Genomic DNA, 57443 nt, shown 5'->3' with positions numbered 1-57443 from the left:
CAGCACCGCGGCGCCCAGAATGATCCCGTTGCTGCGGCTGATCATGGGTTGGCGGCGACCGGCGTGCCAGCCGCCTTGGTCAGCGCTTCTTCCACCAGCGAGGACGTGAGCACGGTCGGCAGCATGCGGCCTTCGCCGCCATCCTTGGGGAACACCACGTAGAGCGGCACGCCCGGCGAGTGGTATTGCTGCAGGAAGGCGGCGATGGTCGGGTTCACGTCGGTCCAGTCGCCCTTCATGTAAACGGCGCCGGTCTTCTTGAGCAGATCGCGGAAGGCGTCGGTGTCCAGCACGGCGTGTTCATTGGCCTTGCAGGTGACGCACCAGTCGGCGGTCATGTCGACGAACACCGGCGTGCCGGCCTTGCGCAGTTCGGCCAACTTCTCCGGGGAGTAGGCAACCACGCCATCCGTCGCGACCACGGCCTGCGTCGGCGCCTGCACCTTCGACAGATAGAACAGCGGCACGACCGTGAGGGCGAGCAGGACAACCACGGCCACGCGGCTCAACGCGCCACGCGAACGGCTGCGCTCGAACCACCACAGCGTGGCCGACAACAGCACCACGGCCACCAGCACCAGGCCCACCGCATCGGCGCCGCGCTGATGCGCCAGCACCCAGATCAGCCACACGGCGGTGAGGTACATCGGGAAAGCCAGCACCTGCTTGAGCGTCTCCATCCACGCGCCCGGCCGCGGCAGCATCCGCGCCAGCGCCGGCACGAAGCCGATCGCCAGGAACGGCAGGGCCAGGCCGATGCCCAGGGTCAGGAACACCAGCAGCGCATTGATCATCGGCGCGGCAAAGGCGTAGGCCAGGGCGCTGCCCATGAACGGCGCGGTGCACGGGCTCGCCACCGCCACCGCAAGCACGCCGGTGAAGAAGTCGCCCGCATGACCCGAGCGCGAGGCCAGACCCGAGCCCACATTGCCCAGCGAGGTGCCGAACTGCACCACGCCGGACATCGACAAACCGACGGCGACCATCACGCAGGCCAGCACGCCCACCACCACCGGCTGCTGCAGCTGCGCGCCCCAGCCCAGCGCATGGCCGGCGGAGCGCAGCGCGACGATGGCGACGCCGATCAGCGCAAACGTGCAGAGCACGCCCGCCGTATAGAAGAGGGCGTGCGAACGCGCCTTGCTGTGGCTCTCGCCGCTTTCCAGCAGGCCGACCGCCTTGATCGACAGCACCGGCAGCACGCAGGGCATCAGGTTCAGCACCAGGCCACCGCCCAGTGCCAGCAGCAAAGCGGTCAGCAGGCTCACCTGCAGCGGACCCGTGGCCAGGCCTGCCGGCGGCATTTCCGGTGCCGGCTCGGCGACTGCGCCGCTGGTGGGCGTGGCCGCGCTGAGGTCGATGGTTAGCGCGCGGGTCATCAGCGGGTAGCAGATGCCGCCGTCCTGGCAGCCCTGGAAGCTGGCTTCGAGGTTCACCGTCTTGAGCGCGGACGTATCGCCTTCGATGGCCACCGGCACTTCGATCTGGTCGAAATACACCGTGGTCTTGCCGAAGTGCGCATCCTCATGTTCCACCCCGGCCGGCCACTCGGGCTTGGCCAGGCTGAGGCCGTTGGCGTCCTTCAGCTTGAGCGCCGTCTGGTCGCGATAGAGGTAGTAGCCCTTGGCCACGGTCCAGCGCAGCAGCAGGTGCTGGCGGTCCTTGGCGAGCGCCTCCAGGTGGAAGGCTTGTTCCGCGGGCAGGGTGGCCGCGCCGCCGCTCTTGCTGGAACCGAGCTTGCCCAGCGCCGCGCTCATCGCATCGCCGCCACTGGCCACGCCCGCGCCGGCCGGCACCGGCAGGCTCAGCTGCTCGGTATGCGGCGGATAGCAGATCTTCGGATCCACCTCGTGGCAGCCCTGGTACTGCACGCTGAGCTTCAGCTCGGTGGCGCCTGCGGCGACGGTGTACGGCACGGTCGCGTCGACGCCGCGGTGATAGGTCTCCACGTCGCCCAGGTACTCATCGTGGTGCTTCTCGCCGTCCGGAAGCTGCGCCTCGCCCAGCGTGGCGCCGTCCGCCGCCTTGAACTTCATGCGGCCGCGGTAGAGGTAGTAGTCCGGCGCAATTGTCCAGTGCAGCTTCACCACGCCGGGCGTGGAGGCGTCGGCGGTGAGCTTATAGGCCTCGGTCACCGGCAGCAGGCCGTCCAGATCGTCCTGCGCCAGCGCGGGCAGGGCGACGAACAACAGGCACAGCAGGCTGAGGAAGCGGGCGGCCAGTCGGCCAGGGTGGATCAGGCGCATTGCGGCTCCAGCATGGAGAGACCCGCGCCGTGGCGCAGGTGAACCGGGATTATGGCTCAGCTAGCCGGCGGGCCGGGGAAAACCCGCCGGAGCTCAGGAGTGTTCTACAACTACTTCGTTTGACACGGGGCCGCGGTTACGGCGCAGACGCAGCAGACCGGTGGTGAGTGCCACGCCAAGCAGGATAACGATGCATCCGCCGGCCATCGCCAGGGTCACCGGTTCATGCAGGAAGACCAGCCCCCACACCACCCCGAACACCGGGATAAGAAACATCACCACCATGCTGCGCGAGGCCCCGACGCGGGCCATCAACCCGTAAAACAGCACATAGGCGAGCGACGTGCACAGGGCCGCCAGGCCCAGTACGGCCAGCCAGGCCGTCCATCCCGGGGTCTGGGTGGGCCACATCCAGACGGTAAAGGGCAGCAGCAACACGGCGGCGGCGAGCTGGCTGCCCGTGGCGACACTGAGCGGCGTGACACCGCTGCGCAGGCGGCGATGGCTGTAGTGCGCGCCAAAGGTGTAGCAGACATTGGCACCCAGGCAGGCTGCCATGGCCCAGCCCATGGCATGCGAGCCACCACCGAAGCCCACCGTGCCGGCCACCAGCCACACCACGCCGGTAAAGCCGATCACCAGGCCGCTGGCCTGCATCGGGCTCAGCTTCTCGCCCAGCAGCATCCAGCCCGACAGCGCGACCAGCAGCGGCGCGATGGCATCAGAGATGGCCGAAACGCCTGCCGGCAGGCTTTGCGCGGCGAACGAAAACAGCACGAACGGCAGTGCCGAATTGGCGATGCCGACGATGGCGATGTCGCGCCAGTGCGTACGCATCTCGGTCAGTCGCGTGCGTGTCAGCAACGGCGCCGAGCAGATCGCTGCACCAATGGCGCGCATGCCGGCCAGTGCCATGCCGCCGAACTCGTTCGCGCCCATGCGCATGAACAGGAACGAGGCACCCCACAGGGCTCCCAGTACGACGAGGGCAGTGATGTCGGAGGTCTTCATGGTCATTGGCTCGTTCTTTTTGTCCGTCATTCCTGCATTCGCAGGAATGACGGTAGGGGATGGGGCTTCGTATATAGAAGTCTATCCGCCCATCGCGTCAGAACCTGTCAGCAGTCTTCAGGCCTTTGGCGCTGCGCCCTGTCCAAACAACACCCGACGCTCTTCGTCGGACAGCGGCTGCTTGGGCGTGTACGCATTCTCAACGCCCTCATAGGTGCGAACGGTGGCCGGCCTCTGCGACATGGCGATAAACCAGCGCTCCAGGTTCGGAAAATCCGCCAGATTCTGGCCGTGCGCCTCATGCGGCACGATCCACGGATAGCAGGCGATGTCCGCGATGGAAAACTCGCCGGCAATGAACTCGCGCCCGGCCAGCCGGCGATCGAGCACGCCGTAAAGCCGTGCCACTTCGCGGGTATAGCGATCGATCGCATAAGGCACCGGCTCGGGCGCATACACCTTGAAGTGCCCGGCCTGGCCGGCCATGGGCCCCAGCCCTGCCACCTGCCAGAACAACCACTCCAGCACCTCGATGCGAGCGAGGCTGTTGGTGGGCAGGAACCGGCCGGTTTTCTCCGCCAGGTAGATCAGGATCGCCCCGGATTCGAACACCGTCACCGGCGCGCCGCCCCCGGCGGGCGCGTGATCGACGATGGCCGGGATCTTGTTGTTGGGCGAAATGGCCAGGAATTCGGGCTTGAACTGCTCGCCCTTGCTCAGGCTGACCGGGGTGATGAAGTAGGGCAGGCCGGCTTCTTCCAGGAACAGCTTGAGCTTCAGCCCGTTGGGCGTGGCGGCAAAGTACAGCTCGATCATGGCGGGGCTCCCTTGAGTGGATGGTGACAGTGTCGGGCCTTCACTGGTCTTGAAAAAGATCCAGAACAAGGGAAATCTTTAGGACCAGTCAACCTTCCCGGACGCCGCCATGGAACAACCCCTGGCTTTCCCGCTGGATATTCCCTTGCGGGGGCGCCTGCAGGCGCTGCATGGACAACTGCGTGCGGCGATCCTCGATGGCCGCCTCCGCACGGGCCAGCCCTTGCCGTCCACGCGAGCGCTGGCCACCTCGCTGGGACTGTCCCGCAACACCATCGTGGCGGCCTACGACCGCCTGCTCAGCGAAGGCTATATCGTGTCCCGCCAAGGGGCGGGTTATCTCGTCGCCCATGCCGGGCCAACGCAGGCGACCACGCCGCGCTCGACCGGCGGCGAAGAAAAACGCCTGCAACCGCAATGGCGCGACGCGATCTTTCCCTCGCCGATGAATGCCTTGCCGCCAGCGCGCTATGACCTGCGCGTAGGTCTGCCCGATGCCTCGCGGTTTCCCTTCGAAGCCTGGCGAAAATTGTCCGCGCGCGCCTTGCGTTCGTTGTCGCGCACGCCCTCGTTCTATGACGCGGCGACGGGACGCGAGGCATTGCGCGAGGCCATCGCCGGGCATGTGTCGTTCACCCGCGCCGTCACCTGCAGTGCGGCGGACATCATGGTGGTCGGCGGCGCGCAGCAGGCATTCGACCTGCTGGCGCGCATCCTGGTGACGCCGGGTCGCACGGCGGTGGCGGTGGAGGATCCCGGCTATCCGCCGCTGCGCCAGACCTTCGAAGCCGTCGGCGCGCAGATCGCGCCGGTACCGGTGGATGACGAAGGCATCATCGTCGAGCAGATCCCACGCCATGCACGCGTGATCTACGTCACCCCTTCGCACCAGTTTCCCGTCGGCATGGCGATGTCGCCCGCGCGTCGAACGGCCTTGCTCGAGTTCGCGCGACAGCATGAGGCAGTGATCATCGAGGACGACTACGACGGCGAATTCCGTTACGGCGGTCGTCCGCTCGATGCACTGCAGACGCTCGATCGCGACGGCTCAGTGTTCTACGTCGGCACCTTCTCCAAGAGTCTGTTCCCCTCGCTGCGGCTGGGCTATCTGGTGGCGCCCGCATGGGCCATGCCGGCGCTGGCCTGTGTGCGCCAGCTTGGCGATCGGCACAACGACGTGCTGGCGCAGGACACGCTGGCGCTGTTCATCAACGAGGGCCATCTCGCACGCCACGTGCGCAAGATGCGGCGCATCTATGCGGAACGGCGCGAAGCCTTGCTCGAGGCGCTGTCGCGGCACGCCGGCGAGGCCTTGCTCCCGTTGGCCTCGGATGCCGGGCTGCATATTGCCGTACAGCTGCAGTGGCCGGTGGCGGCAAGCCAGCTGGTCAAGGACGCGCAGGCGATCAACATGCGCATCGAAGCGCTAGGTGATTACGCCATCGGCGGCACAGGCCCGAACGGCCTCGTCTTCGGCCTGGGCGGCATGCCGGCCACGCGCATGGACGAGGCTGCGCGCGCGCTGGCCGGTTTGCTGCAGACGTACCGCCCGCGCTGACACTGGTTCCTTGATTTCTGCGAAAACTGGATCTGTTGTCGGACCACTGCTCGGCGGAACATGGCCTCATCTTTCTGAGGATGCCTCGCCATGCGTTATCTGTTCCTGCTCTGCCTGGGTCTGGCCTGCACGCTGGCGCAGGCGTCCGAGTCCGGCCAATCGCGTGCGGAAACGGCGGGCCGCAGCCTGGTCGGCCAGCCGGCGCCGCGCATGGTGGTGAAGACCATCGATGGCCAGACCATCGACCTGGGCGCGCTCTACGGCAAGAAAGCCGTCTATCTGAAGTTCTGGGCAACCTGGTGCGTGCCCTGTCGCGAACAGATGCCGCACTTCGAGCGCACCTACGAACAGGCCGGCCCCGACATGGCGGTGATCGCGATCGACGTGGGCTTCGACGACAGCGTCGAAGAAGTGCGCAAAGTGCAGAAGCAGCTCGGCTTGGGCATGCCCATCGTATTCGACGATGGCTCGCTGGGCGAAGCATTTCACTTGCGCGTGACACCGCAGCATGTGGTGATCGGCCGCGACGGACGCATTGCCTATGTCGGTCATATGGCCGATGAAAAACTCGACGCGGCATTGGCGCAGGCACGTCGTCCTTCGTCAGCCAGCGTCGCCTCCGCTGCGCCGCCGAAGGATGAGCCGCACTACAACGTGGGCGATCGCGTGCCGGCGTTCGACCTGCAGACGCTCGATGGCAAATCGCTGCCGGCCTTCGATGCCGGACGACCGACCGTGCTGCTGTTCCTGTCGCCGTGGTGCGAGTCGTATCTGGCCAAGAGCCGTCCCGCCATCGCGCAGAGTTGCCGCACCGCGCGTGAGCGGGCCGAGGTGCTGGCGCGCGACACCCATGCGCGCTGGCTCGGGATCGCTTCGGGATTGTGGGCCACCCATGACGAACTGGCCGACTACCAGCGCGAACACCACATCGCCATGCCGCTGGCCTTGGACGACTCCGGAGCCATGTTCCGCCGCTTCCGCGTGATGCACGTGCCCACGCTGATCGTGCTGGATGCGCAAGGCAAAGTGATTAGTCGCACGGAAGATGTGGACGCCGCGCTGCCGCTGCAGACATCGGCCACCGTCACGAGGCGCTGATCATGAGAGCGACCCGGTTTCTCATCGCCATGTTGACGCTAGCAGCCGTCGGGGCCGCCAAGGCGACGCAGGACGATACCCTGCTGACGGCAGCGCTGACGCAGGCGCCCGGCCAATCGCTGGAAGCGTTGCGGGTGACCTACGCGCCCGGCGAAGCATCCAAGCCGCACTCGCATGACCGCGATGCCTATGTCTACGTGTTGGACGGCCTCGTGCGAAGCCAGGTGGAAGGGCAGGTCTTGCGCGTTTATGCGACGGGCGAAAACTGGTTCGAGCCCGCCGGCGCGCGCCATCTCGTCAGCGCCAACGCCAGCAGCACCGCGCCGGCCACCATCCTGGTGGTGTTCGTCGGCAAGCCGCATCCATCGCGCCAGTAGTCAGCGATGCGTGCGGTAGCGTTCGAGCGCGTCGCCGAGCCGCTCCCGTAGTGAGGTCAGGTACGGGGCGTAGTGCGTCCACTGATCGATGCCGCCGCGGAAGATCGGCTGGCGCACCTGCTCGGAGCTTGCCGTGCGCACGCTGCGCCGCGTTTGATGGAACGCCAGGCATGCTGGGTCGAACGGCAGGCCGCAGTAATCCAGGATGCGCCGCACATTGCCTGCAAGATCGTCCACCACCTCTTCGTGATGCACGCGCAGCACGCGGCCGGGCAATACGCGGTCCCAATGTTCCATCACGTCCAGGTAAGTGCGGTAATAGCGTGCGATGTCCTCGATGCTGTAGGTGAACTCCTGGCCCGTCGCGAACAGCTGCTTGAGATTGCTGAAGCAGCAGGCCATCGGCTCGCGCCGCGCATCGATGATCTTTGCGTTGGGGAACATCAGGTGGATCAGCCCAAGGTGCCGGAAGTTGTTGGGCATCTTGTCGATGAAATACGGCGCCGTGCCGCGATAGATGCGCGTGTCGCGCAGGTAGGCCTCGCCCATCCTGCGGAACTCGTCCGTCGGCATCTGCGCCAGCACTCCCGGATAGCGTGGGTCGTCGAGATCGGGGTCGCGGCCCTGCAGTTCCAGCACCATGCGCGGGATGTCCGCCAGTTCCTGCGTGCCATCCACCAGCGGATGCGATGCCAGGATCTGCTCCAGCAGCGTAGAACCCGAGCGCGGCAGGCCCACGATGAAGATGGGGTCCGCGCTGGAGTCTCCGGCACCGGCACGTTCGGCGAAGAACGCTGGCATGCACACCTCGATCTGTCGGCGTGTATTGGTTTCCATGATCTCGGGCCGGTAGCGACTCTCCGATCGCTTGAGCGCGTTGCCCTTGTCATAGTGCTGCCAGGAGGCGGCGTAGTCGCCGCGGTCCTCCCATGCCTTGCCGAGCGCAAAGTTCAGGTGATAACCGTCCACCAGCGACGTCGACGGCATGGCCACCTGCGCGAGCATGCCGTCGATTTCTCCGTCGGTGAAGCGGTAGGTCTTGAGGTTCGCCATGCTCCAGTAGGCGTCGCCGAAATCGGGCCGCGCGGCGATGGCAGCCCGGTAGGCATCGATGGCCTCGGCCTGGCGTCCCTGGGTCTTCAGCGAGTGGGCCAGCGACAAGTGCAGGTCTGCTGCCCTAGGCACGACGCGAAGAAGTTCGCGATACAACCCGATGGCGCGATCGTGTTCGCCCAGGCCGACGTTGGCGCTGGCATGCAGGGCGCGATAGTCGAGATGGTGCGGATCGATGGCAATAAGCTGCTCCATCTGCGCGCAGGCTTCCTTGTACCGATGTCGTTCGAACAGCACTTTGGCATAGTCGAAGCGAGCGGCATGGTGCTCCGGTGCAAGCTGCAGCACCGCTTCCAGCAGGATGTCGGCGTCGTCGAGCACCTCGCGCGCAACGGCCACGCGCGCGAGCAAGCGCATGCCTTCCACATCGTCGCCCACACGCTGCAAATAGCCACGAATGACCCATTCGGCCTGCACCAGATCACCGTCGGAGAACAGGCTGGTGGCGTGCACCACCGCTGGGGCGAGGCGCTTGAGCGTCGCCACATGATCGGCGGCCAGTTGCGCGTTCGCCTGGTCACCAGCCATGCGATAGAGCCCCTCCAGCAGATTCCAGCTCGAGGGCAGTGCGGGATTGATATTGACCGCGCGTAGCAAGGCATCGATGGCCTGCGCCGCGTCGCGTCGCACGACGTGGCAGTGGCCGCGCTCTTCGTGCAGACGACTGAAGGCAGGATGGTGCTGCTCGAGCACGATCAAGCTTTGCAGGGCGTCGTCGATCTGCCCCAGGTGACGCTGGCTGCGGGCGAGCAGATGCATCACGTCGCGATTTTCCGGCAGTTCCCGCGCCAGCCCCAAGGCCAGTTGCAAGGCCTGCGGGTGCTGTCCCTCCTGCTGCAGTTGCCGCAGCTGCGCTACCTGCTGTTCGACGGACATGGTGATCGGATCGGTGAGCGCTGCGTTCATGCCTGGCCTGCGGGGACGATGGGGTGGGCTTGCGCCCACCCCATGCTAACGATGCACTCGCGACGGGCAGATGTCAGAACTTGTAGCCGAACTTGACGCCCACCACGCGCGGGCGCAGCGGCACTTCGGACTTGATGAACTGTGCCGACGAGGTGAACACGCTGGCGTGGCTGTTGCTCAGGTTGGTGCCGTAGAGCGACAGGTCCCAGGCGTCCTTGGCGATGCCCAGCGAGGCGTCGTAGGTGGTATAGGCCTCCTGCAGGTAGCGCAGGTCCACCGTGGTCGGGTAGATCACACCTTCGCCGCTGGGATAGGTCGCCGGCTGGTTGTACATCGAACCCATGTGGCTGGCGCCCGCCATGGCGAATGCCTTGTAGGCGCCGTTGAAGGCCCAGTCGTAGCGGGCGCGCAGGTTGAACTGCGAGCGCGGCGAGAAGGCCGGCACGCTGCCCTCTTCGCCGAACGGGTTGGCGAACGGCTGCAGGCCCTGGCCGGCGATCGTCACTTCGGTGATGCACGCGCCGTAGGACGGGGTATTGGGGATGTTGCCCACCAGGCACGGCGAGGTGGTCTGCTTGGAACGGTTGAACGACCCCGAGCCCATCAGCGAGAAACCTTCGGTGATGCGTGCGTCGAACTGCAGCTCGATGCCGTCCACCTTGTAGTCGGGACCGTTGACGCCAAACGTGGTGTTGCCCAGCACCAGCGGGTTGAAGAACTGCATCTGCACGTTGTTCCACTTCATGTGGTACAGCGAGCCGTTGAACAGCAGGTGGTTGTCGAAGAACTCGGTCTTGAAGCCGATCTCGTTATTGGTCAGCGAGTCGGGCGCGTAGCTCAGCGGCTTCTTGTACTGCGGGCCATCCGGGCCGGCGGCCACGGCCTTGGTGGTGCGGTTATAGGCACCGGGGCGGAAGCCCTGCGAGAAGGTGTAGTAGACCATCGCGTCGGGCGAGATGTGCCACACCAGGTTCGCACGGCTCTTGAAGCCGTGATACGAACCGTTGAGGCCTTCGGCCGTCATATTGGTGGCATCGCCGCCCGTGCATTGTCCATTGGGCACGTTCACGCAGTTGGAGCCGGTGCCGTACTGCGAACCACGCTGATATTCGGAGTAGTGGTAGTAACGCGTACCGGCCGTGGCGGTAAGCACTTCGGGAATGATGTCGTACGACAGCGAACCGAATGCCGCGACCTGGCGATAACCACGCTGCTCGTCTTCGCCGAACGCGGTGCTGTCGCTGCGCTGGCCCGGATCCATCTGCGCGGTGCCGGGATACGGCACCACGTTTGCCACGCACGGCGCACCGCCGGCCAACGCGTTGGAAAGATTGACCGGCGTACACGACGGGATCGTCTTGTAGTTGAAGTTCATGTCGTCGAGGATCTTGAAGTCCTCGAAATACAGGCCACCAATGGCGCGCAGGCGGCTGTCTTCCGGCGTGCTGAAGCGCAGCTCGTGGCTCTGGTGCGTGCTCTTGACCTGGTCATTCCAGTAGCCGATCGGCGAATAGCAACGCGGTGTAGTGCCGGCACCAAGACCCGTGCCACCGGTGCAGCTGTAGTACCAGCCGCCCACGGCGCGCGCGTAGTTGGTGTAATCCTGCTGTTGGCTGATGTGGCGGTCGGTGTAGCCGCCGGTGTAGACGACGGAGAGATCGCCGAGCTTGCCGTTCACCGTCCATGCCGTGTTGGAGTAGCGGTCCTTGTCCCAGGCCGGTACGAACACGGTGGTCTGCAGCGGTTGCAGCTGCTGGCCGTCCGAGCTGATTGGATAGGTCGACGACTGGCCTTCCGCATCCATCTCCTGGTAGCTCTGCGCGATCAGCACATCCCAGTCGTCATTGATCTTGTAGAGGCCGGACACGCGCCCGCCCTGATAATCGACCGGATTCCAGTCCTTCCTGGCAACCGCGTTGTTGTTGGCGACCGGACTGCCCGGCACGGTGCAATAGCCGGTGCTGGTGGGCAGGCCGTTCGGGCACAGGCCGCCGGTGGGCTTGATGTTGGCGTAGAAGTTGCCGCCGTCGCTGTTGTTGCGCGTGAACGTGCTCGGCACGTTGTCGATATAGCCGCCGCGGTGGTCGTTGTAGATGACGCCGCGCAGGGCGAAGGTGCCGGGGATGATCGGCAGGTTCAATACCGCACTGGCCGAGTTGTTCGGACCGCCGCCGGCCGTGACGCCCGTGCTGGCCTCCACGTTGCCGCCGACCTTGTTCAAGTTGGGCTTGTTGGTGATGTAACGCACCGCGCCCGCCTGCGCGCCGCCGCCGAACAGGGTGCCCTGCGGACCTTCCAGCACTTCGACGCGCTCCATGTCGACCATGTAGATGTCGAGGTTGCGTGCGGGGAACTGCATCGACTGGTCGTCGAGATACACCGCCACGTTCGGGAACGGCGCAATCGACGCGCTCGACTGGTTGCCGAGGAACCCCGTGCTCAGCCCGCGCATATAGATGTTGCCCTGGCCCGGGCCGTTCGCGGCGAAGGTGACGTTGGGCAGGTACTTGATGATGTCGTCGAACGTGCTGACGTTGAGCTGCTGCAGCGTCGTTCCGGTGAACGCCTGCATGGTGATCGGCACGTCCTGCATGTCCTCGTTGGCATGCTGCGCCGTGACCGTGATGGATCCCAGCGTGGACACCGAAGAATTCTGCGCCGCCGGTGCGGGCGCGGCCGGCGCCGCGTCGTCGGCGTAGGACACGCGAGTGACCGCAAGCGCGGCAAGCACCGCGCAAGTGATGGCATTGATCTTCAAGACGCACTCCCCGAGGTTTGATGTCGCCGATCAGCGTCGGCAGGCTTATGGCTACTCGGGCCGGGAGGCTAGGGAGGGGCGATGAAATGCCCGTGACTCGGACTAGGCAACGAATGCCCGCTGTCTATGCTTTCGAAGGGACGGCCCAGAGCCCGCGCCGCTGTGCGGAGAACGAAGCGTGACGACCGTCACAGCCGTTGCCTGCCGGCCACCCACGCCGAACGCACCACGGGCTCGTGCTTGTGCATGCATACGCGCAGCAGGTCGGCGCGCAAGCCCTCGGCCAGTCGACCCCGGTCGTCGAAGCCCAGTGCAGCGGCGGGCGCCGTGGTGACCGTGGCGATGGCGTCAGGCAGGGCCCATCCCGCCTGCTGGTGCAGGATGAAGGCCCCGGGAAGCAGGCTGGTTGGCATGTAGTCGGACGAAAGGACGTCCAGACATCCAGCGCGCGCCAGCGCCATGGCGGCGACGTTGCCGGCATGCGAGCCACCACGCACCAGGTTGCTGGCGCCGGCAACGATGGTGAGTCCGTGTTCGCGCGCGGCCCGTGCCGCGGCCAATGTCGTGGGAAATTCGCAGATCCTCGCGCCGAGGCGGACAGCTTCCTCCACGTGTTCGAGATCGGTGTCGTCGTGGCTGGCCACCAGTACGCCGTGGCGGCGCGCCAGCGTCATCACGCCATCCAGCTGCAGGTCGCGATGAAGGCTTTGCTGCTGGCGCCGCTGCTCAAGCACGGCGGTGAATTCCTCGTCGCTCCAGGTGATGCCGCTGCGGCTGTAGTACGTGCGGTACTGGCGTACGTCGTGGTACTGGCGCTGACCGGGCGTGTGGTCCATCAGGGACAGTAGTCGCAAGTCCTTGCGCGCCACCAGGGGTTCGGCCAATGCGAGCAGGCCGGGCCAGCTCAGTTCGCAGCGCAGATGAAGGTAGTGCTCGCAACGCAGCAGGCCGTGACTGCGCGTCTCGTCGAGCGCGGCAAGTGCGCGCTTCAGCGTGTCGATGCGACCACCGTCTTCCTCGAGGTCGCCCAACGACATGGCGTCCAACACCGTGGTGATGCCCGCGGCCACCAGCTGGGCATCGTGCGCCAGCATGGCCGGCAGGGCTGGCCACGCCGCGCCGGCGCGTGGCAGCAAGTGCTTCTCGAGATTGTCGGTATGCAGTTCGAGCAGGCCGGGCAGCAGGAAATCGCCCTCGAAATCGATGGCGTCGTGCGGACATGCCTCGCCAGGGAAGAGCTGCTGGATATGTTCGCCTTCGATAACAGCGCCACCGACGGCAACCCGGTCGCCCAGCACCAGGCGCGCACGTGCAATGCGCCATGAACGGCCTTCCCGTGATGTCATGTCTGCGAAAACTGGGCTGTCCATACTTCCCGTCTGATCTCAATCGCCACCCATGCAGTCTGTGTCGGGAACATGCAGGAATGATGGCAAACCTCTTCGAGCCGCTGGACCGGTCCTGCGATGTGCCCGTTTGGCGTCAGATCGAACAGCAGGTATTGCAGCAGATCCGCAGCGGTGAACTTCGCGGTGGCGCCAAGCTTCCTTCGGCGCTGGAGCTGGCGCGGCGCCTCAACGTGAACCGGCACACGGTTCGCCGGGCGCTCGACTCGCTTGAACAACGCGGCGCCATTCTTGCCGACCCCAGCCGCGGCCTGCGCGTGCGCGAGGAGTGCTACGACTACCCGATCGGTCGTCGCACCAGCTTCAGCCGCAACATGCATAACCTCAACGTCAGCTCGGGCAACAAGGTATTGGGCACGGCGCTGGTCATGCCGCCGCAGCGCGTGGCCGAATCGCTGGCCTTGGCGCGCGGCGAACGCGCGTGGTGGATCGAATCCTCCGCGCATGCAGAGGGCCGCGTGCTCGATCACGGCCAGGCATGGTTCCCGGCGGCGCGGTTTCCCAAGCTTGGCGATGTGTTTCAGCGCACGGGTTCGGTAAGCCTCACGCTGGCGGAGTTCGGCATCGCCGACTATTTCCGCAGCTACACGCGGGTGACCGCGCGACTGGCAGGGAGCAGCACCGCGCGCGTTCTGGAGCAATCGCCCGAGCTGCCGGTGCTGGTGGTGGAGTCGCTCAACGTCGACGACAAGAATCAGCCCGTGCAGTACGGGCTGACCTGCTTCGCGGCAGAGCGCGTGCAGCTGGTGATGTCCACCGCCGAGCGCTGAAACTCAGCGTGCCTCGGCGGATGGCATGTCAACCTGCTCGGCACGCAAGCGCCCGTTGACCACCTCTTCGGCCAGCCCGAACGACAGCGTCATACCCAGGCCACCCCCACCCACGCCGTTGACGATGATGACGCCCGGCTCCGCTTCCACAACGAGCTCGCTGCGCCGCCCATCGGTGAGCTTGGCGTAGCTGCCGTGCCAGCTTTGCTTCACGTGCCAGCTCGGCAGGTCCAGCACGCTGCGCAGATAGTCGACAATCTTGTGGTTGATGGCGCTTTCGTCGAATGGCTCATAGGTATGACCGTATTCGTGTGAGTCGCCTACGGTGATTTCGCCCAGCCCGTTTTGCGCTGCCATGACGTGGATACCCAGCGCCAACAAGTCGGCGTACTGATCGGCCAGGCGCTCGCGCAGGCGATCAATGCTGGGCGTGGCGTGGAAGCCGCTGTAGTGCGCCATGGTGAGGCCGCCGCACACGACCGGGCCCAATTCGAACGGTGCGGGCTGGGACTCCAGCCGCAGCATCTGCAGCTTGCACTTGGTGATGGCGAGACGTTCGAACAGTTCCGGATACAGGGTTTCGAAATCCGTGCCACTGGCGACATAGATCACGTCGGCGGTATGGCGCCGGCGACCGCTCCACACATAGGGATGTTCGATACGGGTGATCGTCTGCTTCCAGTGGAACTCGACGCCATAGCGCTCGGCCAGCCACGCCGGCAGTTTGCGGATCGCTTCGCGCGGATCGACCACCATCTCATCGGCGCTCAGCAGTGCGCCACGCAGGCCCGCGGCAACGACGCCAGGGGCGTGCTCGCGTACCTGCGAGACGCTGAGCATGCGGCATGGGCGCAGCCCCTCGTTCATCGCCGTGTATTCGTTCATCACCGCCCACTCGTCCTCGTAGAACGCGGCGATCAGGCTGCCACTGCGCGCATGCCAGGTGTCGGTGGCGTCGCAGAATTCGCGCCAGACCTCGCGCGAGCGCAAGGCGCGCGCATACAGCGGGCCGTTCGGCACGCCGATCGGCCAGATCGTGCCGAAGTTGCGCACCGAGGCGCCCACCGCGCGCTCATGGCGATCGAACACGGTGACGCGGTAGCCGTCTTCGGCCAGTGCACGGGCCATGGCCAACCCGACGATGCCTGCACCGATCACGATCGCGGTGCGTGTTTCCGACTTGCTCATAAACGGCTGCTTTCCATCTCAAGAGGTGACAACGATGCCGCTGCGTGGCCGTTCTGTTGGCCATGCCGCCAGAACCAGCGCGCAGCCAGCGCGGTAAGCACGAGTCCCAGCAGGCTGCTCGCCAGCACCGCGCGTTCGAAGAACTGGATCCAGTTGAGCTGCAGGGCGAGGAGTTGGCGGACCAATAACACCGCCACGCTGCCCAGGTAGCCGGAGGCGTCGGCGATATACATCACGAATGAAGCGGTGCCGCTGATGCGGAAGGTGGCCATCAGCCGCTCGAAGAACATGCCGTTGAGTGGGATGTAGCCCAGGTAAAGTCCAAAGCCCACCAGCGTCATCCACAACAGCGGCGGCAGTTCGCCGTGCGCGAACAACAGCGTGCTCAAGCCCGCGCAGCACAGGCCGCCGCCGATCAACGCATGGTTGAGCATGAAGGCGCGCATGTTGTCGCGCACCAGCGTCAACGACGCGGTGAGCACCAGCACGCCGATGCCGATGGGCGTGTCCACTTCGCCGAACACCGTGGCACTGCGGCCGTAGCCGAGATCGCGAAAGATCTCGGTGTCGAAGTTCTCGCGGAAATCGCGCAGCACGGTGAGCAGCACATACAGCGGCACAATCAACAACAGCCCCGGCAGAAAACGGTGCACGAAGGCGCGCCGGGCCTCGCGATCCATGCGTCCGCGCGGTGCGCGGGCGGCGACGTCCTCGGCGCTGGGTGGCGGCAGCCGGGTGAGCACATGCAGCGACAACAGCAGCGGTGGCACAAACACCAGGCCGGTCAGGAACGGCATCCAGTGCTCGCTCACACCGGCCAGCAACATCGCCTTGCCCACGCCTTTGACCAGGCCCGAAGCAAAGATGAAGCTGGAGGCGAGAATGGCGCCCATCAGCTCGGTCGCCCGGCGCCCTTCGATGTAGCCAAACACCAGGCCCCACACCATGCCCAGCGGCAGGCCGTTGAGGAACAGGAACTCGATGCCCGGCACCGGCGGCGCCAGCGCAAAACCCAGCAGCGCCAGCCACGAAAGTCCAATCAACACGAGGATGGCGACCGCGCGGCGCGATGTCTGCAGTTCGGGCACCAGTCGAATGCCCCAGACCTTGCTCACCGCGTAGCCCATCACCTGGGCAATCACCAGCCAGATCTTGTAGTCGACGCCCAGCCAGCTCATGCCCTCATAACTGCCTGCGCTGAACGGCTTGCGGAACGCGTACATGCACGAATAAGTGCAGAACGCGGCAAATCCCGCGACCAGCGGCAACACCGATGACGACAAGAACCAGGAGGGCGTGTTCGAAAGTGGCGTGCGGCGCATGGCGCGCTCAGGCCGCATGGCCGAGGCGGGCCAGCAAGGTCGGCAACTCGTGCAGGCTGTCGATGATGGCGTCGGGTCGATATGCCACCAACTCCGCCCGCGCATACGCACCGGTGGTGACCGAGACGACGAGGCCGCAGCCGGCTTCGCGGCCTTCGCGCACGTCCACTTCGGTGTCGCCGACCTTGAACACGTGTGTAGCGTCGGCGACACCGCATGCCGCCATCAAGGCACGAATCATGTCCGGCGCGGGGCGCCCGTGGGCGACCAGGTCGGCGGAGATCGACGCATCGATCAAACCGCGCGCGCGCCAGCCGAAGCGTTCAATCAGGCATTGGGCAATGTCTTGCGAGAACGCGGTGTTGAGCGCCACCTTGATGCCGCGGTGGCGCAGCCAGGCGAACAGCTCCTCCGCACCCTCCATCGGCCGCACGGCTTCGTGGGAGCGGTAGCAATCGAGCATGCGCTTCACGAAGTCGGTGTGTACCTGGGCGACCGCCGCGTCGTCCGCTGGCAGGTCGTGCGCCGCCAGCACGCTGCGAATGGCGGCCGGCTTGGTATAGCCCATCAGGGCCCGCAGGTCCGCCAACGACGCGTGGCAGCCAGCTTGCGCCAACGCGTCCTGCAGTGCCTGCGCCACCAGGTCCGGATCGTGGACCGTGGTGCCGGCCATGTCGAAAACCGCCAGTTCGAACGTCATATCGCCTCCCGTGATGGAGACGCATGCTGGCCAGCGGCGATGGCGCGCCCATGACGCGGGCATCGACAGTCGGCACCGACTGTCTAGTCAATGCCGCGCAGCGGGAATCCCGTCACGCGCGGCGCAGGACATCAGCCCGGGTTGCGCACCCAATCGAGGTAAGGCGCATGGCCCTCGATCACCGGCACCGCGATGAGCTCGGGCAATTCATAGGGATGCAGGCTGAGCAGGCGCTCTTTGAGCGCCGGGAACTGCGCCGCGGTGGTCTTGATCAGCAGCAGCTCCTCGTTGTCGGTGACCACCTTGCTCTTCCAGCGATAGGTGGACGACACCGCGGGGATGCGGTTCACGCAGGCGGCCAGCCGTTCGCCCACCAGGGCTTCGGCCAGGTGTTGCGCGCTGGCGACGTCGGGGCAGGTGCAATAGCAAAGCAGCACGGTATCGGACATCACGACCTCGACATCAGTCCGTAGTGGGCGAATTTTTCCAGCACTGCGGTCACTTCCTCGTCGGTAAGCATCACCGGTGTGCCGATCTGCAGCGCCAGGGCGTACTGGCGGGCGAGATTTTCCACCTCCACGGCGCGCCACATGGCCTGCGCCAGCGAACTGCCGAGCGCGATCATGCCGTGGTTGGCCATCAGGCAGGCCAGCCGGCCCTCCAGTGCCTCAACGACCGCATCGGACAGGGCCTGGGTCCCATAAGTGTGGTAACCGGCGCAGCGGATCGAGTCCCCGCCACCCACGGCAATCATGTAGTGGGCGGGCGGGATGTCCTTGCGGCACATCGCCAGCGCCGTCGCATAGGGCGGGTGCACGTGGACGATGGCCAGGGCATCAGGACGGGCCAGGTAGATGTCCCGATGGAAGCGCCACTCGCTGGAAGGTCGCTGCGAGGCCGGCCACTGGCCGTCCCGATCAATCAGGACGATGCCTTCGGCCGTGATCTGCTCATACGGCGTGCCGCTGGGTGTGATCAGGAAACCTTCGCCGCAACGGGCACTTAGGTTGCCCGAGGTGCCTTGGCTGAGGCCGCTGGCGGCCAGCCGGGCCCCCTGGGTCACAAGCTCCTGGCGCAGCGTCGGCTCATCGCTCACAGGCGGGTCCTGGTGGGGGCAGGCCGGCATGGTCGGCCGTCCGGAGGCCTCTGTCGATAGCACGATCGGCGATTTTTCGGCCCGCCGCGCCTTGAAAGCCCCCCGCGCCTCCCCCATTGGAAGACTCAGCCATCGGACGGGCGCCTCTTGCAGGGGAGGCTTGCGTCGTTAGAATTGGCACTCACCTCCGGGGAGTGCTAACAAGCGCCCACCCAGGCGCCGCTCCGGGGTCCCGAATCAAAGTTCAACCATCCAACTGAAGCTGGAGCCCACCCATGAGCAAACTGCGTCCGCTGCACGATCGCGTCATCGTCAAGCGCCTCGAAGAAGAGCGCGTCTCCGCTGGCGGTATCGTCATTCCCGACAGCGCCACCGAAAAGCCGACCCGCGGCAAGGTCATCGCTGCCGGCTCCGGCCGCATCCTGGAAGACGGCAAGGTCCGCCCGATGTCCGTGAAGGAAGGCGACACCGTGCTGTTCGGCAAGTACGCCGGCCAGGAAATCAAGATCGACGGCGAAGAGCTGGTCTTCCTGAAGGAAGACGACATCGTTGCGATCATCGAAGGCTGATTGGCTTGACGGGGCTCAGCGCGAGATCCGCGCTTTGTAGAAGCCCTGTCGCCAGCGTTCCCATCCCTATTCAATTTTTTTGAGGCAAAAAAATTATGGCAGCTAAAGAAGTCCGCTTCGGCGAAGACGTCCGCGCCCGCATGCTCAAGGGTGTCAACACCCTGGCCAACGCGGTGAAGGTCACCCTCGGTCCGAAGGGCCGCAACGTGGTGATCGAGAAGAGCTTCGGCGCTCCGACCGTGACCAAGGACGGCGTTTCCGTCGCCAAGGAAATCGAACTGGCCGACAAGTACGAGAACATCGGCGCGCAGATCGTCAAGGAAGCCGCTTCCAAGACCTCCGACGTCGCCGGCGACGGCACCACCACCGCCACCGTGCTGGCCCAGGCGTTCATCCAGGAAGGCCTCAAGGCCGTTGCCGCCGGCATGAACCCGATGGACCTCAAGCGCGGTATCGACCAAGCCGTCAACGCCGCGGTCACCGAGCTGAAGAAGCTGTCCAACCCGACCGCTGACGACAAGGCGATTGCCCAGGTCGGCACCATCTCCGCCAACTCCGATGCCAACATCGGCGACATCATCGCCACCGCGATGAAGAAGGTCGGCAAGGAAGGCGTGATCACGGTCGAAGAAGGTTCGGGCCTCGAGAACGAGCTCGACGTGGTCGAAGGCATGCAGTTCGATCGCGGCTACCTGTCGCCGTACTTCATCAACAACCAGCAGTCGCAGCAGGTTGAACTGGACGACCCGTTCATCCTGATCCACGACAAGAAGGTCTCCAACGTCCGTGAGCTGCTCCCGGTGCTGGAAGCCGTCGCCAAGGCCGGCAAGCCGCTGCTGATCGTGGCCGAAGAAGTGGAAGGCGAAGCCCTCGCCACCCTCGTGGTCAACACCATCCGTGGCATCGTCAAGGTTGCCGCCGTGAAGGCGCCGGGCTTCGGCGACCGTCGCAAGGCCATCCTGGAAGACATCGCCATCCTCACCAATGGCGTGGTGATCTCCGAGGAAGTGGGTCTGGCCCTTGAAAAGGCCACGATCACCGACCTGGGCCGCGCCAAGCGCGTGGTGATCACCAAGGAAAACACCACCATCATCGACGGCGCCGGCGAAGCCGAGCGCATCCAGTCGCGCATCGGCCAGATCAAGGCGCAGATCGAAGAGACCTCTTCGGACTACGACCGCGAGAAGCTGCAGGAGCGCGTGGCCAAGCTGGCTGGCGGCGTGGCCGTCATCAAGGTTGGCGCCGCCACCGAAGTCGAGATGAAGGAAAAGAAGGCCCGCGTCGAAGACGCCCTGCACGCCACCCGTGCGGCCGTTGAAGAAGGCGTGGTCCCGGGCGGCGGCGTTGCGCTGATCCGTTCGCTGAAGGCGCTGGAAGGCTTGAAGGGTCAGAACACCGACCAGGACCTGGGCATCGCCATCACTCGTCGCGCGCTGGAAGCGCCGCTGCGCGCCATCGTCTCCAACGCCGGTGACGAGCCGTCCGTCGTCCTGAACAAGGTGAAGGAAGGCAACGGCAACTTCGGTTACAACGCGGCCAACGGCGAGTTCGGCGACATGATCGCCTTCGGCATCCTGGACCCGACCAAGGTCACCCGTTCGGCCCTGCAGTTCGCCGCCTCGGTGGCCGGCTCGATCATCACGACCGAAGCGGCCGTGACCGAAGTGCCGAAGAAGGACGAAGGCCATTCGCACGGCGCGCCGGGCGGTATGGGCGGCATGGGCGGCATGGACTTCTAAGTCCTCGCCTCCAGGCATCGCAACAGAAGGAAAACCCCGCCTTGTGCGGGGTTTTCTTTTGGGCGCGAAAAAAATTCCAAAAAAGTGGCTCCGATCATTTCCGTTTTGACTCGCCTGGCCGTCTTAGTCCTTGTCACAGTCACCATGCGGGTCGGCGAGCCTTGAACGAACGGAATCTTCATCCTGGGGAGGAACCCCTGGACGCCGACCTGGTGTTCGCCGCTAGCGGCTGCGCCTATGCGGCGCAACGCTCCCTGGAGCGCGAACTGTGGTGGGCGGGCTCCCCCGACCCGCAGGTGACTGGACCCAAGGAGAGTGCGGCCAAGGAAGGCCACCCTGGGCTCTCCGTATGGTGGCGTTCCCTGCGTGGGCGCACCGACTGGGCAGGACGCCCGGGACAGCGCGCGCTCGCCGCAGCGAAATATATGGCCCGGGCGCTATCGATGCCCCTGCTGCACCAGTGGTTGCTCGCCTTCCTGCAGTCCGATCCGCTATTGCAGGCCTGCGTGGAGCGCGATCCGCGGCTGCAGGAGCGACATCTGCACCGCTTCGTCAATCGCCAGTGGCATCGCGTGGATCGCCTGCTGGCCGTGCAGGCGCACTACCGCCTGTTGCTGCAGCGCTGGTCGACGGAGCTGTTCGAGGCGGTGTACGTGCGCGGTCGCGCCACACTCGGTTCCCTGCGGCTCAAGGACGGCAGCGAGCTGCGCCTGCATCTGCGCCCCGCGGCACCGATGACCTGCGAGGGCGAACTCACCATCGAGTTGACCGACGCGTACGACCGCACGCTGTATCGCCTGGTGATGACGCTGATCGACGACGACACCCTGGCCATTGGCTGCATCCAGGGGCCGACGGGTGTGGATGCACGCGAGTCCGTGCGCGAGCTGACCCGCCAGATGCACGGCATGCGCCCGAAGCAGCTGCTGCTGGTGCTGGCGTATGCCTTCGCGGGCCAGTGCGGGCTGCGCCGGATCCTGGCGGTCGGCAACGTGTCGCATCCACTGCAGGGACGTACGCGGATGTTTTCCGACTACGATGGTTACTGGCTGGAGCAGGGCGGCGTCGCCGTGGAAAGTGGCTGGTTCCTGCTCCCGGCCAGGTTGCATCACCGTACGGAAGTGGAGACGGAAAGCAAACGCCGCGCCATGTTCAGGCGCCGTGCGGAGCTGCGCTGGGAAGCGGTCAAGCTATTGAATGACGCGTTGCGCCCGGTACCGTGGTGGCGCGATGCGACGGAGGCAGCGGCTGATGTGCCGCCGCTCACCGACGTAACCAGGGCAGCCTAGTGGATAAACCTCCCAACGCGCCTGCCAATGCAGGCGTGAACCTCGATCCGGCGTTCGCGATGCGTATCGCCGATCTGTTTCGCGACCACAACCGCGCGCTTGTGGCGTTCCTGCAGTGCCGTCTCAACTCGGTGTCCGATGCGCAGGAAGTCGCGCAGGAAGCGTACGTGCGCCTGGTGACCATGGAGCGGCCCGAGCAGGTGGACTCGCTGCGCGCCTACCTGTTCCGCATCGCCTCCAACCTGGCGGTGGACCGCCTGCGCGCGCGCCAGGTGCGCAACGATCACCCGCTGCTCGCACCGGACGAGGACCTGCACCTCGCTCCCATTCCCGAACGCCACGTGCACGCCACGGGGCAGCTGCAGGAGTTGTACAAGGCGTTGCGCGAGCTGCCGGCCAAGACCGCGCGCGCCTTCGTCATGCACGTCATCGATGGCCGCGAGATCAGTGCGATCGCGCGGGCCATGAAGATCAGCGAGCGCATGGTGCGCTATCACGTCGCCAATGCCCTGGCTCATTGCCGGGCGCGGGTGGACGAACCGGAGATGCCATGATGGCCAATACGTCCAAACAACAAACGCTGCGTGTCGCCGCCGACTGGTGGGTGCGCCTGCGCGATCCCGCCGCGACAGACCGGACCACCGAGCAGTGGCTGGCCTGGGCCGAGGAAGACCTCGAGCACCTGGCGGCGTTCGAGCGCGTGACCGAGCTGGCGGCACGCCTGCATACGCTAGGCGAGGTCTCGCGCGAGCAGCTGATCGCCGAATTTGCGCCAGCGCAGGTAGCTGCACGCCGCTGGTGGCTGCCGGCCGCCGCCGCAGCTGCGCTGGTGCTGGCGGTGGGCGGCTACGTCGGCTGGAGCGCCCTGCAAGGCGCCGCCACCTCGCAAACCTATGCCAGCGCCCTTGCCGCGCAACGCAACGTGACACTGGACGACGGCACCCGCGTGACGCTGGGCGGCGCGACCCAGATGAGCACCCGCTTCAGCCGCGGCCGTCGCCTGGTGGAGCTGACCGAGGGCGAAGCCTATTTCGAGGTGGTGCACGATGCCGCGCGACCTTTTGAAGTGCGCGCGGGCGACGTCACGATCGAGGATATCGGCACCGCGTTCAACGTACGCCGCACCGGCAAGTACGTCACCGTCGCCATGGCCGAAGGGCGCGTGCGCGTGGCCGATGCCTCCGGTGGCGCGCACAACAGTCTCGAGGCCGTGGCGGGCCAATCGGTGATCTACGACCCCTCGCGCGCGGCGATGAACTTGATTGCCAGCGACCCGGCCAATGCCGCGGCCTGGCGCCATGAGCGGCTGGAATTCGACAACGAACCGCTGGCGGTCGTGGTGGCCAATATCAATCGCTATCGCGCGCAGCCGCTCCAGATCGCCGACGCCGATCTGAAAGCGCTAACGTTTACCGGTACGGTCAAGACCGACGCCATCGACGACTGGCTGCACGCCTTGCCGCAGGTGTTGCCGCTGCAGGTGAATGACAGCGGCGGCCAGACCGTGCTGTCGGACGCGCGGCGAAAACCGGCCCAACGATGATGCCGTCGTGCTGATCAGCAAGCCTCTCGAAAGTATGCGTTCACGCGGATGACGTGAGCGCACAACAGCTGCTGCGCATGTCAAACTCAGCGTTTTCGCTTGTCATGAAGCGGGGACTATGAGGAAGCGTGCGAAGCTGCTGCTGTCCGGCGGCCTGTGGATGTTTGCGTGCCTGGCGGTGCCAGGTGCATGCATCGCGCGCGCGTCAGAAAAGTCTGAAGCGGCAACCCTCGATTTCTCGATACCCGCGCAGCCGCTAGCCACTGCGCTGATCGCTTTTGGCCAGCAGGCCAATGTGCAGGTGCTTACGGCAGGCTGCACCATCGCGCGTTTTCGTTCGCTTGGCGCCACCGGCAAGCTCAGTGCGCCGACGGCGCTGTCGAAGCTGCTCGAAGGCACGGGACTGGTATACGAATTCACCGACCAGGGCACCGTGGTGGTGACCTTGCCCGCGTCTCCGGGAAACACGGCGTCGCCCAAGCCGCGACAGGAAGCCAAGCTGCTGACGCCGGTCGAAGCCAATGCCTTGCTCGGCCGCGACGTGGGCTTCAAGGCCTCGCTCACCAGCGTGGGGTCGCGCAACGACGCGGACCTGATCGACGTGCCGCAATCGGTGAGCGTGGTCACGCGCGAGCTGATGGATTCGCAGCAGTCGCTCACCGTGGAAGACGCCGTGCGCAACGTGGCGGGCGTGGCATTCGTCGAAGGCTCCGACGGCCTGCCGTTGTTCCAGATCCGCGGCTTCTACACCGGCAACGGCCTGATCGATGGCATGCCCAACAGCAATGCGGGTTCGGGCGACTTCCCGCCGCTGATCGGCCTGGAACGCGTGGAAGTGATCAAGGGGCCACAGTCGATCCTCGGCGACTCCACCGGCAACAGCTTCGGCGGCCTGGTCAACGTCACCACCAAGCAGCCGCAAAGCGAGCCCGTGCACGAGGTCAGCTACACGCTGGGCCAGCAGGGCATGGTGCAGGCCGGTCTGGACATGACGGGGCCGCTGGGCCATGTGTCGGGTCTCACCTATCGACTGGTCATGTCGGGCGACTACGCCGACCGCACGCCGCAGGGCTACCGCAATCGTCGCAGCGGTTACCTGGCGCCGTCGATCGGCTGGACCAGCGGGGGCACCCAGCTGGTGGTGGGCGCGCAACGCATCGTCAATCGCCTGCCCATCCCCGACCATGTGGTCATGCTCGGCGACACGTTGTCCAGCGCCACGCCGTTCGGCTTGCTGACCGGCAACGAATACGACTACGCCAACTACCAGACCAATCGGCTGTACTACCTGCTCGACCAGCAACTGGGCAACGCCTGGACCTGGCGCAGCCGCGGGCAGTACGTCCAACAGCAGAACGATCTGCAGAGCTGGACGCTGTACAACCCCACGCCGCTTGGCAATGTCTCGCCCTACGCGGAAGCCTATCGCTACAACGACACCTACTACTCGCTGCAGAACGATTTCATCCGCGTGTTCGGCACCGGACCGGTGACGCATACGGTGACGCTGGGCATGGACTATTCGCGTTCGCGCGTGGGTCGCACCGACGACTTCTGGCATTCGTACAACAACGGCGTCTACAACCTCTTCAGTGACGCCGCGCTGCCGCGCGTCTCCGCGGTGGTGCAGCCGGAAGACAACGTCCCGCTGTCTGGCACGCCATGGTCGGTGGACAACGGACTGTTCCTGCAGGATCAGCTCGCGCTGGGCGAACGCTGGGACATGCTGGTGGGCTTGCGCCGTTCCGCCTACGAGGTGTCGACCACCGACGAGCAAGGCAATCCGTGGACGCCCAAGCGCATCAAGTGGGTGCCCAACGCCGGCATCGTCTACAAGCTGACCCCCGACGTCGCGGTGTACGGCTTCACCAGCAATGGCTTCCAGCCGCTGTCGTACCTGGGTGAGAACGGTCGGCCGCTGGTGCCGGCGCTGTCACGCCAGCTGGAAGCGGGCGCCAAGTTCAACCTGTTCCACGAGCAGGCGTGGCTGACCGTGTCGCTGTACCGCATCATGCTCGACCACAGTTACCTGTTTCTCGAAGCCATGCCGAACATCGCCAGCTTCGGACCAGGGCAAACCAATCGCGGCGTGGAGATCGAATTCTCAGGCCGCGTGTCGCCTGGCCTGGACATCAGCAGCAGCTACACCAACGCCCAGATCAGCAACCACGACGGCACGCAGCCGACCGGCGCGCCGCGCCAGCGCTTCAACCTGTGGGCCAGCTACTGGTTCCAGGGCAGCGCCCTGCAGGGCTGGGGCATCGCCGCTGGTGTGCAGGCGCGGAGCCGTTCGCTGGGGCAGAGCCTGGACTATTCCACGTACTTCCCGTCGCCGGGTCAGGCGGAAGTCGATGCCAATGTGTCCTATCGCACCGATCGCTGGCGCATGACGCTGGGCGTCAAGAACCTGTTCGCGCGCGACCTGTATTCGGCGGACTTCAATGAAACCTATGTGCCGCTGCGCACGCATCGCAGCGTGATGCTGTCGGGCACGTACGACTTCTGATGCCTGCCCACGAAAAACCCCGGGAGTCGCCTCCCGGGGTTTGGGTTTACATCGTGCGTCGCTACTTACTGCTGGGCGGCGGCCGGAGCGGCTGCCTCAGGCTTGCCGCCATCAGTCTTGGTGGCGTCCGTCGCTGCAGCCTTGGCCTTGTGGCCGCTGTGCTTGGCAGCCTTGTGCGCGGTGTCGGTGGTCTTGCTGACGGCCTGATCGCTGGCCTTGGCCGTGTCCTTCGCTGCCGCGCCGGCGGTGGTCGCGCTGGCTTCGGTCTTCATCGCCGCAGCGGCGTCCTGTGCAAACGCGGGAACGGTCAGGACGGAAGCGGCGGTGACGAGGAGAGCGGCGAGCATGGTCTTGCGCATGAGGTAAACCTCCAGTGTGGGAATGCCAGCGAAGGCGTTGCTTCGTGGCTGGAATCGAAGCTAGACGCACATCGCCATACCGAAGCTGAACCGAACCGGCTCCCTTTAGCGCGCAGACAGATCGCTGAATCCTGGTTATGAAGCAGCGCAGAAAGCGTTTTCGTACCGCTTGAAAAGCCTGGAAAACAGCCGCCACGCTCATTTCGTTTGGACGTCCATTCCGATTCGCGCGTTAGGATGCCGTTATTGCTGCGCGCCGGTCGACTCGACCTCGCCCGCCCGGTTGAGCGGCGCCTCTTCGAGCAGACCCGCCGTCTGCGCTTCCGCCTTGGGCCAGAGCGCGTCGAGCTTGCCCTTCATGCGCAGCAGGGCAACGTTGGCCATGTCGTCGTCTTCCTGATGCTCGGAGTTGTCTTCGGCTTCCGGTGGCGCGCCGGGTGCGTGGGTCAGCGCGGCGAGCTGCGGTGCAATCACTTGCGTCAGTGCGAAATAGGCGTCGTCGCGCACGCCGGCCTGCTCAAGCAGGCGCCCGGGCAGCATCCAGGAGGCCAGCGCCTCGCGCTTGGGCAGCGAGGGATTGCGTGGATTGACCAGTAGCCAGGTGCCGGGCTGGCTGAGCATGTCCTTGCCGTCGACGAAACCGGTGGTGTTGTAGGTATCAGTCAGCGCGGGGAGATGGTCGCCATAGAACAGCAGCAGCGTCGGGCGCTCACGCTGCGCCAGCAGCTCGGCCAGTCGACCCAGCTCCTGGTCGGCGTGGCGCATGTGGTACAGATAATTCTGCAGCTCAAGCTTGTTCTGGCCGGTGACGCCGGCGGGCACGGCGATGGCGTCGCGCTCGGCGCTGTGCGCCGGGGGCACGTCATAGGGACCGTGCGCCTCGATGCTGATCGCAAACAGGAACTGGGGCGGACCGGCATTCTTGAGCTGCGCCATGATTTCATCGGTCATCGCGCTGTCGGCCATGTACTGCCCATCTATCGCCGCATGGGCGGGGAAGGACGAGCGCGACACGAAGCGGTCGAAACCGATCGCCTGGAACGCCGTGTTGCGATTCCAGAAGCGCGGGTCGTTGCCATGCACGGCGATGGTTTCGTAGCCATGCGAGCGCAGCACGCGCACCATGCTCGGCACCACTTTGTGATTCATCTGCAGATACGGGAACTGCATGTCGTCGAAGTAGCGCAGCGACAAACCCGTGAGCACTTCGAACTCGGTGCGGATGGTGCCGCCGCCATAGGTGGGCACATGCAGCGGGCCGCTCTCGCCTTGTGCGGCAAGGCGGTGCAGATTCGGCGTGAGATCCGCGTGCTCGTAACCCTTCATGATTGATGGATCGAAGAACGACTCGCTCTGCACCACCACGATGTCCGGTTCCTCGCCGTTGTTGCGCAGCGGCGCCTGCAGGTATTCGCGCAGTGCAAGATCGGACCGTTCGATCAGCTGCAGCGCGGCTGCCGGGTCGGCCTTCTTGCGCGCATGGCCCTGATGCAGGTGGAACATCACCAGCGAACTGACCAGACCCGAATGGTCGGCCGTGGCCGTGGCCGACCACGGTTCCATCCACAGGTGGTGGCCGCCATAGAGCTTCATCCAGCCGGGCAGGCCCGCGATGAGCGTGCCCATCAGCAGCAGCAAGGCCACGCCGGACGCCAGCCGCTTGCCGCGCGTGCGGCGCGCAAACATCGGTGGTTCGATGCGCCATGCGACCACGATGATGGCCACGGCGGCCAGCAGCGCGAGATAAGGCCAGGGGCTGGCTGGCAGATAGCTGCCCAACAACTTCAGGCCGCCGCGTCGCAGCTGGCCCAACATGCGGAAATCGGCGGGCATCAGCGGCGTGTTGAGATTGCTCACCTTCAGCGCGTTGATCGCGTAGACCACCGTCTGCAGCAGAAAAGCGAGGCCGAACGACAGCAACGCACGGCGGCTCAACACCAGCAGCAGCGAGGCCAGCAGCAGGCCCGGCAAGGCGTTGGCGAGGAGAAACAGCGGCTGGTTGAGCGCCTGCATCGGGCCCACGCCGATACCGCCGTCGACCATCCCGGTCAACAGCGTGAACACGATGCCCAGCGCAAACACCAGCGCAAGCCGGGCGGGCAGGGAGCGCGCACGCAGCGCGGCTGGAGTCGGTGAGGTGGTCATGGCACCCTGTGGGCTGGCTGTCATGGCTCGGAAACGGGAATGTAATGTCCTGGATCTGAACCATTCGTTGGTGGAACGGGCACGTATCCCGTGGCTGCCTTGATGGCAACGCCCGATGCGTAGTCAGCGTGCACGCCATCGGTGGAGCTTGCGGTATCCGGTCATGCGCCGGTCATACTGCGCAACCCTGGCTTGAGTGCGTGCGCAGCAAGGCGCAGGACTCTGCGGCAGAATGACCGGATGACTGTGATCCATAGGCCCACCGAATCCCCCGCGCTGCGTGCGCTGATCGACGACCGCTACCGCGACCTGATCGCGCGCTGCCGCCAGATGGGCGTGCCCCTGCACGACGATGCCGGCGTGGCCGAACGCATTCGGCGTACCTTGCTCGCCAGCGACTTCGCCTTCGATACCTGGCTGCGTCAACCGCAGCTGCTTGCGCCGCAAGGGCTTGAGCGCCTGCGCTCGGGCAGCGACGCCAGCGCGCGCATCGACGCGCTGAAGCTTGCCGACGACGAGGCCGCCTGCCTGACCCAGCTGCGGCGCTTCCGCCATGCCGAGGCCTTGCGCCTGGTGTTCCGCGATGTGAACGGGCTCGATGAATTGCCCGAGACCCTGTCCGCCACCAGCGTGCTCTACGAAGTGCTGCTGGCCTCCTCGCTGCAGTGGTCCGAACGCGCGCTGGCTGAGCGTTATGGGCACAGCCGCAGCCACGACGGCGCGCTGCAGCGCATGGTGGTGGTGGGCTTCGGCAAGCTCGGCGGCAGCGAGCTGAATTTCTCCTCGGACATCGATCTGGTGCTGGCCTATCCGCACAGCGGGCAGAGCGACGGCGCGCGTACGCTGGACAACAGCGAGTACTTCGTGCGCCTCGCGCGCCAGCTGGTGCGCCTGCTCAACGAACCTACCGTCGACGGCATCTGTGCGCGCGTGGACCTGCGCCTGCGTCCCTTCGGCAATGCAGGCCGACTCGCCTTGCCGTTCTCGGCGATGGAGCAGTACTACCAGAGCGAGGGCCGCGACTGGGAACGCTACGCGTGGATCAAGGCGCGTCCCGTGGCCGGTGATCGCCATGCGGGCAAGGAGCTGCAGGATCTGCTGCGACCCTTTGTCTATCGCAAGTATCTCGACTACACCGCCTTCGCGGGCTTGCGCGAGATGAAATCGCTGATCGACGCCGAAGTGGCGCGCAAGGACCTGGCGGACAACCTCAAACTTGGGCCCGGTGGCATCCGCGAGATCGAGTTCATCGTCCAACTGGTGCAGTTGATCCGCGGCGGCCGCGAGCCCAGCCTGCGCGTGCGCGGCCTGCTGCCCGCACTCACCGCCTGCGAAGCGCGCGGCCATATCAGCGCGGCGCGTGCGCGCGAATTGCGCGAAGCCTATGTGTTTCTGCGCCGCGTGGAGAATCGTGTGCAGATGCTGCGCGATGCGCAGACGCACGATATTCCCGCCGACGCGCTCAGTCGTGAGCGCATCGCGCTCGGGCTTGGCCTTGGCAGCTGGGAGGAGTTGGAAGAACAGCTCGCAGCCCATCGCGCTAAGGTCAGCGAAGAATTTGCCGAAGTGCTGATGCCGCAGGGCGGACGAACCGCGGCGGCGCCGGTAGCCGACGTGGCGCTGTGGCAGCAGGCGTGTGCCGAAACGCTCAACGCCGGCCTGATGGAAGCATCCGGCTTCACGCCGGGCGGTGAAGCGGCCGAAGCCTTGCTGAAATTGAGCCAGGCCGCTTCCGTGCGGGCCATGCCGCAGCGTTCGCGCGAGCAGCTCGACCGGCTGATGCCGCAGTTGCTCGCCGTGGCGCGCAACAGCGTGGCGCCGGTCGCCTGCCTGCTTCGTCTGTGCCGCCTGGTGCAGGCGGTGGCGCGGCGTTCGTCCTATCTCGCCCTGCTTGAAGAGCAGCCGGCGGCCCGACTGCGGCTGGCGCGCTTGTTTGCCGAGAACGCGTTCCTCGCCGAGCGCGTGATCGCGCAGCCCTTGCTGCTGGACGACGTGCTCGATCCGCGCATCGACCAATTGCCGCTCAAACGTGCGGACATCAGCGCGGAAATCACCCGCGTGCTGGCCACGCTGGACGAGCGTGAGGCTGAGGCTGAGCTCGAACGCCTCAATGAATTCAAGGCGAGCGTGGCGTTTCGCCTGGGTCTGGCTTTCAGCGATGGCCGCGCCGATGCCGTCGCCACGGCGCGGCGTCTGGCCGTACTGGCCGAATCCATCGTGCTGGCTGTCACTGCCTTGGCGGAGCGCGAACTCGCTGCGCAGCATGGTCGTCTGCCCGGCGACGGCATCGGCTTTGCGGTGCTTGGCTACGGCAGCCTGGGCGGCGAGGAGCTGGGTTTTGCCTCGGACCTGGACCTGGTGTTCGTCTACGACAGCAAGCGCGCGCACGCGATGAGCGATGGTGCGCGTCCGCTGGAAGGTTCGCGCTGGTATCAGCGCCTGGCCCAGCGCGTGATGAACTGGCTGACCGTGCTCACCCGCGCGGGGCGCCTGTATGAAGTGGATACGCGCCTGCGGCCCGATGGTTCGAAAGGTCTGCTGGTGAGCAGCCTCGATGCGTTCGAGGCCTACCAGAAGAGCCGCGCCTGGACGTGGGAACATCAGGCGCTGCTGCGCGCTCGTCCGATTGCGGGCGATGCCGCACTGCACGCCGATCTCGCCACCGTGCGCCGCGATGTGCTGGCCGTGCCGCGCGAGCGTGCGTCGGTCCTGCAGGAGGTGAGCAGCATGCGCCAGCGTTGGCGTGCGGAGCGCGACCGCTCGGATGCACAGTTATTCGATCTCAAGCAAGGTCATGGCGGTCTGCTGGACATCGAGTTCGCGCTGCAGGGGCTGGTGCTGGCGCACGCGTCGGAACGTCCCGCCCTGCTCAACATCACCGCCAATGCGGGGTTGATCGAAGCCTGCCGCAATGCGGGCCTGCTCGATGGCCGGCAGGCCGGCGTATTCGCCGAAGCGCACGCCGAACTGCTGCATCGCGCGCTTGCCTGCACGCTGGATCTGCGCTCGCGCATCTCGCCGCGCGACGGCGAACTGGATCGCCTCAGCAGCAGCGTGAAGGAAGTGACGACCGAGTTGGGCTTTCGCTTCTGAGGCGGCTCAGGCCGTCTGGTTCTGTCTGCGTACGATGAGTTCGCGCAGCGTCGCGGCAATGGTGTTGGTGACGCGCAGCGGCGGCACCGGCGGGGTATCGCTGGCATCGAGCGCATGCAGCAGTCCGGCCTCGCGCAGCGCGCGGTGAAAGCGCTCGAGTTTGTCCGGCAGCGTACCGACCACAAAGGTGTGCACCGGGCAGCCCACGGCACAGGCTTCGGACAGCATGTTGACCGAGTCGGGCGTGACCACCAGGCGATCGGCCCAGCCCAGCACGCCGGGATACGGGTTGCCGCCGTCGTTGCTGCCGGACCATACGAGCCCGGGCACGTCGCCCAGGCCCTGGCGCATGCGTTCCACCAAGGCCGGCGGCGTGCGTCGCGAGGCCAGCACCAGCAGGCTGCCGCCATCCTGGCGACGCCGCGCATGCAGGCCGCTGATCAACTGGTCGATGTAGGCCTCGTTGAAGGTCACGCCCTTGCGCGGTCCGCCCAGCAGGACGCCTATCCGCGGGCTCGGCAATGCAGCAAAAGCGGGATCGGCCTCGCGGCCATCCTGCAGCCAGGCTTCGTCCACCGGATTGAGCGAGCCCAGCGGGCGGATCACGTTGCGGCCGGTCAGCTGGTCGTGCTGGGGCGCGATCACCGTGTCCCAGTGCGCAGGATCAACCCGCGGATCAAGAATCTGCACCGTGTAACAGGCACCGCCGCTGAGCGAGCGCAGCAGGCGGGTGTAGAGCGCGGCGGATCGTCCGCAGCCGATCGCCACCGCCGGCCACGGCGGGGCGAATTGCCGGCGCTGGGTGGGATCAAGCGCCAGCCGGGCGCCCAGCGTGAGATGAGGCGCCAGCCACGACCAGGGCGCTGCGGGCGCCAGTTGCAGGTGCCGCACGGGCATCTCCAGCAGCTCGGCCAGCGCCAGCGCCTGGCGCTGGTTGCCGGCCGCGCCATCGGTGATGACCCAGCAGTCGCCGCGGGGCTTCAGCATGGTCCTGGCCGCCGCATTGTTTCCCCGGACGGTACAGTTCGTTCCATTGGCCTGGGTCCTGTTTGCCATCGACCCCGCTTACACTTGAGGTCGTTGCGCCGATACCGGCGCGCCATGCCCACAGGATACCCATGAGCGAGAAGCTTTCCGAGGCGACCTTCGACCAATTGTTTCGCACGGCACGCACGTATAACGCGTGGCTGCCCAAAGAAGTCACGGACGAGCAACTGCACGCGATCTACGAGCTGGCCAAGTTCGGCCCCACCAGCGCCAACTCCTCGCCGATGCGTGTGGTCTTCGTGAAATCCAAGGAGGCCAAGGACAAGCTGGCGCCGTTCCTGTCCGACGGCAATCGCGCCAAGACCCTGGCCGCGCCGGTCACCGCCATCGTCGGCACCGACCACGAGTTCTACGAAAAGCTGCCGCACCTGTTTCCGCACGCCGATGCGCGCAGCTGGTTCGCCGGCAACCAGCCGCTGATCGATGTCACCGCTTTCCGCAACGGTTCGCTGCAGGGCGCCTACCTGATGCTCGCCGCGCGTGCGGTGGGCCTGGATTGCGGCCCCATGTCCGGCTTCGACAATGCCGGCGTGGACAACGCCTTTTTTGCGGGCACCACGGTGAAGTCCAACTTCCTGGTCAACATCGGCTATGGCGATGCCAGCCGCGACCTGTTCCCGCGCAGCCCGCGCCTCTCGTTCGAAGAAGCTTGCCGGATCGCCTGAAGCCGTCATCGGCATCGATTCAGCAACCCCCAACCCAATGGAGATTCAACCCATGCGTGCACTTCGTTACCTCGTTCTTGCTGGCCTGATCAGCACTGCCGTGTCCGTCCAGGCCGCTCCGGTGACCTACAAGATGGATCCGGGCCACACCATGGTCCTGTTCAGCTGGAACCACTTCGGTTTCTCCAACCCCACCGCCAACCTCGGCCTGGGCAACGGCACCATCGTGTTCGACGACAAGGACGCCTCCAAGTCGTCCGTCGACGTCACCCTGCCGCTGGCCAACCTCGACACGCATGTGAGCGCGCTCGACGAGCACCTGAAGAAGCCGGACTTCTTCGACGCCGACAAGTACCCGACCGTCACCTTCAAGAGCACCAAGGTGCAGGCCGCTGGCGGCAACAAGTACAAGGTCACGGGTGATCTGACCGTGCACGGCGTGACCAAGCCGGTGACGCTGGACGCCACCCTCAACAAGAGCGGCGAGCATCCGATGATGAAGACGGCGACGGTAGGCTTCGATGCCACGGCCTCGCTCAAGCGTTCTGACTTCGGCGTGGGCGCTTACGTGCCGAACGTCAGCGACGAGATCAAGATCCACATCACCACCGAGGCTTCGGTGCCGAAGGCCGACGCCGCCAAGTAAGCCCAACGCTGGGCATGAGCAGGCCCGCGCTTACGAGCGCGGGCCTGTTCTTTTCGCGATCAACGATTGCTGACGCCTTCGTCCTTGAGTGCCGACAGCTTGTCCAGGTCCATGTCGTTCACGGCCCGCTTCAAGTCATCCATGCTGGCGCCGCTGCCGCTTGCCTTGACCGAGAAACGGCTGGCCACGATCACGCCGAATTCGCCCGTCTTGGTCTGCGAGTTCCACGCTTCGTGCACCAGGCGATCGTGGTCGGTATAGGTCTTTTCGTAGCCGTGGTCGGACTCTTGTTCACTGGAGTGGGCCATGGCGCCGGCCATCGCCATCATGCCGCGCATATTGCCGGTGTCGGCCAGCTCGATCTTGATGCTGCGGTCCTTGCCGTCGCTGTAGTTGGCATACGCAGTCGATATCTGCATGCCCATGGCGCCGGAGCGCTGGGCATTGAAGTCGCTGCGCTTCATGCCGTCGAGTTGCTCGGGCAGGAAGCCGCGCAAGGTCTCCGGTGACAGCGACACGGCCACGGTCTTGCCCAGCGTGCTGTCCGCATCGACGGTCGCCGTGGTTCCTTCGCCGCGGGTCGCGTGGAGGCCTGCCATCGACGCGCCCGTAAGCGCCGCAGTGCCGATGATGCCGGTCATGATTAAGCCCACGATCCAAGTCAGCACGATCCCGATGATCACGATGACGGCGGTGTAGCCACCGGCCCGTTCGGGTGGGCAGCGCATGGTGTGCGGCAGTCCGAGATAGAGCAGATAGATCCCGTAGATCACGCCGGCGATCGCCACCAGCCAGCCGAGCCACGGAATGATGATCGCGATGCCGGCGACCCATCCGGCCGTCCAGGCATAGGCCACCGTCTTGAGCGCCTGCACGGAGTCCTTGGTACCACCGAAACTCGGCGCGAATGCATTGACGATCAGCGCGACCAGATAGACCACGACCAGGGTCAGCAGGTAATGCAGGACCAGCCCGAGCAGGCCCAGGCCCAGCGGCGTGTGTATGTGCATGCCCCAGCCGCCGTGGCCGATCAGGTTGCCACGGATGAAGTAGGCGATCACCGGTAGGGCGGCGACGACACAGATGTAGTTGCGGAACAGTCCGCCGACGGTGTCGGGCTCGGCGGCAATCACTGGCCACTCGGTCTGTGGCGAGCTGAGGATGGCCTTGATGCGACTTAAGATCTTTCCGAAGTCCATGACGGCTCCTGCTTCAGGATGTGGCAGTTCCCGCCATCCACCGGCTGTCGGATCACGGGCCGTTCGTTTCCCGTACGCGAGGGCATTCTCGGTCGCCGGGGAAGCCCTCGACATCGGTCGCCCGCACTATGCCCTAGGTCGCAGTCCGACGCCCGCCGCGCCGCGATGTGAGGTTGGCCTGCTAACATGGTGGGTCTGGTGTCCTGATGGAGTTTGACCCCATGTCGCGTTCCCCTGCGGCTGCCCCGCTGATCCCGGCAAATGCCGAAAATCGTTACGAAGTGACGCGCTCGGACCTTCCGCTGTCCTGTCCGATGCCCGGCATGGCGCTGTGGAACTCCCATCCGAAGGTCTATTTGCCGATCGTGGAGGACGGTGGTGAATCCACATGTCCTTATTGCGGCGCGCATTACGTGCTTCGCGACTGATTTCGACCTCGAAAGTTACAACTGAAACCATATCGGCCGCGTATTTCGGCACGATTGCTGCTTGCCTCTAGGAATGAAGGCACCTTTCGAACAAATCATGTCAGCAATCGCAACGCCAGCGCGGTCTCTGACCGTGGTCCAGCTGATCCCTGCCCTGCAGTCGGGCGGGGCGGAGCGGTCCGCGCTGGAGATTGCCCGTGCGTTGGTCCAGGCCGGCCATCAGTCCATCGTGATTTCCGCCGGTGGCCGCATGGTGTCGCAGCTGGAAGCCGAAGGTAGCCGTCACATCACCCTGGATATCGGCCGCAAGTCGCTGGGCACCTTCATGAAGGTCGGTGCGCTGCGCAGGCTGCTGCGCGAGCTCAAGCCCGACATCGTGCATGCCCGTTCGCGCCTGCCGGCCTGGCTGGGCTGGTGGGCCATCAAGGGCATGAAGCCGGCGCCGCATTTCGTGACCACGGTGCATGGCCTCAATTCGCCCGGCCGCTACAGCGCCATCCTGCTGCGCGGCGAGCGCGTGATTGCGGTATCGCAGACGCTGCGCGATTTCATGCTCAGCCATTACCCCTGGCTGGAACCGGCCCGCGTGCGGGTGATCCCGCGCGGCATCGATCCGGATGCGTTTCCCTATGGGCATCGGCCGGACGACAACTGGGTGAAGGCGTTCTTTGCCGAGTTTCCCGCGCTGGCCGGCGGTCCGCTGTTGACCCTGCCGGGCCGCGGCACGCGCCTGAAGGGCCACCACGACGCCATCGAGCTGGTGGCCGAACTCAAGCGTCGCGGCATCGACGTGCGCCTGCTGTTGCTGGGCGTGATCGAGCCCGGCCGCGAGGCCTACGTGGAAGAGCTGCGCCATCTCGTGCGCACGCGCGGACTGGAAGCGCAGGTGGTGATGACGCCGCCGCGTTCGGATGTGCGCGACATCTACGCGGTCTCCTCGCTGGTGCTGCAGTTGTCGAACAAGCCCGAATCGTTTGGCCGCACGGTGATCGAGGCGCTGTCGCTGTGCCGTCCGGTGCTGGGCTATGCGCACGGTGGCGTGGGCGAGCTGCTGGCCGAGTTGTATCCGGCTGGTCGCGTGCCGCCCGCCGACCGCGAGCGACTGGTGGAGCGTGCCGCCGAGCTGCTGCGCGTGGCGCCGCCCATCCCGATGCTGCAGAACTACCGCCTCACCGACATGCAGCAGGCCACCCTGGCCTTGTACGACGAGCTCACCGCGGCCTGACCTGGCCCGGCGTCGTCAGTACGGCGACTCACCTACAATGCGCGGGTCACCCTTATTGATCCACGCATGAGCCCCATTGCTGCATTCCTGAAGGCCGCCCTGCGTTCCCCCTTGCTGCCGTTCTGGCTGGTGATCGCCCTGCTGCCATTCGGGCGCAGCGCGGAGTTGGGAACCTTCCTGTGCCTGCTCGGCGTGGTGCTGCTGTTCGTGCGCCATCCGTCCGCATTGCGCGAGCATGCCGGCGCACGGCTGCTGCTGTGGCTGCTGGCGGCTTATGTGGGCGCGGCGTTGTTTTCCGCATTCGATTCGCTCGCTCCAGGCAAGAGCTGGGGCACCGTGGCTGCGCTGCTTCGCTACGCGCCGCTGGGCCTCTATGCCTGCTTCGCCGTCCGCCGGGAGGACAAGCTGCAGGCGTTGTACCAGGCGGTGGCGGTGGTGCTGGCGTTGTGGGCATTGGATGCGTGGATGCAGATACTCACCGGTTGGAGCCTGGCCGGACATGCTGAGCCAGAGCGCATCACCGGCATCTTCGGAGCAAGCAATCCAAAGCTTGGTCCAAGCCTTTCGGTGCTGGCTCCGTTCGCGCTATGGGCGGCGCAACGCCGCTGGGGTATCAGGGGCGTGCTGCTGGCGTTCGCACTGTTGCTGGGGCCAGTGTTGATGTCCGGCTCGCGGGCGGCGTGGCTGTGCTACGCGCTGGTGGCGCTGGTCTTTGCCTGGCGCATCGCCGGATCGGCGCTGCGTTTCATCGCCCTGGCTGGCGCACTGATCGTGGCGCTGCTGCTGGCGGGAGGCGTTGCCTGGAAAACCTCCGAGCGTTTTCAGTTGCGCATGGATCGCACGCTGCATGCATTGAGCGGTCCAGATCAATCGCTCGATACTGCCCTGACGGGGCGCCTGGATATCTGGCGTACCAGCGTGGCCATGATTGAAGCGCATCCGATCAATGGCGTCGGCGTACGCGCCTATCGCTACGCCTATCCCAGCTACGCGCCGTCCAATGATCACTTCGTGGTCTCGGATGAGGCATGCGGGCCGGGCGAGGGGGCCTGCCATGCGCACCAATGGGTGCTGGAGGTACTCACCGAAACTGGCGTGCTGGGCTTGCTGTGCTGGTTGGGCGCCATCGTGCTGGCATTGATGGCGTGGCGTCGCGTGGGCCCTGTGGCGCGCGAGCGCGCCTTCCCGGCCACGCTCGCGCTGGGCACCATGCTGTTCCCGCTTAACACGCATCTGGCCTTCTATTCGGCGTGGTGGGGTTTGTTGTTCGCCTGGCTGCTGGGTCTGTGGTGCGCGGCGCTCTACGTGCATCCCTCGCCGAAGGGAGCCGACGCATGACGCGCGAGCTGCTGTCGGTGGTGGTGATCACCTTCAACAATGCGGACACGCTCGATGCGTGCCTGAGCCGTGTCGACTGGGCCGACGAAATCGTCGTGCTCGATTCGGGCTCGACCGATGACACCGTCGCCATCGCACGCCAACATGGCGCACGCATTGCTGTGCATCCGTTCGACGATTACGGCCCGCAAAAGCAGCGCGCCTACGATATGGCCAGTCACGACTGGATCTTGAACCTCGATGCGGACGAGATCCTCTCGCCCGGCACGCGCGAGGAGATCGAGCGGGCCTTGGAACATCCCCGGCACGCCGGTTTCCGGCTGCCGCGGCGCGAACGCATGTTCTGGACGGTGCAGCATCGCTGGAGCTGGCGCAACGGCCATCTGCGCTTGTTCGATCGTCGACGCGGCGGCATGAACGATGTCGAGGTCCACGCGGCGGTGGAAGTGCGCGGCCCGGTGAAAACCCTGCGGCGGGCGGACTTCGTCAACGACGGCGACGGCGACATCGCCACGCGCGTGGAAAAGATCAACCGTTACACCACCGGCATGGTGGCCTACAAACTGCGCACGCGGCAGCGCTTTACCGGACTGCGCATGGTGTTCTATCCGCCGGTGTTCTTCCTGCGCCAATACATCGGCAAGCGTTACTTCCTCAACGGCTGGGCCGGCTTCATCGCCAGCGTCACCGGTGCGTTCTACGCCTTCCTCAAGTACGCAAAGCTGCACGAGGCGCGCGAGCAGGCGTCGCGCAAATCGCGCGGCGAAGAACGTTAGTCGCGCGGCGCGAGCAGCTATTCGCATCGAGTAGTGGACAAAATTCAGCGCGGATTTAGCTAGCTGTACGGCCAAACGCAAACTCTTGCACGCCGAAAATACTTTCAGAAATCGCCCGCTGGAGTGATACCGCCATCGCGCCGTGAATCGTTCGTCAATTCCACTGTTTAGACGAACGAAATTGCGCGCACAGAGTCATGCTCGGCCTATTGCTGATACAACGCGCGAGTACGTTGCAAGACGATGATTCTCATGGCCTGCATGAAATCGTCACGATGCAGCGCACGTTTTCGCGTCGCTCGCGTTGTGGCAACGCGCAGTGCCTTCCACACTCGGCTGGTTTTCGTGGGGTGTCATCGCGAGCAGGTTCCGTAGCTTTCTCTCGCGCCGTTCAAGGGTGACTTTTACTGCAATGGCATCGTGTCGCCAGCATGGCGACGCGACGGGCGAATTCGTCTTACGCACAGCGCGAATCTCAAAGGAGGCCATGCGGGGGAAACAGCTGTGGCTGATCGAAAACGGGGGGCTTGTTCTCAATGGATCGCATCAGGGAGACATTGCATGAAACACGAGCACCTGAACCTGCTGGGGGCCATGACCCTGGTCCTCGCAGGCATGCCGGTGGTGGCATCGGCACAATCCAATACCGCACAAAACGCAGCGCTGGCAGGCATCAACACGGCCGAAGCGCCCAGGGTGACCCAGACGGTCGACAGTCGAGCGACATCGACTTTGCAGCGCAGTCACTTGAGTCTGGTTGATCGCACCACGCCGACCAAGGTGGTGGACGATGCGGCCGCCATGAATCACATGAACCTGATCCTGCAACGCAGCGCCAAGCGCCAGGCGGCGCTGGATGCACTGATGTCCGCCCAGCACGATCCGGGCTCGGCAAAGTTCCGTCAATGGCTGACGCCCGATCAATTCGGGCAGACTTTCGGCGTGTCCGACGCGGACATTGCCGCCACGACCGCGTGGCTGAAATCGCAGGGCTTCACGGTCAATGGCGTCTATCCGAACAAGATGCAGATCGACTTCAGCGGCAACGCGGGGCAGGTGAAGCGCGCGTTCCACACGCAGATGAACCACTACACCATCAACCAGGCGGCGCATGTGGCCAATGCCAGCGACATCAGCATTCCGCAGGCGCTGCAAGGCGTGGTGGCGGGCGTGGCCGGCCTCAACGACATCCATCCGCAGGCACAGCACACGGCGCCGAAGCTGGGTCAGTTCGATGCGAACTCGCAACGTTTCAAGGTACAGCAAGCCAAGACGGCAGCCGTTGGCCTGACGCCACAGGCGGTCAACTTCACCAATGGTTCGCGCGGCCTGGTGCCGTACGACATGGCGAAGATCTATGGCACCGACAAGCTCTACGCGAGCGGCCTGACCGGTAGCGGCATCACCATTGCGCTGGTCGAGGACAGCTCGATGGTGCCCGATGACTGGACCAACTTCGTCAGCCAGTTCGGGCTGACCAGTTACGGCGGCACCTTCCAGCAGATCCAGCCACAGGCCACCGGCTTTACCAACTGCATCGACCCGACCATCAACTTCCCCGGCGAGGACGACTTCGAGGCCTTGCTCGATGCCGAATGGTCGACGGCGATGGCGCCGGGCGCCAACATCTGGCTGGCGAGCTGCGACGATTCAAACTCCACCAACTTCTTCGGTGGCGTGGTCACGGCGGCGACCAATCTGATCAATGGCACGAACCGGCCCAACATCATCAGTGCCAGCTATGGCTATGGCGAGGGCTTCGTCGATGCGCCGAGCAAGGCGGCGATCGACCTGATGTGGGCGCAGGCGGATGCGGAAGGTATCTCCGTGTTCGTATCCAGCGGCGACTCGGGTTCCAACCCGAGCTTCAACGGCTTCTTCATCAATGGCGCGGGCATCGATGCCAATGCGTTTGGCACCTCGCCCAATGACACCGTGGTCGGCGGCACGGATACGGCCGATATCCTCGACGGCAGCACCAAGAAGTACTTCAGCTCGACCTTCAACGCGCAGTACGGTTCGGCGCTGTCGTATGTGCCGGAAATTCCGTGGAACGAATCCTGCGGCAACGAGGTGGCAGCCAAGTCGCTGGGTTATGCGACGTCGCTGGCGTTCTGCAAAGCCTATCTGCAGTTCGATCCCTACGGTTACTACATCACCTCCGAATCGGGCAGTGGCGGCCCGTCCTCGGTCAATGCCAAGCCGGCCTGGCAGCGCCTGGTCTACAACACCGCCAAGGATCAGTCGCGCGACGTGCCTGACGTGGCGTTGTTCGGTGGTTCGTACGGCGGTTCGACCTGGGTGATCGTGTGCTCCTACTACTATCCCTGCACACCGGGATTCACCGGCAGCACGGCACTGATCGGCGGCACCTCGCTGTCCTCGCCGATGTTCGCCGGCATCCAGGCCTTGATCGACCAGGGCCTCGCGGCAAAGGGCTTGTCGCCGAACCAGGGCAATGCCGCGCCGACGCTCTACACGCTCGCCGCCGATGAGTACGGCGGCCCGAAGGGCACGCCGCCGGCCTCGCTGGCGACCTGCAATTCGGACAATGGCGCCAAGGGCACCGGCAAGTGCGTGTTCCACAATGTCACGCGCGGCAGCATCGCCACCCAGTGCGTGCAACAACTGCCGGACGTGGTGACGCCTGACTGCTACTACTACGGCAACCTGCCCAACTCCTACCTCGGTCCGATCCAGGTGGGTCTCACCTCGAGCAACGCCAACAAGTACAACGCGAATACGGAAGCGTTTGCGGCGCAGGCGGGCTGGAGTTTTGCGTCTGGCCTGGGCTCGGTCGACGCCAACAATCTGCTGAAGGCGTGGAAGGCCTTCGTCAATGTGAAGTAAGGGGAGTCCCTCAGCATCCCCGGCGTTGCGCCGGGGATGTTGTTGTCAGGCTGCCTGCGACAGCGGCAGCGGCTGGTCGCGCAGCGCCGCAAGCAGGCGTGCGCAGGCTTCGCGACGCAGCATCTCGCGGCGGCGGAAGGCGGAACGATGCTTGCTCTCGACCTGCAGTTCGCTGCGCTCGGGTTCGGCGGTCGGCAGGGCGAAGAAGCCGTCCGGCTGCAGCACGCCCTGGCATTCTTCCCAGAAGCTGTCGTAGTCGGCCTTGATCTTGTCCGCTTCGCCCGCGAACGGATGCGCCAGGTTGCTGACGCCGCGGATCTGCGTGGCGCCGGCAAACGAGCCAAAGGCCAGCAGCAGCGAATGCAGCAGATTCTTCGGCCGCAGCCCGTAGCACTGCTTGGTCAGCTCGCGCACTGCTTCGCGCCCCAGCTCGGCGGCAGCGCCCTGCAGGCAACCGATCAGCAGCGTGCGGCCCTCATCGGTGATGCTGAAGATGGCCGACGACAACACCTGGCCCTGCGTGTTGCTCAGGCACAGCGCCAGCTCGCCTTCGCGGCTGCGACCGGTCGGGCGGCGTAGCTCCAGCTGGAGTTCGCTGCCGTCCTTGAGCGCCAGCGTTCCCCATCGATAGCGGCCATGCAGGTAAACCGCATCGACCATCACCGCAGGCAAGTGGCCAAACACGAAGCGATAGTGCTGGCTGACGATGGCCATGCGCTCGGCCCGACCGACCCGGCGATTGATGTAGTGATGGTGCCAACGCTCATGCAGGCGTGGGTCGCGCGCCAGGATGGAGGTAAGCCGCGGCGACCCATACAGCTCGGCCAACCACGCCGACTGCCGACGGGCCATGCGCACACTGCGGGCAAGGTATTTCAGGCCGGCGGCGAGGCGCTTTGAGGGCGAGCCACGCCAATCGCGGCGTTGGCGCAGCGAGCGCAGAAACAGCCGGAAAGTCATGTTGGGGGCGGTCGTGGGGATAGTCGGCCGTCTTTTTACCTGTCCTGACTGTCATTTATCTGTCAGCGAACAGGACGGCTTCTTGCAAGGCTTTAGTAGACCGAGGGGCTGCCTTCCGGGCGGGTCTTGAAGCGCTTGTGTACCCACAGGTATTGCTCGGGCGCGGCGCGCACCATGTCTTCGATGCACACATTGACGCGTGCGGTGTCGTCCAGCACATCCTTGCTGGGCAAAGCTTCGAGCGGGGCGCCCAGCTTCAGCGCGTAGCCCGCATTGCCGGGCAGGCGGCGGTGGTAGAACGGAATCACCACGGCACCGGACATGCGGGCCAGGTGATGGGTCGCCGTGATGGTCGCCGCCGGCACGCCGAAGAACGGCACGAACACATTGTCCTTGCTGCGCATGTCCTGATCGGGCGCATACCAGAGCGTGCCGCCGTTGCGCAGGTGCTTCACGGTGCCGCGGATATCGTCCTTCTCGAACATCGCCTCGGCGTAATCGAGTCGCGCGCGCAGCACCACCCACTCGAACACCGCCGAGTCCATGCGACGATACATGCCGGAAATGCGGATGCGCTGCGAGACCAGCCGCGCGCACAGCTCCAGGTGCGAGAAATGGCCGCCCACCAGCAGCACGCCCTTGCCCTGCGCGCGCGCTGCTTCGAGATGCTCGAGACCTTCGATGGTCACCGGCACGTTGGCGATGGCGCGCTCACTGCCCATCCAGCCCAGCGCGAACTCCGCCATCATCAGGCCGATATCGCGCAGGTGCGCATCGACCAGCCTGGCCTGCTCCTGCTTGGACAGTTCGGGAAAGCACAGTGCGATATTCACTTCCGCCACGTGCCGCCGCGGCGAGGGCACGCGTTGCACCAGCCAGCCCAGTCCGCGGCCAAAGGCCATCAGCCAGGGTCGCGGCAGGCGGGCGATCAGCCAGATCACGCCGGCACCCAGCCAGGCGGGCCAGTGCGTGGGCGAGAGCAGGGAGCGGGTGAAGCTGGGACGAGGCATGCCGGGCATTGCCCGCATTGTAGGGAACTAGCCAAAACGAGGCGAGCCGCTGACCAGGGTCAAGGCGCATGGGCAGGCCGGTGCGCCCGAGCCGATATACTGGCGCACCGCGATCGCTAGGCTCTCCGTTGCGCTACATCTACACCCTCGCCATGTATCTGGTCACGCCGCTGATCGTGTTGCGGCTGATGGCGCGTGGCGTGCGCTATGGCGACTACCACAAGCGCTGGCGCGAACGCTTCGGCTTCTTCGAGGCCTCGGGCGTCACCGGCAGCCTGTGGGTGCACGCCGTGTCGGTGGGCGAGGTCAACGCGGCCGAGCCGCTGATCAAGGCCTTGCAGGCGGATTATCCGAACGCGCCGCTGGTGGTGACCACGGTGACGCCGACGGGCTCGGAGCGGGTGCGCCAGCTGTTCGGCGACAGCGTGTTCCACGTCTATCTGCCCTACGACCTGCCGTTCTCGGTATCGCGCTTCCTCAAGCGCGTGCGGCCGCGCCTGGCCATCATCGTGGAAACCGAAATCTGGCCGAATCTCTACCTGGCCTGCCGGCGCCGCAGCATTCCGTTGATGATCGTCAATGCGCGCCTGTCCGAGCGCTCGCTGCGCGGCTACAAGCCCCTGGGCAACCTGGTGGCGCAGGCCATGCGCTGCGTCTATCAGATCGCCGCCCAGTCGCGTACCGACGCGTCGCGTTATCGCGCCCTCGGCGCCGACCCGGACAAGATCGTGGTCACCGGCAACATGAAGTTCGATATGCCGGTGCCCTACGACGCCGAACGCAAGGGTGAAGAGCTGCGCCAGCAATGGGGGCATCTGCGTCCTGTGTGGATCGCCGGCAGCACGCACGAAGGCGAAGAACTGCCGGTGCTCGAAGCCCACCTGGAAGTACTCACGCGCTGGCCCGATGCCTTGCTGCTGATCGCGCCCCGTCACCCCGAGCGCTTCAAGCTGGTGGAAAACTCCGCGCGCAGCCTGGGTTTCATGGTGGGCACGCGCAGTGCCGACCGTGTGCCGTCGGCGGCGCACCAGGTCTTCGTGATCGATGCGATGGGCGAGCTGATGCCGTTCTACGCCGCCTCCGATCTCGCCTTCGTCGGCGGCAGCCTGGTGCCGATCGGCGGCCATAACGTGCTCGAACCGGCCGCGCTGTCCACGCCCGTGCTGGTAGGTCCCAACACCTTCAATTTCGAAGAGATCACGCTAACGCTCATCCGCGAAGGCGGTGCCTCGCGCGTGAACAGCGCCGAGGAACTGGGTCCGGTGGTGCTGCAGCTGTTGCGCGATCCGCCGCAGCGCGAACGCATGGGCGATGCGGCACGCATCGTGTTCGACAGCGAGCGTGGCGCTGTCAAGCGCGTGATGGGCATGATCGACGATCTGCTGCAGGAATAGACGTCCAGACGTCTGCGACATCCAGACGATAAAGGCCGGGACATGCCCGGCCTTTTCATTCCTGCTCACGCGATGCGCGTTACTGCAGCATCGAGTTGACCATTTCCACGTCTTTCACGTCGATCGAGCCGGCCGACTGCTTGAGCTGCAGCTGATCAAGCACCAGCTGGTGGCGCGACTGCGAGTAGCTGCTCTCGGCCTGGGTCAGGGTCTGAATCGCGTTGAGCACGTTCAGCATGGTCTGCGTGCCCACGTCGAAGCCGGCGCGGGTGGCTTCCAGCGCTTTCTGGCCGGAGTCGACCGAGGCCTTGTTTGCTTCCACCTGGCTGATGCCGGCCGACACGGAACGATAGAAGTTCAGCGTGGTGCGAACGACCTGGCGGCGAGCGGTTTCCAGCGAATCCTGAGCCGCATCGCGCTGATAAATCGACTGACGCACGCGGGACTGGGTGGCGCCACCGGCGAAGATCGGCAGGTTCAGCGTCAAGCCTGTCGTGTTGCCGTAGCTGCCATTGCCTCCGCCGTTGTCGTAGCTGCCGTTCTCCAGCCAGGATGTCGATGTGCTGCGCGATACCGAGGCGTTGATGGTCGGCAGATGCCCCGCCCGCGCCGCATTGATGCTGTGCTCGGCAGCGCCGACCTTGGATTGACTGGCCTGCACCGTGGCATTGGACTGGAGCGCTGCTTGTACCCAGGCCTCGGGATCGCTTGGGTTGGGCGGAACCATCGGCAGGTCCTCGCGTAGTTTCTTCAGCTCGCCAACCGGCTTGCCGGTGATCTGGGTGAGCGTCTCCCTGGCATCGCTGAGTGCATTGAGGGCCGCGATGGTCCGTGCCTTGGCCAGCTCGTAATACGACTTGGCCTGATAGACGTCCGTGACAGCAGACAGGCCTACCTGGAAGCGTTGCTCGGCCTGGTCATAGGCCGCTTGGTAGGCGTCTTCGTTGGCCTTGGCGAACACCAGCGCATCCTGGCTGGTGAGTACACCGAAATACGCCGCAGTCACGCGCACATAGAGGTTCTGTACCGCGGCGACGTAGGTGGCGTCCTGCGAACCGGCGAGCGACTTGGCTGCGGACAGGTTGGCCCATTGGCTCAGATCGAGCACCGATTGGGTGAGGGTGAGCGATGGCGTGCGAGTGCGCTTATGGCCGCTCGAGGTCAATGCACCCGTGGTGCCCGTGCTGACAGACGCGCACGGGGAGGTGCTCGAGCCAGTGCCCGCACCGGAGCAGAGATAGTTGCCGGCACTCCCGCTGGCGCGAGATTGTTGGTTGAGCTTAAAGCCTCCGTTGAGCTGCGGTAGCATCAAGGCGCGTGCTTGCGTAACGCCTTCACTGGTGGCGAGCCGGGTCGCTTGCGCCTGCGACAGCACCGGGTCATTGGCGCGTGCTTCCCGGTAGACATCCAGCAGGTCCTCGCCATGCCCGGGCAGCGGAAGCGCTGACAAGACCAAGGCGAGCATCCGAAGCTTTTGGCGCATGGCGTACCTCAGGGAAAGCATGGGCATCTAACGGAGTTTTCTGAAGCACGGCAGGCCGGGTTCGAACGCGCTTCGTGGGCAGCTAGCAGGCCCTGCGCCAGGGATTGGCCGGATATCCAGCTCCTGCGAGCCGAGGTTGCGCTGAGCAAATCAAAACGCTGCTCTGGCGAAAGGCGATTCAAACCTAAGCTCAATGGACTCGGAAATCGGATTGCAGATACGCCTGACGTGAGCGTTGTTCGCAGAACCACGTCGTTGGATTTCCGAACCGACACCAGACGGACGCAAAAGAAAAGGGCCGAGGAAATCCTCGGCCCTTGCGTAGCTCAATGCTGTTCGATGCGACTACATCACTGCAGCATCGAATTGACCATTTCCACGTCTTTCACGTCGATCGAGCCGGCCGACTGCTTGAGCTGCAGCTGATCGAGCACCAGCTGGTGGCGCGACTGCGAGTAGCTGCTCTCGGCCTGGGTCAGGGTCTGAATCGCGTTGAGCACGTTCAGCATGGTCTGCGTACCCACGTCGAAGCCGGCGCGGGTGGCTTCCAGCGCCTTCTGGCCGGAATCGACCGAGGCCTTGTTCGCTTCCACCTGGCTGATGCCGGCGGCAACCGAGCGATAGAAGTTCAGCGTGTCGCGAACCACCTGGCGGCGCGTCGATTCCAGCGAATCCTGGGCTTCGTCGCGCTGGTAGATCGACTGGCGTACGCGGGACTGGGTGGCGCCGCCGGAGAAGATCGGAATATTCATCGAGATGCCGACCGTGGTGCCATAGGCGCCATTGCCGGGCACGTTGTAGTTGCCGTGCTCGAGCCAGGTGGTGTCCTTGCCGCGCGACACGGAGGCGTTGATGGTCGGCAGATGGCCGGCGCGAGCCGCGTCGATGTCGTGCTCGGCGGCCTGCACGGTGTACTGGCTGGCATGGATGCTGGCGTTGGACTGCAACGCCGCCTGCACCCAGGCGTTCGGGTCGGCCGGATTCGGCGGCGTCAGCGGCAGATCCTCGCGCAGCTTCTTGAGCTCGCCCACCGGCTTGCCGGTGATCTGGGTGAGTGCTTCCTTGGCGTCGTTGAGCGTGTTCTGCGCGGCCACCGTCTGGGCCTTGGCCAGTTCGTATTCCGACTTGGCCTGGTAGACGTCGGTGATGGCAGACAGGCCCACCTTGAAGCGCTGATCGGCCTGGTCGTAGGCCTGCTTGAAGGAGTCTTCGCTGGCCTTGGCGAATATCAGCGCATCCTGGCTGGTCAACACGCCGAAGTAGGCCGTGGTGACGCGAACATAGAGGTTCTGCGCCGCGGCGTCGTAAGTGGCGTCCTGCGAATGCGCGGCGGATCGCGCAGCTGCGAGGTTGGCCCACTGGCTGAGGTCGACAATCGTCTGGCTCAGCGTGGCGGATATGTCGCGGGTGCGCGAATGGCCGTAGCTGGAACCCGTGACCGTGCCATTGGCAATGTTGTTGCCCGCCGACTGCTGTTGCAGCCCGTAGCTGCCATTGAGCTGCGGCAACATCAACGCACGCGCCTGGGCAACGCCTTCGCCGGTAGCAAGGCGCGTGGCTTCCGCCTGCGACAGCACCGGGTCATTGGCGCGGGCTTCTCGGTATGCATCCAGCAAGTCCTCGCTGTGGCCGGCCAGCGGCAATGCCGACAGGGCCAGGGCGAGGGTCAGAAGCTTCAAGCGCATGGGTTGCCTCATGTATGGGGAAATAGGTTCAAAAAACGAAGCGACGCGGCGGCTCGGCGTGCTTCAAATAGGGCAAGTCGGTCTCAAACAGCGATTCTTCGCGGTAGCGACCATTGCCCTCGTGGGTGAGCAGCAGCACGTGCTGCACCGGCGACTCGCCGCGCACCACCAGCAGGCGACCACCGGGCTTGAGCCAGCCCAGGAAGCGCTGCGGAATCTGGTACACCGCGCCGGTGACAACCAGTGCATCGAACAAGCCGTTCGGCTGCCAGCCGTTCACCGCTTCGCCGACTTCCAGCGTCACGTTGGCGATGCCTGCGCCCGCCAGGCGCTGGCCAGCGGCGGTGACGAAATCGGCATGGATGTCCAGGCTGGTCACGTGACCAGCGAGCTTGGCCATGCAGGCGGTCAGGAAACCCGAACCCGTGCCGATTTCCAGCACCTGGTCGTTCGTGGTCAGTTCCAGCGCCTGCAGCACGCGGCCCTCGACCACCGGCTTCATCATCACTTCGCCATGACCCAGCGGCAGGCACAGGTCGGCAAAGGCCAGCTTGCGGTGCTCGGGGGCAACGAAGTCCTCGCGGCGCACGCTGCCCAGCACGTCGAGTACGCGGGCATCCAGCACCTCCCAGGGGCGCACCTGGTTTTCCACCATGTTCACTCGCGCCTGTTCGAAGTTCATCGCCATGTTGCTTAGGTCCTAATGCGAATCGGAAAAAAGGCTAAAAAGGATAAGCGCTTAGCCACGTTCCGACAATGTGCAAAGCCTGCGGGTTCGTCCCAACGACACGAAGTGCCGGAAGTCATCGCGCTTGGTTGACGGAAGTCATGCGTGGCGCGGTGTCCGCGGACACTTCGCCATGCCAGGTTACGCACTACGTCGATGCTTCCCCGTACGCGCGGCCACCGTCTGACCAGGGAGTCGCGTGAGTGCATCTTGCATGGCCTGATGCAAGGATGCGTCAAGGCGCTGGACACGGGCCTGCGGCGAGAGGCCGCCGCGACTCTGTGCCGCGACCTCCAGCCAGGCCAGCCAGCGGGCGATACGGCTGCGTTCGGTGAGGTCGAGCCCGGACAGCGCGGCGCGCGCCACAAAGGCCGCCCGACGGGCCTCCGCCTTGCCTGGTTCCAGCCAGCAGGCAAGCGAACGCTGGGCGAGTCGATACGCCGGGCTGAGGGAAAGTTCTGCGATAGTGGTGGACATAAGGGAAGCCGTGTATCTTGGCCATGGAAAATAACTAAACCGTCGCGTATACTAAACCGGCGTTATCCATTTGTGAAGCCATTTGTGAAGGTATAGCCATGAGCACGATCCCGCAGACCAAGCCTCAGGGGCCCGGCCGTCCCAAGGACATGGAAAAGCGCGCGGCGATCCTTGAGGCCGCCAAGGGCCTGTTCATCCGCAACGCCTTTGCCGGAACCAGCATGGATGCGGTGGCGGCAGAGGCTGGCGTGTCCAAGCTCACCGTCTACAGCCATTTCGGCGACAAGGACAACCTGTTCCGCGAGGTGATCCGCGCGCGCATCCAGGACCTGATCCCCGAAGACACCTACCATTACGACCCGGCCGAAGACATCCGCGTCGCGCTGGAGCGTATCGCCCTGCATCACGTCCGGCTCGACTGCGACGTGCAGAACGTGGGCACCTTCCGCGCCATCCTCAGCGACTGCCGCCAGGGCAACCCGCGCTACGGCAAGCTGCTCTGGGAAGAAGGCCCGGATCGCACCAATGGTCTGATGAAACGCCTGCTGCAACAGGCGGTTGACGACCGCAAGCTGGATATCGGCAACGTCGCCCGCGCCGCCGGCCAGTTCATCTCCCTGATCAAGGGCGAAATGCTGTTGCGCCGCATGTTCGGCTGCGAAGAGTGCGCCCAGTCCTACGCCGCGGAGCTGGAACAGACCGCCCGCGATGGCGTGGACATGTTTCTGCGCGCCTATCTGCCGCGCTGAGACCCCCTGATTCACCTCGTCCGGAGGCCGCGCACTCGCGGCCTTCCCCCGCTTCGTGCTCAAATAGCAGCTTGAGGCGGGGGTGCCGGCAACAAGTCGGCTGAGAGAGTCCCTTCGAACCTGATGCGGCTAGTACCGCTGTAGGGAGCTTCGCCGCATGCCGTAAGGGCATTGCGTCCGGCGCCGTCCGCTTTTGTTGATGCGAATGTCTTCGCAAAGCCCCGCGCACCTGCTGCGGGCTCCTCACAAAAGCCAAGTCCCCTCGGGGACCGCTGTCACCCCGGACGGACACAAGCCGATGAATGCCCTCCCCAACGATCTCGCGCGCGCCGCGCAGGAACTCTCCGAAGCCGTGACGCGCCCGATCCCGGGCTCGCGCAAGATCCACGTGCAGGGCAGCCGCCCGGACATCCAGGTGCCGCTGCGCGAAATCTGCCAGGCGCAGACGCCGACCCTGTTCGGCGGCGAAGAGAACCCGCCGATCACCGTCTACGACACCTCCGGCCCCTACACCGACCCCGACTACAAGGTGGACCTGGTCACCGGCCTGCCGGCGTTGCGCGCGGGCTGGATCGCCGAGCGCGGCGACACCGAGCAGCTCAGCGGCCTGAGCTCCGCCTTTGGCCGCCAGCGCGCTGCCGACCCCAAGCTCGATGCCTTCCGCTTCACCGCGACGCGCGCGCCGCATCGCGCCAAGGCCGGCGCCAACGTGACGCAGATGCACTACGCCCGCCAGGGCATCGTGACGCCGGAGATGGAATACATCGCCATCCGCGAAAACCAGCGCATCGAAGCGCTGCGTGAAAGCGCGCTGCGCACGCAGCATCCGGGTGAGGCTTTCGGCGCTGCGTTGCCCAAGCTGATTACGCCGGAGTTCGTACGCGACGAAGTCGCCCGCGGCCGCGCCATCATCCCGGCCAACATCAACCACCCGGAAGCGGAGCCGATGATCATCGGCCGCAACTTCCTCACCAAGATCAACGCGAACATCGGCAACTCCGCCGTGTCCTCGGGTATCGCCGAGGAAGTGGAGAAGCTGGTGTGGTCGATTCGCTGGGGCGGCGACACGGTGATGGACCTGTCCACCGGCAAGCACATCCATGAAACGCGCGAGTGGATCATCCGCAATTCGCCGGTGCCGATCGGCACGGTGCCGATCTACCAGGCGCTGGAGAAGGTCAACGGCGTGGCCGAAGACCTCACCTGGGAAATCTTCCGCGACACGCTGATCGAGCAGGCGGAGCAGGGCGTCGACTACTTCACCATCCACGCCGGCGTGCTGCTGCGCTTCGTGCCGCTGACCGCCAAGCGTGTCACCGGCATCGTCTCGCGCGGCGGTTCGATCATGGCCAAGTGGTGCCTGGCGCATCACAAGGAAAACTTCCTCTACACGCATTTCGAAGACATCTGCGAGATCATGAAGGCGTACGACGTGTCCTTCAGTCTCGGCGATGGCCTGCGTCCGGGCTGCATTGCCGACGCCAACGATGCCGCGCAGTTCGGCGAGCTCGATACGCTGGGCGAGCTGACCCAGATCGCCTGGAAGCACGACGTGCAGGTGATGATCGAAGGCCCCGGCCACGTGCCCATGCAGCTCATCAAGGAGAACATGGAGCGTCAGCTGGAGAAGTGCCACGAGGCGCCGTTCTACACGCTGGGGCCACTGACCACCGACATCGCGCCGGGCTACGACCACATCACCAGCGCGATCGGCGCGGCGATGATCGGCTGGTTCGGCACCGCTATGCTCTGCTATGTGACGCCGAAGGAACACCTGGGCCTGCCCAACAAGCAGGACGTGCGCGACGGCATCATCGCGTACAAGATCGCCGCGCACGCAGCCGATCTGGCCAAGGGTCATCCGGGTGCGCAGGTGCGCGACAACGCGCTGTCGAAGGCGCGCTTCGAGTTCCGTTGGGAAGACCAGTTCAACCTCGGCCTCGATCCGGAAAAGGCCAAGGAATTCCACGACGAGACCATGCCCAAGGATGCCCACAAGAGCGCGCATTTCTGCTCCATGTGCGGCCCGAAGTTCTGCTCGATGAAGATCACCCAGGACGTGCGCGACTACGCCGCGGAGCACGGCACCGGTGAAGAGTCGGCGCTGGAAGAGGGCATGGCGGAGAAGTCGGCGGAATTCCGTCTGCAGGGCTCTGAGGTGTATCACAAGGCTTGATGCTTCACCTCGCGCCTGAGGTCGTCGCCGCCGGCGCGAGGTAGGACGCCCTGTGGGAGCGCACCCTGTGCGCGACAGCAACGCTGCGATGTAACGCTCCGTTGGTTTGTCGCGCACAGGGTGCGCTCCCACATGGGTTCCCAGTGGATGGGCGGCCTCACATCCGCATCGCTTTTTTCACCTGCGTTTCGCGCGTCGCCACCTACGGTGCAGGTTCGCCCAGCCAGCCCGATGGAGCCGCGTCCATGGCAGCCAAGCCGTTCCTCTCCGATATCGAAACCATCCGCAAACGCGCCCGCGAACATATCGACAACGGCGCGATCACGGCCGGTTATGCCGCCGATCGCGCGACCGTGGTCAAGATACTCAACGAAGCGCTGGCCACCGAAATCGTCTGCGTGCTTCGCTACAAGTATCACTACTACATGGCCAAGGGCATCCACGCCAAGAGCGTGGCAGCCGAGTTCCTCGAACATGCAAACGAGGAGCAAGGGCACGCGGATCTCATCGCCGAACGCATCACCCAGCTCGACGGCGCACCGAACTTTTCGCCCGACGGACTGCTTTCGCGCAGCCACGCCGATTACGTGGAGGGCGACGACCTGGTCGACATGATCAAGGAAGACCTGGTGGCCGAGCGCATCGCCATCGACAGCTACCGCGAGATCATCAGTTACCTGGGCGCGGCCGATCCGACCTCGCGCCGCATGATGGAAGGCATTCTTGCGATGGAAGAAGAGCACGCCGAAGATCTTGCGACCCTGCTCGACAACCTTGGCAAAAAGGGCGAGCCGGCCAAGCCGGCCAAGGCGCGACCCGACAAGAAAGCCACCAAGCACTGAGCACAAGTCATCCCGCAGGCGGATACGTGCGTTGGATAGACTTGTTGCACCGGGAGACGCGCCATGCCGACCACGGACAACGCCCGCCAGGGACATGGGCTACTGAGGGCTGTGCTGACCACGCTCGCGCTGGGCGTGCTGCTGGCCAGCGTCGTGATGGCCTGGTGGGTTCGCCAGGCCGATGAAAGCGCCAGCATGACCGGCCAGGCGACCGTCTCATCCGACGATGCGGGCCGCACGCAAAGCTGAAGCGCCAAAAGAAAACGCCGCCCGGAGGCGGCGCTTTTGGGCTTGAATCAGGCCTTCTTGTCGGCCTGGTAACGCTCGATGCCCGCTTCGATTTCGGCCTTCGCCTCATCGGCGCCGACCCAGCCTTCGATCTTCACCCACTTGCCCTTCTCCAGGTCCTTGTAGTGCTCGAAGAAGTGGCCGATGCGCTCCAGCCAGTGGCCGGAGACGGACTTGATGTCCTTGATGTGGGCGTAGCCGGCAAAGATCTTTTCCACCGGCACCACCACCAGCTTTTCGTCGCTGCCGGCTTCGTCGGTCATCTTCAGCATGCCCACCGGATGGCAGCGGATCACCGAGCCCGGCACCAGCGGCAGCGGCAGGATCACCAGCGCGTCCAGCGGATCGCCGTCGCCGCCCAGGGTGCCCGGCACGTAGCCGTAGTTGCAGGGGTAACGCATCGGGGTCGACAGGATGCGGTCCACGAAAATCGCGCCACTTTCCTTGTCCACCTCGTACTTGACGGGCTCGGCATCCTTGGGGATTTCGATGATGACGTTGATTTCGTCCGGAACCTTGCGGCCGGCGGGTACGAGATGCAGACCCATGAGCGTGTCCTTAGGCTAGTCAGATGCAAAGACTTGAAAGGATACGTCAAAAACCGCGGCATCGCAGCCGCAGGGCGGTCTCACGCCCAGTTGCAGTTCAGCGTGAGACCGTCAGCGGGCCATGCTCAGGCCTGGTAGGGTCGCTCGCGTAACCACTTGGTGGCGATCCATTTTTCGCCCTTGAGTACGGGCAGGCCAGCATGCAGCGAAGCCTCATCGCCGGTGTCGTAAGCGAAATAGACGGCTGAACCGCGCATCGCGGTCACGGTGAGCCCGATGTGCGGAAAGGCCGTGCCGCCGCCTTCCTCCGGCGTATTGAGGTACATCACCACGCTGGCGATGCGCTGGCCGCCGCGCGAGGTCACGGCCGAATAGCCCGGCTGGTCAGGATTGAACCAGTCGAAATGCGGCTCGTATTCCTGGCCTGGCTGGTAATGCAGGATCTGCAGACCCTCGCCGTGACTCACTGGAATGGCGAGCAGGTCGGCAATGCGCTGCTCGATACGTTGCACCAGCGGCGTCTCGCCGATGGCGAAGAACATGCCCTGGCTGGTGCGGCGTTCATCGGTCTGGTGGCGTCCTTCGACGTCGACAGTGAGCGAGCGCGCCAGTCTCGGTTTCGCTTCAGCGACCAGCTCGTCGCATTCGTCCAGGGTGAGCAGGTTCTCCAGCACGCGCACGACGGGCGCATCGGTGCTCACCGCAATGCGCACGGGATGGCCGTTGACGGTCTCCACCGGCGCTTGCGGATGGCGCGTGCGCAAGCCCACCACCTTGGCCTTGGATGCGGCCATGACCGTGGCCAGCGGGATGTTCAGCACGCGCGCGACGATCTGACGGCTTTGCTCGCCGCCATAGCCAGCGTCCTTGAGCATCTTCAGCAGGTCGCTGAGACTGACGCCGGAGCGGCTGGTGGAAACAATCCATTCGCGCAGTTCGGGACGTATCGTGTGATGGTTCATGCGTCAAAAAGAGCGGCGCCGGCTCGGGCCGGCGCCCCATGTTACGCAGGACGCGCGCTTACTTCACGTGATCCCACAGGTAGGTGTAACCGAGCGCGTTCATGAAGGCCGCCTGCTTGTTGTCCGCCGCCGCGCCGTGGCCGCCCTCGATGTTCTCGTAGAAGCTGGTGTTGTAGCCGAGCGACTCGAGTTTGGCGGCCATCTTGCGTGCGTGCACCGGGCCCACGCGATCGTCGCGGGTGGAGGTGGTGAACAGCACCGGCGGATATTTCTGGCCGGCCTTCGCGTTGTAGTAAGGCGAGAACGTCTTGATCCAGGCCCACTCCTGCGGCTTGTCCGGATCGCCGTATTCGGCAATCCACGAAGCGCCAGCCGACAGGTGCGTATAGCGCTGCATGTCGAGCAGAGCCACCTGGCTCACGATCGCGCCATAGAACTGCGGGTACTGCGTGAGCATATTGCCCATCAGCAGGCCGCCGTTGCTGCCGCCCATCGCGCCCAGGTGCGCGGGCGAGGTGATCTTGCGCTGGATAAGGTCTTGCGAGACCGCCGCGAAGTCTTCGTAGGCACGCGGGCGATTCGCCTTGAGCGCTGCCTTATGCCAGCGCGGGCCGTATTCGCCGCCGCCGCGGATGTTGGCAATGACGTAGACGCCACCCTTCTCCAGCCACGCGCGTCCCACGCTGCCGCTATAGGCAGGCTGCATGGAAAGCTCGAAGCCGCCGTAGCCGTACTGCAGCGTGGGATTGCTGCCGTCGGCCTTGAGGTTCTTTGGCGCGATCTCGAAGTAGGGCACGCGGGTGCCGTCCTTGGATACGGCGAAGTGCTGGCTCACCTCGTACTTCGACGCATCGAAGAAACTCGGGCTGTGCTTGATCGCCTGCGCCTCACCCTGGCCCAGGCTGCCGTAGTACAGCGTGGTGGGCTGCAGGAAGCCGGTGACGGTGAGGAAGTAGTCGTCGCTGGTGTCGTCATCAACGCCGCCGGCGGCGATGGTGGACAGGGCTGGCGCGCCGCCCAGCGGTTCGCGTTTCCACGCGCCGTCGCCTGGGGTGAGCACCTCAAGCCGGTTCACCACGTTGTCCATCACGTTGAGGATCAAGTGATGGCGCGTCCACGAATACGCGTCCAGCGCCGTGCTGTCGGTAGGTTCGAACAGCACGGTGAGCTCGCGCTTGCCGGCCATGTAATCGTCGAATTTCGCCGCGATCAGCGAGCCGGACTTGTAGGTCTTGCCGCCGACGGTCCAGTCGTTGCGCGGTTCGATCAACAGCCACTCACGATGCACGTCCGTATTGGCGTCGTTGGGCACGTCGATCTTGGTGAGCTTGCCGTCCTTGCCGCGTAGATAGGTTTCGCTCTCGTAGAAGGCGATCTGGCGCACCACGAAATCGCGCACGAAACCCGGCGTGTTGTCGCGCCCCGCGGACACCGACATGTCATCGTCCTTGGCGTCGTAGACGGTGGTCGCGCTCGACAGCGGCGTACCGCGCTGCCATGCCTTGACGATGCGCGGATAGCTCGATTTGGTCATCGAGCCCGGGCCGAAGTCGGTGGCGACGTAGAGGTGATCGTTGTCCATCCACGACACGCGGCTCTTCGCTTCGGGCAGCTCGAACCCGCCTTTCACGAATTGCTTGTCGGTGAGGTCGAACTCGCGCACCACGTCCGCGTCGGCGCCACCGCGCGAGAGCGAGACCAGGCAGCGCTGGTAGTCGGGCTTGAAGCAATCGGCGCCGTGCCAGACCCAGTTTTCCTTCTCCGCGGCGGCGAGCGCATCGAGATCGATCACCGTTTCCCAGGCAGGCTTGTCCTTGCGGTATTCATCCAGCGTCGTGCGGCGCCAGACACCCTTGGGGTGATCCTTGTCGCGCCAGAGGTTGTAGTAGTGATCGCCGATCTTGCTGACCATCGGAATGCGCTCGTTGGAATCGAGCACTTCGAGCAGGCGCGCATCGAGTTGCTTGAACTCGGCGCTGTCGGCGTAGCCCTTTACCGTCTGGGCATTCTGCTGGCGAACCCAATCGAGCTGCTTGCTGCCGTCGATGTTTTCGAGCCAGAGGTTGGGGTCCTGGGCGGTGGGGGTGATGTGGTCGGCGGCGTGGGTCATGTTGTTTAGTGTGAGGCTCAGCGCGAGTGCCAGCCAGAGTGTTTTCTTGGGTGCCATGCGATTTCCTTGGATGCCGCTACAGGGGGGTGTTCGCCTCAACGTTTCATCTTTGCAGCTATGCGGGCGCGCTCCGGTTTGCCTCGTCATTCCTGCGAAAGCAGGAATCCAGTGACTTTTCGCTTCGATTGTCGCGATACCGCCCGCGTGCCGCCTACGCGGCGGGCGTTTCGAACGGCTGCCGCCGCTCGAG

At 65.0% G+C, this 57443-nt stretch carries 48 protein-coding genes and 1 riboswitch (1 of these 49 running past the window's edge); of the genes, 23 read left to right on the top strand and 25 right to left on the bottom strand.

The window, feature by feature from the left end; genetic code table 11:
• The 4 genes from Y882_RS02155 to Y882_RS02140 form a co-directional block, all read right to left on the bottom strand.
• Positions 1-45, bottom strand: the 5' end (the start) of a protein-coding gene (locus tag Y882_RS02155) for a TlpA family protein disulfide reductase (protein WP_046970226.1). The gene continues 498 nt to the left of window position 1, outside the view; 45 of the gene's 543 nt are visible here — the first part of the coding sequence; its start codon is at positions 43-45; its stop codon lies beyond the left edge, outside the window.
• Positions 42-2246, bottom strand: coding sequence for a protein-disulfide reductase DsbD family protein (locus Y882_RS02150; RefSeq protein WP_046970225.1), 2205 nt, complete (start codon positions 2244-2246; stop codon positions 42-44). Before Y882_RS02150 ends, Y882_RS02155 begins: the two co-directional genes overlap by 4 nt.
• Positions 2247-2339: 93 nt before the next feature.
• Positions 2340-3257 (bottom strand): DMT family transporter, encoded by a 918-nt coding sequence (locus Y882_RS02145; protein ID WP_046970262.1) that lies wholly within the window; start codon positions 3255-3257, stop codon positions 2340-2342.
• A gap of 117 nt (positions 3258-3374) precedes the next feature.
• Entirely contained in the window at positions 3375-4073 is a 699-nt protein-coding gene (locus Y882_RS02140; protein WP_046970224.1) for a glutathione binding-like protein, read from the bottom strand.
• 109 nt (positions 4074-4182) lie between these two features.
• Between Y882_RS02140 and pdxR the strand changes: the two genes are divergently transcribed.
• The 3 genes from pdxR (at position 4183) to Y882_RS02125 (ending at position 7106) form a co-directional block, all read left to right on the top strand.
• Positions 4183-5631, top strand: coding sequence for a MocR-like pyridoxine biosynthesis transcription factor PdxR (pdxR, locus tag Y882_RS02135; RefSeq protein WP_046970223.1), 1449 nt, complete (start codon positions 4183-4185; stop codon positions 5629-5631).
• A 90-nt stretch (positions 5632-5721) separates the two neighbouring features.
• On the top strand, positions 5722-6729 hold the full coding sequence (locus Y882_RS02130; protein ID WP_046970222.1) for a TlpA family protein disulfide reductase: 1008 nt from the start codon (positions 5722-5724) through the stop codon (positions 6727-6729).
• A 29-nt stretch (positions 6730-6758) separates the two neighbouring features.
• Entirely contained in the window at positions 6759-7106 is a 348-nt protein-coding gene (locus Y882_RS02125) for a cupin domain-containing protein (protein WP_052949595.1), read from the top strand.
• Here Y882_RS02125 and Y882_RS02120 read toward each other — a convergent pair whose 3' ends face one another.
• The 3 genes from Y882_RS02120 to Y882_RS02110 form a co-directional block, all read right to left on the bottom strand.
• Positions 7107-9125 carry a tetratricopeptide repeat-containing sulfotransferase family protein gene (locus Y882_RS02120; RefSeq protein WP_244466165.1) on the bottom strand — a complete coding sequence of 673 codons (2019 nt, stop codon included), beginning with the start codon at positions 9123-9125 and terminating at the stop codon, positions 7107-7109.
• A 73-nt stretch (positions 9126-9198) separates the two neighbouring features.
• On the bottom strand, positions 9199-11883 hold the full coding sequence (locus Y882_RS02115) for a TonB-dependent receptor (RefSeq protein WP_082120897.1): 2685 nt from the start codon (positions 11881-11883) through the stop codon (positions 9199-9201).
• Positions 11884-12071: 188 nt separating this feature from the next.
• Positions 12072-13229, bottom strand: coding sequence for an alpha-D-ribose 1-methylphosphonate 5-triphosphate diphosphatase (locus tag Y882_RS02110; RefSeq protein ID WP_046970220.1), 1158 nt, complete (start codon positions 13227-13229; stop codon positions 12072-12074).
• Between the two features lie 80 nt (positions 13230-13309).
• On the opposite strand from Y882_RS02110, the gene phnF reads away from it, so the two are divergent.
• Positions 13310-14059, top strand: coding sequence for a phosphonate metabolism transcriptional regulator PhnF (gene phnF, locus Y882_RS02105; protein WP_162207381.1), 750 nt, complete (start codon positions 13310-13312; stop codon positions 14057-14059).
• A gap of 3 nt (positions 14060-14062) precedes the next feature.
• Here the strand turns inward: phnF and Y882_RS02100 are convergent, their stop codons facing one another.
• From Y882_RS02100 to Y882_RS02080, 5 genes are all read right to left on the bottom strand, one after another.
• Positions 14063-15247, bottom strand: a complete 1185-nt coding sequence (locus tag Y882_RS02100; RefSeq protein ID WP_046970218.1) for a TIGR03364 family FAD-dependent oxidoreductase — start codon at positions 15245-15247, stop codon at positions 14063-14065.
• Complete coding sequence (locus Y882_RS02095) at positions 15244-16569, bottom strand: DUF5690 family protein (protein WP_046970217.1); 1326 nt, start codon at positions 16567-16569, stop codon at positions 15244-15246. Before Y882_RS02095 ends, Y882_RS02100 begins: the two co-directional genes overlap by 4 nt.
• Positions 16570-16576: 7 nt before the next feature.
• Positions 16577-17269 (bottom strand): HAD family hydrolase, encoded by a 693-nt coding sequence (locus tag Y882_RS02090; RefSeq protein WP_046970216.1) that lies wholly within the window; start codon positions 17267-17269, stop codon positions 16577-16579.
• A gap of 131 nt (positions 17270-17400) precedes the next feature.
• Positions 17401-17718, bottom strand: a complete 318-nt coding sequence (gene cutA / locus Y882_RS02085) for a divalent-cation tolerance protein CutA (RefSeq protein WP_046970215.1) — start codon at positions 17716-17718, stop codon at positions 17401-17403.
• Positions 17718-18365, bottom strand: a complete 648-nt coding sequence (locus Y882_RS02080; RefSeq protein ID WP_244466163.1) for a class II aldolase/adducin family protein — start codon at positions 18363-18365, stop codon at positions 17718-17720. Before Y882_RS02080 ends, cutA begins: the two co-directional genes overlap by 1 nt.
• 275 nt (positions 18366-18640) lie before the next feature.
• On the opposite strand from Y882_RS02080, the gene groES reads away from it, so the two are divergent.
• The 6 genes from groES to Y882_RS02050 all read left to right on the top strand — a co-directional run bounded on the left by groES (position 18641) and on the right by Y882_RS02050 (position 26011).
• Positions 18641-18934: a co-chaperone GroES gene (groES, locus tag Y882_RS02075; RefSeq protein ID WP_046970213.1), complete on the top strand. Its 294-nt coding sequence runs from the start codon at positions 18641-18643 to the stop codon at positions 18932-18934.
• Positions 18935-19029: 95 nt separating this feature from the next.
• A complete protein-coding gene (groL, locus tag Y882_RS02070; protein WP_046970212.1) occupies positions 19030-20673 on the top strand; it encodes a chaperonin GroEL in 1644 nt (547 codons plus the stop codon).
• 161 nt (positions 20674-20834) lie between these two features.
• On the top strand, positions 20835-21962 hold the full coding sequence (locus tag Y882_RS02065) for a VirK/YbjX family protein (RefSeq protein WP_156171301.1): 1128 nt from the start codon (positions 20835-20837) through the stop codon (positions 21960-21962).
• 59 nt (positions 21963-22021) lie between these two features.
• A complete protein-coding gene (locus Y882_RS02060) occupies positions 22022-22516 on the top strand; it encodes an RNA polymerase sigma factor (RefSeq protein ID WP_046970258.1) in 495 nt (164 codons plus the stop codon).
• Complete coding sequence (locus tag Y882_RS02055; RefSeq protein ID WP_052949588.1) at positions 22513-23505, top strand: FecR family protein; 993 nt, start codon at positions 22513-22515, stop codon at positions 23503-23505. Before Y882_RS02060 ends, Y882_RS02055 begins: the two co-directional genes overlap by 4 nt.
• A 118-nt stretch (positions 23506-23623) precedes the next feature.
• Entirely contained in the window at positions 23624-26011 is a 2388-nt protein-coding gene (locus Y882_RS02050; RefSeq protein WP_244466161.1) for a TonB-dependent siderophore receptor, read from the top strand.
• Between the two features lie 65 nt (positions 26012-26076).
• Here Y882_RS02050 and Y882_RS02045 read toward each other — a convergent pair whose 3' ends face one another.
• Both Y882_RS02045 and Y882_RS02040 read right to left on the bottom strand, forming a co-directional pair.
• Entirely contained in the window at positions 26077-26370 is a 294-nt protein-coding gene (locus tag Y882_RS02045; protein WP_052949586.1) for a hypothetical protein, read from the bottom strand.
• Between the two features lie 243 nt (positions 26371-26613).
• A complete protein-coding gene (locus Y882_RS02040; protein WP_046970211.1) occupies positions 26614-28515 on the bottom strand; it encodes an LTA synthase family protein in 1902 nt (633 codons plus the stop codon).
• A 240-nt stretch (positions 28516-28755) separates the two neighbouring features.
• Here Y882_RS02040 and glnE point away from each other — a divergent pair, with 240 nt between their 5' ends.
• Entirely contained in the window at positions 28756-31608 is a 2853-nt protein-coding gene (gene glnE, locus Y882_RS02035) for a bifunctional [glutamate--ammonia ligase]-adenylyl-L-tyrosine phosphorylase/[glutamate--ammonia-ligase] adenylyltransferase (RefSeq protein WP_046970210.1), read from the top strand.
• A 6-nt stretch (positions 31609-31614) separates the two neighbouring features.
• On the opposite strand, the gene Y882_RS02030 is transcribed toward glnE, so the two are convergent.
• Positions 31615-32595 carry a mitochondrial fission ELM1 family protein gene (locus Y882_RS02030; protein WP_046970209.1) on the bottom strand — a complete coding sequence of 327 codons (981 nt, stop codon included), beginning with the start codon at positions 32593-32595 and terminating at the stop codon, positions 31615-31617.
• 131 nt (positions 32596-32726) lie between these two features.
• On the opposite strand from Y882_RS02030, the gene Y882_RS02025 reads away from it, so the two are divergent.
• Both Y882_RS02025 and Y882_RS02020 read left to right on the top strand, forming a co-directional pair.
• Positions 32727-33320 (top strand): malonic semialdehyde reductase, encoded by a 594-nt coding sequence (locus Y882_RS02025; RefSeq protein ID WP_046970208.1) that lies wholly within the window; start codon positions 32727-32729, stop codon positions 33318-33320.
• 52 nt (positions 33321-33372) lie between these two features.
• Complete coding sequence (locus tag Y882_RS02020) at positions 33373-33966, top strand: YceI family protein (RefSeq protein ID WP_046970207.1); 594 nt, start codon at positions 33373-33375, stop codon at positions 33964-33966.
• Positions 33967-34025: 59 nt separating this feature from the next.
• Here the strand turns inward: Y882_RS02020 and Y882_RS02015 are convergent, their stop codons facing one another.
• The gene (locus Y882_RS02015) at positions 34026-35165 is read right to left on the bottom strand and encodes a Yip1 family protein (protein WP_046970206.1); all 1140 of its coding nucleotides are present in this window, start codon (positions 35163-35165) and stop codon (positions 34026-34028) included.
• Positions 35166-35386: 221 nt separating this feature from the next.
• Here Y882_RS02015 and Y882_RS02010 point away from each other — a divergent pair, with 221 nt between their 5' ends.
• The 5 genes from Y882_RS02010 (at position 35387) to Y882_RS01990 (ending at position 41782) form a co-directional block, all read left to right on the top strand.
• Positions 35387-35593, top strand: a complete 207-nt coding sequence (locus tag Y882_RS02010; RefSeq protein WP_046970205.1) for a zinc-finger domain-containing protein — start codon at positions 35387-35389, stop codon at positions 35591-35593.
• Between the two features lie 97 nt (positions 35594-35690).
• Entirely contained in the window at positions 35691-36818 is a 1128-nt protein-coding gene (locus tag Y882_RS02005) for a glycosyltransferase (RefSeq protein ID WP_046970254.1), read from the top strand.
• A 66-nt stretch (positions 36819-36884) separates the two neighbouring features.
• Positions 36885-38156 (top strand): O-antigen ligase family protein, encoded by a 1272-nt coding sequence (locus Y882_RS02000; RefSeq protein WP_046970204.1) that lies wholly within the window; start codon positions 36885-36887, stop codon positions 38154-38156.
• Positions 38153-38932 carry a glycosyltransferase family 2 protein gene (locus Y882_RS01995; RefSeq protein WP_046970203.1) on the top strand — a complete coding sequence of 260 codons (780 nt, stop codon included), beginning with the start codon at positions 38153-38155 and terminating at the stop codon, positions 38930-38932. Before Y882_RS02000 ends, Y882_RS01995 begins: the two co-directional genes overlap by 4 nt.
• 561 nt (positions 38933-39493) lie before the next feature.
• The gene (locus Y882_RS01990) at positions 39494-41782 is read left to right on the top strand and encodes a S53 family peptidase (RefSeq protein WP_046970202.1); all 2289 of its coding nucleotides are present in this window, start codon (positions 39494-39496) and stop codon (positions 41780-41782) included.
• A gap of 45 nt (positions 41783-41827) precedes the next feature.
• Here Y882_RS01990 and Y882_RS01985 read toward each other — a convergent pair whose 3' ends face one another.
• Positions 41828-42742, bottom strand: coding sequence for a VirK/YbjX family protein (locus Y882_RS01985; RefSeq protein WP_046970201.1), 915 nt, complete (start codon positions 42740-42742; stop codon positions 41828-41830).
• Between the two features lie 92 nt (positions 42743-42834).
• The gene (lpxL, locus tag Y882_RS01980; RefSeq protein WP_244466159.1) at positions 42835-43752 is read right to left on the bottom strand and encodes an LpxL/LpxP family Kdo(2)-lipid IV(A) lauroyl/palmitoleoyl acyltransferase; all 918 of its coding nucleotides are present in this window, start codon (positions 43750-43752) and stop codon (positions 42835-42837) included.
• A gap of 128 nt (positions 43753-43880) precedes the next feature.
• On the opposite strand from lpxL, the gene waaA reads away from it, so the two are divergent.
• Complete coding sequence (gene waaA / locus Y882_RS01975) at positions 43881-45146, top strand: lipid IV(A) 3-deoxy-D-manno-octulosonic acid transferase (RefSeq protein ID WP_046970199.1); 1266 nt, start codon at positions 43881-43883, stop codon at positions 45144-45146.
• A 79-nt stretch (positions 45147-45225) separates the two neighbouring features.
• Here waaA and Y882_RS01970 read toward each other — a convergent pair whose 3' ends face one another.
• The 4 genes from Y882_RS01970 to Y882_RS01955 all read right to left on the bottom strand — a co-directional run bounded on the left by Y882_RS01970 (position 45226) and on the right by Y882_RS01955 (position 49518).
• Complete coding sequence (locus Y882_RS01970; protein WP_046970198.1) at positions 45226-46629, bottom strand: TolC family outer membrane protein; 1404 nt, start codon at positions 46627-46629, stop codon at positions 45226-45228.
• Positions 46630-46979: 350 nt separating this feature from the next.
• The gene (locus tag Y882_RS01965) at positions 46980-48314 is read right to left on the bottom strand and encodes a TolC family outer membrane protein (RefSeq protein WP_046970197.1); all 1335 of its coding nucleotides are present in this window, start codon (positions 48312-48314) and stop codon (positions 46980-46982) included.
• Positions 48315-48342: 28 nt separating this feature from the next.
• Complete coding sequence (locus Y882_RS01960) at positions 48343-49002, bottom strand: protein-L-isoaspartate O-methyltransferase family protein (RefSeq protein ID WP_046970196.1); 660 nt, start codon at positions 49000-49002, stop codon at positions 48343-48345.
• Positions 49003-49182: 180 nt separating this feature from the next.
• The gene (locus Y882_RS01955; RefSeq protein ID WP_046970195.1) at positions 49183-49518 is read right to left on the bottom strand and encodes a hypothetical protein; all 336 of its coding nucleotides are present in this window, start codon (positions 49516-49518) and stop codon (positions 49183-49185) included.
• Positions 49519-49616: 98 nt separating this feature from the next.
• Between Y882_RS01955 and Y882_RS01950 the strand changes: the two genes are divergently transcribed.
• The 4 genes from Y882_RS01950 (at position 49617) to Y882_RS01935 (ending at position 53534) form a co-directional block, all read left to right on the top strand.
• The gene (locus Y882_RS01950; RefSeq protein ID WP_046970194.1) at positions 49617-50267 is read left to right on the top strand and encodes a TetR/AcrR family transcriptional regulator; all 651 of its coding nucleotides are present in this window, start codon (positions 49617-49619) and stop codon (positions 50265-50267) included.
• 68 nt (positions 50268-50335) lie between these two features.
• A riboswitch (TPP riboswitch) is annotated at positions 50336-50431 on the top strand.
• 134 nt (positions 50432-50565) lie between these two features.
• Complete coding sequence (thiC, locus tag Y882_RS01945; protein ID WP_046970193.1) at positions 50566-52443, top strand: phosphomethylpyrimidine synthase ThiC; 1878 nt, start codon at positions 50566-50568, stop codon at positions 52441-52443.
• A gap of 245 nt (positions 52444-52688) precedes the next feature.
• On the top strand, positions 52689-53285 hold the full coding sequence (locus Y882_RS01940) for a ferritin-like domain-containing protein (RefSeq protein ID WP_046970192.1): 597 nt from the start codon (positions 52689-52691) through the stop codon (positions 53283-53285).
• 63 nt (positions 53286-53348) lie between these two features.
• Positions 53349-53534, top strand: a complete 186-nt coding sequence (locus Y882_RS01935; RefSeq protein WP_046970191.1) for a hypothetical protein — start codon at positions 53349-53351, stop codon at positions 53532-53534.
• Positions 53535-53581: 47 nt separating this feature from the next.
• Here the strand turns inward: Y882_RS01935 and ppa are convergent, their stop codons facing one another.
• The 3 genes from ppa to Y882_RS01920 form a co-directional block, all read right to left on the bottom strand.
• Positions 53582-54121, bottom strand: coding sequence for an inorganic diphosphatase (gene ppa, locus Y882_RS01930; protein WP_046970190.1), 540 nt, complete (start codon positions 54119-54121; stop codon positions 53582-53584).
• Between the two features lie 125 nt (positions 54122-54246).
• Complete coding sequence (locus Y882_RS01925) at positions 54247-55083, bottom strand: 2OG-Fe(II) oxygenase (RefSeq protein WP_046970189.1); 837 nt, start codon at positions 55081-55083, stop codon at positions 54247-54249.
• Between the two features lie 58 nt (positions 55084-55141).
• The gene (locus Y882_RS01920; protein WP_046970253.1) at positions 55142-57193 is read right to left on the bottom strand and encodes a prolyl oligopeptidase family serine peptidase; all 2052 of its coding nucleotides are present in this window, start codon (positions 57191-57193) and stop codon (positions 55142-55144) included.
• Positions 57194-57443: the final 250 nt, after the last annotated feature.

It is taken from the genome of Dyella japonica DSM 16301 (genome assembly GCF_001010355.1).
Lineage (GTDB): Bacteria > Pseudomonadota > Gammaproteobacteria > Xanthomonadales > Rhodanobacteraceae > Dyella > Dyella japonica.
Note: the sequence above shows the minus strand (reverse complement) of the source record. Positions and strands in the feature narration are given on the sequence as shown.

What these genes read in the sequence shown, in the direction of transcription:
- Y882_RS01965 (WP_046970197.1), bottom strand. Translation starts at nt 48,314, where the DNA reads ATGCGCTTGAAGCTTCTGACCCTCGCCCTGGCCCTGTCGGCATTGCCG.
- Y882_RS02140 (WP_046970224.1), bottom strand. Translation starts at nt 4,073, where the DNA reads ATGATCGAGCTGTACTTTGCCGCCACGCCCAACGGGCTGAAGCTCAAG.
- Y882_RS02005 (WP_046970254.1), top strand. Translation starts at nt 35,691, where the DNA reads ATGTCAGCAATCGCAACGCCAGCGCGGTCTCTGACCGTGGTCCAGCTG.
- Y882_RS02090 (WP_046970216.1), bottom strand. Translation starts at nt 17,269, where the DNA reads ATGACGTTCGAACTGGCGGTTTTCGACATGGCCGGCACCACGGTCCAC.
- Y882_RS01985 (WP_046970201.1), bottom strand. Translation starts at nt 42,742, where the DNA reads ATGACTTTCCGGCTGTTTCTGCGCTCGCTGCGCCAACGCCGCGATTGG.
- glnE (WP_046970210.1), top strand. Translation starts at nt 28,756, where the DNA reads ATGACTGTGATCCATAGGCCCACCGAATCCCCCGCGCTGCGTGCGCTG.
- Y882_RS02130 (WP_046970222.1), top strand. Translation starts at nt 5,722, where the DNA reads ATGCGTTATCTGTTCCTGCTCTGCCTGGGTCTGGCCTGCACGCTGGCG.
- Y882_RS02060 (WP_046970258.1), top strand. Translation starts at nt 22,022, where the DNA reads ATGCGTATCGCCGATCTGTTTCGCGACCACAACCGCGCGCTTGTGGCG.
- Y882_RS01950 (WP_046970194.1), top strand. Translation starts at nt 49,617, where the DNA reads ATGAGCACGATCCCGCAGACCAAGCCTCAGGGGCCCGGCCGTCCCAAG.
- Y882_RS02150 (WP_046970225.1), bottom strand. Translation starts at nt 2,246, where the DNA reads ATGCGCCTGATCCACCCTGGCCGACTGGCCGCCCGCTTCCTCAGCCTG.
- Y882_RS01995 (WP_046970203.1), top strand. Translation starts at nt 38,153, where the DNA reads ATGACGCGCGAGCTGCTGTCGGTGGTGGTGATCACCTTCAACAATGCG.
- Y882_RS02000 (WP_046970204.1), top strand. Translation starts at nt 36,885, where the DNA reads ATGAGCCCCATTGCTGCATTCCTGAAGGCCGCCCTGCGTTCCCCCTTG.
- Y882_RS02020 (WP_046970207.1), top strand. Translation starts at nt 33,373, where the DNA reads ATGCGTGCACTTCGTTACCTCGTTCTTGCTGGCCTGATCAGCACTGCC.
- Y882_RS01955 (WP_046970195.1), bottom strand. Translation starts at nt 49,518, where the DNA reads ATGTCCACCACTATCGCAGAACTTTCCCTCAGCCCGGCGTATCGACTC.
- pdxR (WP_046970223.1), top strand. Translation starts at nt 4,183, where the DNA reads ATGGAACAACCCCTGGCTTTCCCGCTGGATATTCCCTTGCGGGGGCGC.
- Y882_RS02025 (WP_046970208.1), top strand. Translation starts at nt 32,727, where the DNA reads ATGAGCGAGAAGCTTTCCGAGGCGACCTTCGACCAATTGTTTCGCACG.
- Y882_RS01990 (WP_046970202.1), top strand. Translation starts at nt 39,494, where the DNA reads ATGAAACACGAGCACCTGAACCTGCTGGGGGCCATGACCCTGGTCCTC.
- groL (WP_046970212.1), top strand. Translation starts at nt 19,030, where the DNA reads ATGGCAGCTAAAGAAGTCCGCTTCGGCGAAGACGTCCGCGCCCGCATG.
- cutA (WP_046970215.1), bottom strand. Translation starts at nt 17,718, where the DNA reads ATGTCCGATACCGTGCTGCTTTGCTATTGCACCTGCCCCGACGTCGCC.
- Y882_RS01920 (WP_046970253.1), bottom strand. Translation starts at nt 57,193, where the DNA reads ATGACCCACGCCGCCGACCACATCACCCCCACCGCCCAGGACCCCAAC.
- Y882_RS02045 (WP_052949586.1), bottom strand. Translation starts at nt 26,370, where the DNA reads ATGCGCAAGACCATGCTCGCCGCTCTCCTCGTCACCGCCGCTTCCGTC.
- Y882_RS01935 (WP_046970191.1), top strand. Translation starts at nt 53,349, where the DNA reads ATGCCGACCACGGACAACGCCCGCCAGGGACATGGGCTACTGAGGGCT.
- Y882_RS02055 (WP_052949588.1), top strand. Translation starts at nt 22,513, where the DNA reads ATGATGGCCAATACGTCCAAACAACAAACGCTGCGTGTCGCCGCCGAC.
- Y882_RS02010 (WP_046970205.1), top strand. Translation starts at nt 35,387, where the DNA reads ATGTCGCGTTCCCCTGCGGCTGCCCCGCTGATCCCGGCAAATGCCGAA.
- Y882_RS02125 (WP_052949595.1), top strand. Translation starts at nt 6,759, where the DNA reads ATGTTGACGCTAGCAGCCGTCGGGGCCGCCAAGGCGACGCAGGACGAT.
- Y882_RS01940 (WP_046970192.1), top strand. Translation starts at nt 52,689, where the DNA reads ATGGCAGCCAAGCCGTTCCTCTCCGATATCGAAACCATCCGCAAACGC.
- Y882_RS02040 (WP_046970211.1), bottom strand. Translation starts at nt 28,515, where the DNA reads ATGACCACCTCACCGACTCCAGCCGCGCTGCGTGCGCGCTCCCTGCCC.
- Y882_RS01970 (WP_046970198.1), bottom strand. Translation starts at nt 46,629, where the DNA reads ATGCGCCAAAAGCTTCGGATGCTCGCCTTGGTCTTGTCAGCGCTTCCG.
- Y882_RS02145 (WP_046970262.1), bottom strand. Translation starts at nt 3,257, where the DNA reads ATGAAGACCTCCGACATCACTGCCCTCGTCGTACTGGGAGCCCTGTGG.
- Y882_RS02120 (WP_244466165.1), bottom strand. Translation starts at nt 9,125, where the DNA reads ATGAACGCAGCGCTCACCGATCCGATCACCATGTCCGTCGAACAGCAG.
- ppa (WP_046970190.1), bottom strand. Translation starts at nt 54,121, where the DNA reads ATGGGTCTGCATCTCGTACCCGCCGGCCGCAAGGTTCCGGACGAAATC.
- Y882_RS02110 (WP_046970220.1), bottom strand. Translation starts at nt 13,229, where the DNA reads ATGACATCACGGGAAGGCCGTTCATGGCGCATTGCACGTGCGCGCCTG.
- Y882_RS02100 (WP_046970218.1), bottom strand. Translation starts at nt 15,247, where the DNA reads ATGAGCAAGTCGGAAACACGCACCGCGATCGTGATCGGTGCAGGCATC.
- Y882_RS02050 (WP_244466161.1), top strand. Translation starts at nt 23,624, where the DNA reads ATGAGGAAGCGTGCGAAGCTGCTGCTGTCCGGCGGCCTGTGGATGTTT.
- Y882_RS02095 (WP_046970217.1), bottom strand. Translation starts at nt 16,569, where the DNA reads ATGCGCCGCACGCCACTTTCGAACACGCCCTCCTGGTTCTTGTCGTCA.
- Y882_RS02030 (WP_046970209.1), bottom strand. Translation starts at nt 32,595, where the DNA reads ATGCTGAAGCCCCGCGGCGACTGCTGGGTCATCACCGATGGCGCGGCC.
- groES (WP_046970213.1), top strand. Translation starts at nt 18,641, where the DNA reads ATGAGCAAACTGCGTCCGCTGCACGATCGCGTCATCGTCAAGCGCCTC.
- phnF (WP_162207381.1), top strand. Translation starts at nt 13,310, where the DNA reads ATGATGGCAAACCTCTTCGAGCCGCTGGACCGGTCCTGCGATGTGCCC.
- thiC (WP_046970193.1), top strand. Translation starts at nt 50,566, where the DNA reads ATGAATGCCCTCCCCAACGATCTCGCGCGCGCCGCGCAGGAACTCTCC.
- Y882_RS01925 (WP_046970189.1), bottom strand. Translation starts at nt 55,083, where the DNA reads ATGAACCATCACACGATACGTCCCGAACTGCGCGAATGGATTGTTTCC.
- Y882_RS02015 (WP_046970206.1), bottom strand. Translation starts at nt 35,165, where the DNA reads ATGGACTTCGGAAAGATCTTAAGTCGCATCAAGGCCATCCTCAGCTCG.
- lpxL (WP_244466159.1), bottom strand. Translation starts at nt 43,752, where the DNA reads ATGCCTCGTCCCAGCTTCACCCGCTCCCTGCTCTCGCCCACGCACTGG.
- Y882_RS01960 (WP_046970196.1), bottom strand. Translation starts at nt 49,002, where the DNA reads ATGGCGATGAACTTCGAACAGGCGCGAGTGAACATGGTGGAAAACCAG.